This is a genomic window from Bradyrhizobium sp. AZCC 2289 (assembly GCF_036924615.1).
Lineage (GTDB): Bacteria > Pseudomonadota > Alphaproteobacteria > Rhizobiales > Xanthobacteraceae > Bradyrhizobium.
This window is the reverse complement of the sequence record NZ_JAZHRY010000001.1, coordinates 10152526-10210003: the sequence shown is the minus strand read 5'-3', so window position 1 is coordinate 10210003 and position 57478 is coordinate 10152526. Positions and strand designations below refer to the sequence as shown.

Here is a 57478-nt window from a genome sequence, read left to right as displayed (position 1 = left end):
CGTCACGTCAGTTCGCTCTTGTTTTTCGCGGCGCGGTCGGACGCCGCGGTTTCGCCGCCGCCGACGCTCGTGCGGTTCAACGACAGCCGCATGCCCTGCGTCGGGATCGGGGCGCGCTTGGAGCTCAGCGTTCGCGAGTTGACGCCCATCCAGGAAATTTCCGACGATAGCCGGCCATATTCGATCTTCGGGCAGCGGTTCATCACGACCTTGAGACCGGCGGCTTCCGCCTTTGCCGCCGCGGCGTCGTCGCGCGCGCCGAGCTGCATCCAGATCACTTTCGGCGGCGGCGACAGCTTCAGCGCTTCGTCGACGACGGGAAGGATGTGGCTGGAATTGCGGAAGATGTCGATCATGTCGACGGGACGGCCGATATCCGCTAGCGAAGCCACGAAGGGCTTGCCGAGCAGGCTCTTGCCGACATGGCCGGGATTGACCGGAATCATGTCGTAGCCGCGCTGCGCCAGATATTTGAAGGCAAAATAGCTCGGCCGCACATTGACCGGCGATGCGCCCACCATCGCGATCGATTTCACGCCGTTGAGGATTTCGCGGATGTAATTGTCGTCGTAGGCGTCATGATTCATTGCGGTTTTATTTATCCTGCCAGTTCGGCTCGCGCTTTTCGATAAAGGCGCCGATGCCTTCTTCGGCATCGCGCGCCATCATGTTCTCGGTCATTACCTCTGCCGCATAGCGATAGGCGTCGGCAAGGCTCATTTCGGCCTGCCGATAGAACGCTTCCTTGCCGAGCTTCACCGTGTAGGCGGATTTGCGCGCGACCTGTTGCGCCAGCGCGATGGCGGCATCGCGTTCGGTGCCGGCGGCCACGACCCGGTTGACGAGGCCGATGCTCTGTGCCGTCGTCGCCGAAATCGGCTCGCCGGTGAGCAGCATCTCCATCGCCTGCTTGCGCGGAACATTGCGCGACAGCGCCACCATCGGCGTCGAACAGAACAGGCCGATATCGACGCCGGGCGTGGCGAAGCCCGCGGCGTCGGAGGCCACCGCAAGATCGCAGCTCGCCACCAGCTGGCAGCCGGCCGCGGTCGCGATGCCCTGCACGGCGGCCACCACGGGCTTGGGCAGCTGCACGATCGCCTGCATCATCGCGCTGCAGGCGTTCATGATTTGCGCGAAATAAGCACGGCCGCGATCGGCATCGGCGCGGCGAGCGGTCAGTTCTTTCATGTCGTGGCCAGCGGAAAAGGCCGGACCATTGGCCGCGATCACCACCGCGCGCACGTTTCGGTCGTCGTGAAGGTCGTTCAGCGCCGCGTGCAGCTCGGCGATCAGGCCTTCCGACAGGCTGTTGCGCGCCGCGGGCCGGTTGAGCGTGAGTACGGCGACGTGGCCTGCACTCTCGCGCAGCAGGATCGGCGAATGCGGCGTTGGTGCGCGGGCGGGCTGGGCGGACATAGCGAAATTTCCACTAGGGCTTTGATGACAACTTAATGTAACAGGCAATCTGAAGCGAGGGCAGGGGACGGCATGGCGGCAGCGAAAATGAGCGTGGCTGAACTGGAGAAGTTCCTTCACGACGAATTCCCCCAGGCCTTCAGGGGCGGTGATATCACCATCGAAAGCGCCGACGGCGAGACCTGTCTGCTCCGTCAGCGCTACAACGACCAGATGCTGCGCCCGGGCGGGACGGTTTCGGGGCCGACGCTGATGGCGATGGCCGATTTCGCGATGTACGTGGTGCTGCTGTCGGCGATCGGTCCGGTCGGCCTGGCGGTGACGACCAATCTCAACATCAATTTCCTGCGCAAGGGGCTGCCCGGGCAGGACGTGCTGGCCGCGGCGAAACTGTTGAAGCTGGGCAAGCGGCTCGCGGTCGGCGAGGTCAATTTGCTGTCGGGGTCGTCGCCCGATCCGATCGCGCACGTAACGGCGACCTATTCCATTCCAAACACATAGGCTTTCTCACGGTACTATAACACCATATTTGCAAGTCACTGTTTCTGCAGCATAAATCCACACACTCCGGCATTGACGCACAACGTCCGGTTCTCTAGAAACCGCCGCAGTTCGGCGCGTGTTGCGCCGGTCCCCCATTTACGGATTTTCTCACATGAAAACGTTTTCGGCCAAGCCCGCCGAAGTGACGAAGAAGTGGGTGCTGATCGACGCCAAGGGTTTGGTGGTCGGCCGGCTCGCCACTCTGGTCGCGATGCGCCTGCGCGGCAAACATCTGCCCACCTACACGCCCCATGTCGATTGCGGCGACCACGTCGTCATCATCAACGCGGCTCACGTCGTGCTGACCGGCCGCAAGCGCGAGCAGAAGGTCTATTACAAGCACACCGGCTTCATCGGTGGCATCAAGGAGCGCACCGCGAAGTCGATCCTTGAGGGTCGCTTCCCCGAGCGCGTGGTCGAGAAGGCGATCGAGCGCATGGTTCCGCGCGGTCCGCTCGGCCGTGTGCAGATGGGCAATCTGCGCGTTTATCCCGGCGCCGAACATCCGCATGAAGCCCAGCAGCCCGAGCCGCTCGATATCGCTTCGATGAACCGCAAGAACATGAGGGCCGCATAAGATGTCCGATACCATGCAGTCTCTCGATCAATTGTCGTCGTTGAAGCCGGCCGCGCCGGAAGCACCGAAATACGTCAAGAAGGTCGACAAATACGGTCGCGCCTACGCCACCGGCAAGCGCAAGGACGCGGTCGCCCGCGTCTGGATCAAGCCGGGCGCCGGCAAGGTCATCGTCAACACCCGTGAAGTCGAAGTGTATTTCGCCCGCCCGGTGTTGCGGATGTTGATCCAGCAGCCGCTGGTCGCAGCCGCCCGTGCCGGCCAGTACGACGTGATCTGCACCGTCGCCGGTGGTGGCCTGTCGGGCCAGGCAGGCGCCGTCCGTCACGGCATCTCCAAGGCGCTGACCTATTTCGAACCGGATCTGCGCGGCGTGCTGAAGAAGGGCGGTTTCCTGACCCGCGACAGCCGTACCGTCGAGCGCAAGAAGTACGGCCGCGCCAAGGCGCGCAAGTCGTTCCAGTTCTCGAAGCGCTAATTGCTTCGCTAAAATTTGCAGCGTTTGCTGCATTCGTGAATCGAAGAGGGCGCCGAGAGGCGCCCTTTTTGTTGGAGCGGGTTCGCGTGAAGAAAACGCGTCAGAACAAAAAGCCAGGGCCCGATTCTGATTGCATCGGAATCGGGCCCTGGAGTTTAGAGATGAATTAACGCAGTTTTTCCTGAAAACTTGCGTATGCGTGCAAACGGATTTGGAACCCGGCGGTCTTAGCGTGTGACATCGTAATGGCGCGGCATCACATTTCAATCGCGCCAGAGAACGTTGCATCACAGGGCAGGGTGAGCTCATGTCGTTCGACACATCCACACTTTATCTGTTCGCGACCATGGTCGCGGGCATGCTTGGCGCCATGCTGATGTTCTTCGGCAGGCAGGAGAACATCCCGGCATTGAAATGGTGGGGCACCGCCTATCTGCTCGGCGCCGCCTCTGTCGCGATCTGGACGATTGCAGGCCCAACGCTCGGCGGCCCGTTGACGCTGGCGATGCATGCGGTGGGCTTCGTCGCCTGCGGCATGGTCTGGAATGCATCGCGCGTGTTCCACGGCCGCAAGCCCAACCTGCCGGGACTGGTGCTGGGCGCGATCGTATGGGCGGCCGCCGTCGTGATGCTGCCGCCCGAGGATGCCGCGCTGCGTCTGACCGTCGGCGCGGCGATCGTCGCGGTCTATGCGGCACTGACGGCCGCGCAGTTGTGGAATGAGCGCCGCCGCGCGATGCAGAAGCGCTGGCCGACGATCATCGTCCCGGTGCTGCACGGCGCCGTACTGATGCTGCCGATCCTGCTCGGCGACCTCTTGCGCCCGCACGATGCGACGTTTTCCAGCAGCGTCTGGGTGACGGCATTCTCGATCGAACTGGTGCTCTATGCGATCGGCACCGTGTTCGTCATCTTCATGCTGGTGTCGGACCGCGCGGTGACGGTGCACAAGACTGCGGCCTCGGTCGATCCCCTGACCGGGATGTTCAACCGCCGCGGCTTTGCGGAAGCCTGCTCGCGGGTGATCGAACGCGAAGCCAATGCCGGCCGTCCGGTCACCGTGATGATCTGCGACATCGACTACTTCAAGTCGATCAACGACCGCTTCGGTCATCCCGCCGGCGACGAGATCCTGAAGCTGTTCGCCACCGTCGTGACCAACAATGTCCGCATCAGCGACCTCTCGGGACGCGTCGGTGGCGAGGAATTTGCAGCCCTGCTGCCGTGTTCGCTGGAGGAGGGCGTGATCGTGGCCGAGCGCGTGCGCGAGGCGTTCGAGGCTTCCGGGATCACCTGTGAAGAAGGCCCGGTCGATACCACCGTCAGCATTGGCGTGGCCGGCGGGCCGGCCGGCACCGAACTGGAGGTGCTGTTGGCGGCGGCCGACACCGCGCTCTACCAGGCCAAGCGTTCTGGCCGCAATCGCGTCGAGGCCGCCGAAGAACTGCCGCTGTCGCTGGAAAACTGGCGGCGCAAAACGGCCGGCATCGCGACGCCGGCGCGGCCGGCGCCGGTGACGCCGTAGCGCCGGCTTTAACCTCGCGTTTACCATGCCGTCCGTATCATCCGGGGTATGGACTCGATCCGCAGAAGCAATCCGCAAGCCGCCCTGATGTCGCTCGAAGCGGCAGCAGCCTCGGCCCGCGGCGGGTTTGCCTGCATGTTTTCTACCTCGGAAGAATACGAGATGGCGCTCATCACTGAGCGTCGTGCGCAGGGGTGTTACGATCAGCGTAGAAGGCGCTGGCCTGCCATTCTGTTCCTCGGCTGCGCGATGATCGTGGCCGGCACGGTGCTGCTGCTCAACTGAGTTGGCGCGAATATGGATGGGGATACAGGCGCCGTGAGGCGCCTTTTTCTTTTTGGCCGGCTGGAAGTTTTTGTTTTGACGCGTTTTCTTCACGCGAACCGGTGTCCACTTCGCTCGAAAACGCTATAGAGACGGTCGTTCCCAAGGAAAGGCCGTCCCACATGATCACCGAAATCGCACAAATCGACGTCAAGCCCGGCACCGAGAAGGATTTTGAGGCCGCGGTCGCCAAGGCGCGGCCGCTGTTCCTGCGCGCCAGGGGCGGCAAGGGTTTTGAACTGCACAAATCGGTCGAAAAACCGTCGCGGTACCGGCTGATGGCGAAGTGGGAAACGCTGGAAAATCACACTGTCGATTTCCGCGGCTCCGAGGATTTCACCGCATGGCGCGCCCTGGTCGGGCAGTATTTTGCAGCACCCCCGGAGGTCGAGCACACCGAGACGGTGCTGACGACCTAGAGCCTGATCGGTTCTGATTGCATCAGAACCGGGCTCTACATTCTTGTTTTGACGCGTTTTCTCCACGCGAACCGGTGCCCACTTCGCTCGAAAACGCTTTGGGTTTTTCAAGTCGTCGCCGCCGCAGCCTCCGGCGCAACGCCTTCCGCCTTGAAATGGTCGATCATGACTTTTGCGATCGCCATCAGGGGCAGCGCGAGCGCGAGGCCCCAGATGCCGAACACGACGCCAAGCAGGATCTGGAACGCAAACAGCGTGGCCGGCGGGATATCGAGCGCCTGACGCTGGATGATCGGCGTCAGCACATAGCTTTCCATCGCGTGCACGCCGAGGAACAGGATGAAGGCGCTCAAGCCCGCGATCCATCCCGAGGCGAGGCTCGCCAGCACCACGATCAGTCCGGCAAGGATCGCGCCGACGGTCGGAATGAACGCCAGCAGGCCGGCCTGGATTCCCAGGATGAACGAGCTGTCGATGCCGATGATCGCAAGTCCGATCCAGGTCACCAAAAACACCGCGGCCATGGTGATGATCTGCGCGATCAGCCAGCGCTCCAGCGTATCCCCGATGCGGTCGACGATGATGGTGGCGGGCGCGCGATGTTTTGCCGGCGCCATGAACAACAGGCCGGTGCGGTAGACGCTGGGCTGCGCTGCGAAGGCCAGTCCCAGGAACAGCACGATGAAGAAGTTGCCGACCACGCTGACGGTGCCGAGCAGGACTTTCAGCGTCTGGCTGACGATCGCGCCGCCGCTGGAGGCAAGCGTGCCCGCGCTCGGCAGATTATGCGCCGGCGACGCGCCCGGCGTTGCCGCCGCGGCGGCGCCTTCCGCGGTCGCGGTTTGGCCGGCGCTGGTGAAATCGAGATAGCTGGTGTCGACGCCGTGCTCTTCCAGGAAGGATTTGACGTTTCCAAGCTGCGATTTGATGGTGTTGCTCAGCACCGTGGCCTGCTTTGCGATCGTGTTGCCGCCGAGCACGACGATCCCGGACAACAGTCCCGCCAGCGCCAGGCACACCACCGCGAGCCGGAGCGCGTGCGGCAGATTGACGAGACGGCCGAGCAGATTGCTCATGGCGTTGAGGGCGACGCCCAGCAGCATCCCGGCGAAGATCAGGAACAGCGTTTCCGCAAAGCTCCAGGCGAACAGCAGCAGCGCGGCGAACAGCACGATGCCGACGCCGCCGACCGCGATCGCCCATGCCAGGTCGTTGCGGGCCTGAAGACGATTGTCAGCCGAATCGGTCACCGTTGATTCCTTCCCGTGCCAATTGTCCCGGCCACTCTTTCGCCAAAACGCGACCGGGATCAAGCGGCGAGGGCGCGCCGGTTTGACGCTGGCGCGTCCGGTATGCCAAGCGATGAATGAACGGGACCGCGACGGATCCGGCGAGGGGCAGATGAATTTCAAATGGTTCGGGCCGGTTGCGCTGCTGGCCGCGCTGTTTATCGGTGATCAGATCAGGATCAACCGCCCCGGCCATAAATACCGCCTGACGGTCGAGGTCGAGACTCCCGAGGGGAGTAAGTCGGCCTCCGGCGTGCTCGCGGTTCACCCCGACCGCGGTTACAGCCGTGGCGGCCACACAAGCACCAAAGGCGATGCCATCTTCGTCGATCTCGGCGGCGGCAAAAATCTCGTCGCGCTTTTGGCGCATATCGACAAAAAGCTCGATCTCGACGACATCAACTACGTGGCGTTGCGCGCCTATACGGCGGCCGGCGGCAAGCGGGTGTCGTTCAACGAAATGAACCGGTTGACCGGCAGCGTGCCGGTCAGGGAGGCACTGATCCCGGTGCTCGTGACTTTCGCGGACCCGGCCAACCCGGGGACCGCACGGGCGATCTCCCCTGACGACGCCGAGGCGGCGTTGGGGAAAGGATATCGCCTCCAGGGCATCACGGCCGAGGTGGTGCCGAACGGGCTTTGGCCGCTCGATTTCGGCGGCGCGCTGGGCGAGCCGGTGACCCGCGGAATCGTCGCAAAATTGCCGTGGCTGAATGGCGCCGGTAATCCCGCGGCAATTGCGCTCCGGGCGGCCGGATTGCCCGGCATTGAGGCGATCGACGCCAAAGAGGCTTTTACGCGAAAATAGCAAGGCAGGCCCGCGTAGGTCTGTGGGATATTGCTCCAGGGCTGTCCGGGAGGCATGATCGGCTGGAATCGTGGCCCGAGATAGAAATCCCTTCTTGCGCAAGACCATGACAGCGGAATTTTGGCGATGAGACGGCCCGTGGTCGGTGTGATCGGGAACGCCTATCGCGTCGAAAATCGTTTCGCGACGCAGATGGTCGGAGAACGCAACCTGCGCGCCGTCGCCGACGTGGCGGGGGCGTTGCCGCTGATGTTTGCGGGATCGCCTGATATCACCGATATCGGCGCCTTGCTCGATGTCGTCGACGGCGTGGTGCTGACCGGCGCGCGGGCCAATGTCCACCCGACGCGGTTCAAGACCGAGCCGCATGAGAAGCACGAGCCCTACGATATCCACCGCGACGACGTCGCGCTGGCGCTGTCGGAAGCCTGCGTCGCCCGCGGCGTGCCGCTGTTCGGCATCTGCCGCGGCTTGCAGGAAATGAACGTCGCCTTCGGCGGCTCGCTGCATCCCGAAATCCGCGAAATACCCGGCCGCATGAACCACCGCATGCCGCGGCTGGAGAACGGCGAGATCCATCCCGATCCGACGGTCGTGTTTGCCGACCGGCATGACGTTAAGCTCACGCCGGGCGGCGCCTTTGCAAAGCTGCTCGGCCGTGAAACCATCCGCGTCAATTCGCTGCACGGGCAGGGCATCCTCGAGCCCGGCAAGCGCGTCGTGATCGAGGGCGTCGCGGAAGACGGCACCATCGAGGCAATCCGGATCGCGGATGCGCCGGGCTTTGCACTCGGCGTGCAATGGCATGCGGAATACGACCCGCAACGCAACCCGATCAACCGCGCGCTGTTCCAGGCCTTCGGCGAAGCGCTCAAGCTGCATCGGCGGGCGGGCTAGGCTGGTACGGATTTCGAGATTCATGCACCCGATGCTCTTTGGTCCTGCGTCGTCCCGGCTCAAGGCCGGGACGACGTGCTTCAAATTTCAAACATCAGTTCACGTTCTCGCGGCGCGACGCGCCCGAAGTTTTGCACTAATCCCTCCCTCGAAGAGGGAGCAGGGAATGCCAGGTGCGCGCTGCACCCACGGTCTCGTGTGCAAAGCGCACAAAAGAAAACGCACACGAGCATACAGGTTCAGCGGAGACACTCCGGCATTCCCCGCGCAATGGTTTTACGGCTTATGCCGTGCTCTCCCCGGCGACGAATTCGTCTTGTCACCGTCGCTGCCGGCTTGATGGCTGGTCGATCCGGTCGGAGCGTATCAGCCACCGGCAGCTTGACACCAGCAACGGGTGCCAGGACCACACGGTTTTACCGTACGCAGCAACCCGTCTTCGCCAAGAGGCTCTACGGGCTTTGGCGCCGTTCGTCTTGCGCGCCAATGCTCGCTCACGGTCAAACCGCCCTGCGAACATTTGCGTGCCGACGCTGCCGCGTCCACCGCATCTCAACCCGCGTTCGTGACGATCGCGACCCGCCCCTCGTTTGGGTGAGACGGGCGGATTGATAGCCGTGATTTGCCCGACGGGTTAAGCGGAATATTTTTCGCGAGAGGACTGGACACTGATTTGAACGGGCCAAACACTGATTTGCCCGTCGGGTCCAAAACGCGCATCCGAGATGGGTGGAGCGAACGAGTCCGGCCTCGGCCGGAGCCGTTAGGACGTGGACTCATAAATTCAGATTGGTGGGCGGACGTCCGCTTTAGTGCGCATTTCGGACTCTGGTCGGACATCACGGGACGTCCGAAATGTGCCAGAAGCTGACGTGTCAGCCTTAGCAAACGTCCGCTAATGCTTCTTCATGAAGGCAAGGACAGCCCGATCGTAGGCGCTGGGATTTGTAGCGAAATGCAATCGGCCGCTCCTCGGCTACGCAAACTCTGACGTTCTTGGCGCCAGCGGCATGAGAGTCGCTTTGCCTACCCTCCAATTCAACGTCAGCCTTTCGCGCTCCCCTTCGGAAATTCGAACACAAGGCACGTAGTCGTCGCATGCGCAAGCAGCCGATCCTTTGCATCGGTGATGCGCGCCTCGGCGGTAGCGACGCGGCGGCCGGCGTTGAGCACGCGGCCCTCGGTGCGGATCACGCCGCTCGTCTCGTTCATGCCGCGCACGAATGAGATCTTGAATTCCAGCGTGGTGTAGCCGGTGCCCGCGGGCAGCGTGCTCTGCACCGCGAGCCCCATCGCGGAATCCAGGAGGATCGCGGCATAGCCGCCATGCACCGAGCCGATCGGATTGTAATGGCGCAGACCCGGCACGCTGTGAATCACGACGGCACCGGGCTCGACCGTACAGTCGAACGGCTCGACCGTCTGCATGATCGGCGGCTCCGGCAATCGTCTCGCGAAGATCGCGCGGACAAAATCGAGCCCCGACATCGATGCCATCACGTCGACGGGTACGATGCCGTATTCGATAGCCTGCTTGCCGGATTTATCGTCCATGATCTCTCAACACACCGCGTCGTCATACCGGACCTGATCCGGGCTTTTATGATTGTTCAGAGAGGATTGCCGGGTCAAGCGCGGCGTCTGGCAGCCGTTCAACAATGTCCGCTACCAAGCTCGCGACCTTAGGCCCAGAAGCCAATCCCGTCACCTGGCAAAACCATCGAATGGTGTCATATAAATCGGGTGGAAGTCCGCGTTCGCCTTCTTGAACTCACTAGAACTGCGCAACCAATTTTCGCATGGGCCAATGTGACGTTCAAACAGGCCACCGTCTTGAAGGCTTTTGTCGCGTCGGGAACGTTCTTGCCGTCATTGTTTCGAAAACGCGCCCGTGTGCCTTCAAAAGCAAGCGCCTCCAGGCCCCCGGGCCCTCGAAGACTTCGATCTGAGACGGTTCGCGGAATGATCCAGGTGACCCGCTCGGTCGCTCATCGCTCACGGGAAATTCTCGTCAGCGCCGGTTCTCAAGGTGACCTCGCCAGGGATTCCGCGTTCGCGTCGCCAACTGGCTGGACTTTGACCAAAAGCCCTTCTGAAGAGCCTGCATAGATGTGCTTGATCCGAAAAACCTACGCTCAAGGCTATTTCACTCAGTGATGCTGCACTGGTCATCATCAGGTGGCAGGCTCTCTCCAGACGCCTTCTCACCACGTAGGCATGTGGCGACTCGCCGAAAGCCAATTTGAATTTTCGAGAGAAGTGCGCTGGGCTCCGACACGCGACCGCACCGAGATTCCGGATGTGAAGGGCGCGATGTAAGTTGCTGTCAATGTAAGCTTGCACGCGAGCGATCTGCCAAGCCATTAGACCACCTCTTGGGCAGCCGTGGGCGACTGAACAACGCTCGATCTCCGTGTGCAAGATGCGCGATGCCGTAATCAGTGACGCCTTGGCCAACTCTCGGTCACGCTCCAGCTCTCGCCTTGCAGTTTCAAGCAGCTCGACCAGGCTGTTTGCCACCAGGTGGAACTGTTGATCAGCTGCAGAGGAGGATTCTGGTACCGTAGTTTGAAGTCCCGGTTCGCGATGACGAAATTGTGTCACGCGTTCGGAAGGTGCGATCGATCCTGATGCGTGCATTATAACCTCGCGTGCGTGGAGGGGGGGCAATTCCCCGACAAAACCGGTAAGACGCGTTTTGACGGTTTGGCACGGCGCGGTCGATTGCGCGGTGAGTAGTGTGACATTCGCTTTTGGTTGTCTACGCTAAGCGATCGCTTACGAACGACGCGGGCGCGAGACCTCTAACCTCGTGCTTCAGCATCCGTTAACCGAATGAGCAGGTAAGGGCGGACGATCAGCGATGTAGCAAGCGCGGCAGATGGTAATTTACGCGCAGGGACAGTGCCCGCGCGCGAAAACGCCCCAGGAGGATACTCTTAGGCCGGCTCACGAGTTCTGCGGCTGCTGTGATCTCATATTGAGGACGTCAGCCATCCGGCTGAGCTCGGGCAGTGAATGCGCCTTCATCTTCCGCATCAGGTGGGTGCGATGTACCTTCACCGTGGATTCGGCGATGCCGATGTCGTTGGCAATTTGTTTGTTTAGGCGACCGGTCACGACATGCAGCATGACCTCGCGCTCGCGAGAGCTGAGCGTGTCGAAACGCTCCCTGAGCGCAGCCAATGCCCTATCACTCTCCCGGCGGGCACGATCGCGAGCGAGGCCAGCCTCGACAGCGTCAAGAAGATCCTGATCACGGAACGGCTTTGTAAGGAACTCTATCGCACCCCCCTTCATCGCTTGCACGGTCATTGGCACGTCGGCATGAGCCGTGATGAAGATGATCGGCACTTGCCTGTTTGCGGCGGCAAGGTCGCGCTGAAGCTCAAGACCGCTTCGCCCCGGCATTCTCACGTCGAGCACCAGGCAAGTGGGGCCCTCCGGCGGATCGGCCGTGAGAAAATCGTGAACAGACGAAAATTGCCGGGTATGCAGGCCGACCGTCCGCAACAGCCGCACGACCGAGTCGCGAAACTCGGGATCGTCATCGATCACCGAGACACTGGGGTTTGCGTTACCCATTCCCGGTATCCTGCGTCAAAGAGAGCGCATTCTTCTCACTCGAACTGCCGCTATTCTACGCGCAGTCTGTCGAGATGAACAGTATCTGTTGCCTAAGCGGATAGCCCAAAGCCTAAGCCATCGCTTAGGGGCGCCAGCATTGCATTATTGGGGAATGTCACTGACACTACAACTTGCGTGCAGCACGAGGTATTGCGCCGCCGGTTTGGTGGAGCGAGGAAGGTGCATGGAAGCCGCAATGTTGAACTGTGCACTGATATCTATCGTCGATGATGACCAGCCCTTTCGCGAATCAATGCGAAAGCTCGTAACGTTGCTGGGCTACACTGTTGAAGCATTTCCGTCAGCAGCCGATTTCCTCGCATCGCGTCTCTTGCCTGAAACCGCTTGCTTGGTCGCCGACGTTCACATGCCTGGCATGACTGGAGTCGAGCTGCACAGGCATTTGGTCGACACGGGGTACGCGATCCCGACGATCCTCGTTACTGCATATCCCGATGAAGTCGTCAGGGATCGGGCCCTAAAGGACGGGGTTGTTTGCTACCTCAGCAAGCCAGTGGACGACGACCATCTCGAGCGATGCCTGCGTTCGGTTCTGCAGCCCGGTACGCCGATCGAAGACAATTCATGAATCCTCCTGGGCCGCGGGCAGGGTGAACTGAAATACGGCCCCCCGAGGCTCATTGGCACTCATCCACAACCGGCCCCCATGACCATTGATGATGGTCTGGCAAATCGAAAGCCCCATCCCAATTCCGCTGGTCTTGGTCGTGTAGAAGGGCTCGAAAACTCGCTCGAGGTTTACCGGATCAACGCCGGGCCCTGAATCGTGCACAGCGACGAGAATGCCGCCGGTTTGGCTTTGCTCGGTTCTGATCGACAACTCTCGCGTCCCGTCCTCGATTGAGCTCATCGCTTCGATCGCATTCAAGATCAGATTCACGAGTACTTGCTGCAGTTGAACGCGATCACCCTGAACAGGAACCAGCCCGTCCATCAGGCGAGTACTGAACGAGATCCCGTTCTTGGCGATTGCGCTTTGCACCATGACAATCACCTCGTTGACCGCTTCATGGAGGCCAAAACGCATCTTTCGCGGAGGCGCTCTCTTGATCTGATTACGAATCCGTCCGACGATATCCTTGGCTCGGTCCGCATCCCTGACGACACAACCGAGCGCTTCCCTGGCCTCATCCAGATTCGGTGGATTCATTTCCAAAAAGCGCATCCCCGCACGGGCGTTGTTGCGGGCGGTCGCGATCGGATGCAGAATTTCGTGGGACAGCGAGGCAGCCAATTCTCCCATCGTGCTTACGCGGTTTATGTGGGCAAGTTCCGCCTCAAGCTGACGCAGCTGCTCACGCTCGTCTTGTGCGCGGTTCCGTTCCGTCACGTCGATGTTTGTGCAAACGACCTCGAGTAGTGCGCCGAGTGGGGAAAATTCATGATGGGTGTTTGCTTCCAGCCATTTGACTGTTCCATCAGGCAATAAGATTCTGAATTCTTCGAAGAAATCTCTTTTCTCGCGCAATGCCTCCTGGACTTCTCCCCACAGCCTTTCTCGATCGTCTGGGTGAATGCGTCCCCACATATCGTCTCGGCTTGGAAGGCCCTGCAGCGGATCAAACCCCCAGATGCGGTAACTCTCGTCCGACCAATGCAGAAAGCGCCTCGTTGTCCCGTCTAAAACCCAAGTACCGGTGTGGCTTAGCCTCTGCGCTTGTGCAAGCCAGGCTTGACCACGGCGCAACGTGTCCTCGGCGCGCTTGCGTTCTGTCACGTCGACCGCCGTGGCGATAATCTCTACAAACTCTCCGGTTGCCGAGAACACGGGCAAGATATCTGCTTCGACATGTTTGAGCGTCCCATCTGGTAGCTTGAGTCTGAACTCGTTTTGGAAGCTTCTCTTTTCGTGCAATGCGTGCTCGATCTTTTCTTTCACCGTCTCTACGTCGTCTGGATGGATCCGTTGCCACACCGCTTCTCGGCTTGGAAGGCCCTGCAGCGGATCAAACCCGAACAGGCGAAAAGCCTCGTCAGAAAAATAGAGGATTTTCGTCGCGTCGTAGGCCGCGGTAGCGGTATGGGTCAGCCTCTGTGCTTCCGCCAGATAGGCTTCGCTGCGGCGAAGCCGGTCTTCAGCCTTCTTGGCGTCATCGATGTCAACAGCGACGCCATACCACTGTATGATGAGCCCATCCCGATCGCGCAGGGGATCACCGCGAGCTTGGTGCCAACGATATTCACCGTCCCACCGACGCAGGCGATGTACAGTCTCGTAGGGTGTTCCGGTCTCAATTGCGTGACTGAAGGCCTTTATCGTTCCTGGAAAGTCGGCCGGGTGTATGAATACTTCCCAACCACCATGCTTAAACTCCTCAAACCGCATGCCGCTGTAGTCCAAAGCGCGCTGATTGACATACGTCGGTTCGCCGGTAGGGTCAGCGGACCAGAGGAAGCTTGGTACCGTGTCGATAATTTGATGGAGCTGGTGTTCGCTCTCCCGCAATGCTTCCTCGGCACGCCGCTGATGCCGGCGCGCTTCTGAGAGTTTGCGCTTAAGCAGCGCAAACCGTAACTCCTCCTTGGACGCGGATGAGGTAACACCTCGAATTGTCTCGACGCTGCGGCGGCGCCTTGCTGCCGGGGCCTTGCGGCGGCGCGGTTTGGTCGATCCTGCTTTGGAGCGCCGTCTCATGCCCTTACCCGATGCTCAGGGAAGCGCATCGTAGTCAGTTTGACCCGGCGCTGGAAGTGGCTGGTTCTGGGCTCGGTGAGCGGCCGTCTGGTCCGCCTCGGGGCATTCGCGACAGGGCCGCGACAGTGCCAGGTCCGGCCATGTCCGATATGCCTCGAAAGCGGAAGCAAACTTAGCCCGTTACCCCATCTACAGACTGCGTGAGCCCGATGCAAAAGTGCCCCCAATTACGCGGATTGCACTTAATTGATCGGTCGCGCTCTTGGCTCGCGTGAGTTCATGCCGCTGCTCCGCTGCGTGACGGTGTCCAAACAGGTTAAGTGCACTGGCACCGCAATTTCGAAATGCCCCGCAGCCTCGGTCTGATCCCGATGTGGTTGTAATCCGAAGCTCTACGTTGATTGGCTGCTACCGCACGCCGTAACGCGTGAAGTCGTCGCCGATCCTGGCCTGGATAGTCTTTGCCGCCGAGATATCGGTAGCGCTGCCAGCTATGTCGCCCTTCTTGAGCCTGGCAAGCCCGCGTCCATACAGCGCGCTCGCCAGCTTCGGGTCGAGCCGCAGCGCAGAACTGTAATCATCGATAGCCGCGTCAAATTGGCCCATCTTCAGGTAGGTCAGTCCACGCGAGTCATACGTCTCGGCGTTGCCCGGCCCCGACTGAAGCGCCTTATTGCAGTCCTCCAGCGCCGCCTGCAACGCACCGAGGATGGCTCGGGTCCAGCAGCGTCCGTTCCACACGGCTTCCAAATTGGGCTCAAGGCGAATTGCCTCGCCATAGTCACGCGTCGCGTGATCGTATTCCTTCTTTTTCAGATACGCGCCGGCGCGGTTGGCGAAGGCTCCGCCGTAGTTGGGATTGAGCTTGATCGCCTCATCGAAAGCTTTTATCGCGAGGTCGTATTCGCCTTTCCTCAAGTAAGCCACACCGCGGTTGTTGAAGGGCTTGGCGTAAGCTGGATCGAGCTTGATCGATTGATCGAAATCCTGGATGGCGCGGTCGTAGTCCCCCTTTGTGGCATAGGCTTTGCCACGATTGTTATAGGCGATAGCCAAGGCCGTCGTCGTGCCTTTACCGGAATCAATGAGCGCGGTGCAGCCATCAATCCGAGGATCAAGCGTCGTGCGATCCGAGCTGTTGCACAACTCGATATTCCTGAGATAGTTATCCTTCGGCTTCGGATCCTGCGCCGTCGCGGCTGAGGCGAGCAACAGCGAGATGAGTATCGGCGCCACGCCGTTGATGATGCCCCTTGCGCAAAATTCCATATCAGGCTTCCCGATTTTGGGAATCAAGGAATGTGCCGTCATCGATTTCTGCGCGTGGGCGTCGCACGCCTCGATCGTTGCTTGTAGCGAGAACGGCTTGCGCCCAAGCGGTAATCCTAGCACCCTCGACAAATGTTGAGATTGAGCTTGTGATGCTCTTTTTGTTCGGGTTGCTGCGTCGCAGGCGCCACCGGCTTTTTCATAAATTTACTCTCGCCCTCTTCAATGAGGGTGGAAAATTTGACTGTCCCGTCATCCGAAATTTCGACGTGGGGCGTGGTACCTCGAATCCCCATGGTTGCGACGGGGGTGTCGACCTTCATATCGCCAGTCGTCGCGATCTTGCCGGCAACGAAAGTGAACGCTCCCTTGGTTAGACTGAACAAGGTCGAGTTGGAGTTCCCGTTTGGGTCGTACACGAACTCGTTCAAAGCCATGCGGGCGTTGCTCGACAGATTGAACGAGCTGCCGTCGGTAAAGTTGATACCGACCCGGCCATCGGCCCCGGTCGCGACCACATCGCCCCGATAGACGAGATCACCAACCTTCGCCTGACCGGCTTGACCGGCGACATTTGCCTGAACGACCACCGCATTCGCACGTTCGATCGTGACCGAACCCGTGGCGGTAACAACTTTTCCAATCGGGTTGGATGCGAGGTCCTGAACAGCGGGCTCAGCTGAATCGCGTTGCGCTTGAGCCGGAACAGGGAAAAAGCCGGCTACCGCCAGAATGAAACCTGTCACCAATGCGGTAATCGCATGCGTGCACATGATCCCCCCTTCCTGAGAAGATCTTTGGCTTGGCCGCCGCTGGTTCTTTGGGCCGTGGGCTAAGGCCGCAAGACATACAATTCTAATGCCAAATCGAGATCCATCGCAATTGACCGCCTCAAACTACGGATGAAAATCCTGGGCGCAAATTGGGTACCCCTAAATCGCAGGTTGACGACCCCATCCTTATTCGCGAAACTGGCGTAATCGCACGGAAAAGCATCAAATTCGGACACCTTCGCGTTGATGGGAAAGTTCCGCGCTTGGCGATAGGACGATGGCACCCTTCTACGCCGACGTCGCGCTCGACGCGTCGCCTTCCTGAATGGATTGGATTTTTTGGATCTGGACGGTTCGGCGGGCTGCCTGGGGCGGCCAGCGCGGGGCTGTGCCCGCGCCAAAGATCAAAAGAACCGCGGCACCACGCTGGGCCTGAGTTACAGAGCAGGCGAGGGCGAAGCCAATGTTCGTTGCGTCCAGCGTCGGGTGCGGGGACGAGGGTGAGGCCGTTGTGGCCCTGCTCCCCCAGATTATCGGCCATATTCAGACGGCGATCGGCTGCGGCACTCTCAGGCGTGCGAACGGCATTGCCGTTCAAGTCATGGTTGGCGATCCCGTTTGCCAGGGCGACGTGATCGAGACCGCAGCCGACGGGCGGATCGGAATTCGCTTCATCGACGGTACCGTGTTCAACCTGTCCGGCGGCACGCGCGTGGCGCTGGACGAATTCGTCTGCGACTCCAGCGGCAGCTCGCATTCGGCACTGTTCGCAGTGTCCAGAGGGACCTTCGGCTTCCTTGCCGGTGAGGTGGCAAAGACCGGTTGCCTCAGGGTCGAAACGCCGGTTGGAAGCATTCGGGGCCGCGCGCATACCGGTGGCATCGGTACGCTGTCGCTCGCAGCGCTGGCCTTCTCAGTCATCAAGGAAGTCCAGGCCGCTGAATCGAACGTCACATTCCTGGATGACGACAATATCGCATACAAGGACATGGCGCACGGCGCATTCGAGCTTGTGACCAAGGAGCCGATCCCGCGACACATCATCGTTGAGGATCCTGGAGAGACAATCATCCTGAGCCCGCGCGGGTCCTCGATCAGTGTGAATCAAGTCACAAATAGTGCTGCGCGAATGGCGGAGTTGCAGGAGGCCCAGCAGGACGTGCTCGCCAACTTTGCGAAGGGACCAATCGGGTCGAGCAGTCTTCCCTTCGCCAACCCGCTGCCGGTGCAACCAATCAATTTTATTCAGACCGACACCTCTTCAACGCAAAATTCGCTCCCGCCGCTGCCATTCCTCGTCGTTCCTGAGATCATCCCCCTCCGTACGCCGCCTCAGCCGCCGACGCTGAACGTGGCGACGGGCCCGATCGAAATCGATACGGTGGTATTTGACACCTTCACCGCGACGAGCGGAACTTTCTCTGCCAGCAGTTCCAATAGCGGCGCGATACTGACCTACGGCATCAGCGGGGGGGTCGCCGGCAATACAGTACTGGGTGGGGTGACATATGACGTATCGGACTCCGGCCCGTTTGGCACGCTTTACGTCGACAGCACGACCGGCGCCTACACCTTCGTCCCGAACAGCGGCGCGATCAATGCACTGACGGCGCCCACGACCGAAAGCTTCGTTATCACGGTGTCGGACGGCACGCTCACAGCCAGTCAAACCTTCACGGTCAACATCAACGGCGTCAACGATGCGGCCATCATCTCCGGCACCGCGGCCGGCTCGGTGATCGAGGCAGGTGGCGCCGCCAATGCCACGCCCGGCACGCCGAGCGCGACCGGAACGCTCACCGACACCGACGTCGACAACCCGCCCAATACGTTCACGGCGGTCAACTCGCCGACGGCGAGCGCGGGCGGCCACGGCACCTTCACGATCACGGCGGCCGGCGTGTGGACCTACACGCTCGACAACAACGACGGCGCGGTGCAGGCGCTCAACGCCGGGGACACGCTGACCGATAGCTTCACCGTGACCACCATCGACGGCACCCCCCAGGTGGTGACGGTCACCATCCACGGCAGCAACGACGCCGCCATCATTTCCGGCACTACCACCGGCTCGGTGATCGAGGCGGGTGATGACAGGCCCGGTACGCCGACCGCGACCGGCACGCTGACCGACACCGACGTCGACAATACGCCCAATACCTTCACCGCGGTCAGCTCGCCGACGGCGAGCGCGGGCGGCCACGGCACCTTCACGATGACGGCGGCCGGCGTGTGGACCTACACGCTCAACGACACTGACAGCGCCGTGCAGGCGCTCAACGCCGGCGACACGCTGACCGACAGCTTCACGGTGACGACCATCGATGGCACCCCACAAGTGGTGACGATCACCATCCATGGCAGCAACGACGCGGCCATCATTTCCGGCACCGTGGCCGGGTCAGTCACCGAGGCCGGTGGCGTCGCCAACACCACCCCCGGCACGCCGATCGCAACCGGCACGCTGACCGACACCGACGTCGATAATGTACCAAATACTTTCACGCCAGTCAGCGCGCCAACCGCGAGCGCGGGCGGCCACGGCACCTTCACGATGACCGCGGCCGGCGTGTGGACCTACACGCTCAACAACGCTGACAGCGCGGTGCAGGCGCTCAATGTCGGCGACACGCTGACCGACAGCTTCACGGTAACCACCGTGGACGGCACCCCGCAGATGGTGACGGTCACCATCCACGGCAGCAACGACGCGGCCATTATTTCCGGCACCGCGACCGGCTCCGTGCTGGAGGCGGGTGGTGACTCGCCCGGCACGCCGCTAGCTACCGGCACGCTGACCGACACCGACGTCGACAATGCGCCCAACACCTTCACCGCGGTCAGCTCGCCGACGGCGAGCGATGGCGGCTACGGCGCCTTCACGATGACGGCGGCCGGCATGTGGACCTACACGCTCGACAACAACAACAGCGTGGTGGATGCCCTCAACGTTGGCGACACGCTGACCGACACCTTCACGGTGCACACCGCAGACGGCACGGCACAGGTGGTGACGGTTACCATCCACGGCGCCAGCGACGCCGACCCCAACGATTTCGACAACCTGGCCACGGGGACGACCGTAATATCCGATCCGCCGTTCGTCTTTGGGACTCCTCAGCACGACAGCATTGCGGGAGGCGGTGACGTTGCCCAAATCGCTTACGGGGGCGCCGGTGACGACACCATCAACGGCACGGGTGTGAATGACATTATCTATGGGGGCTCCGGCAACGACACGATCAAAGGCAATGGCGGGGATGACACGATCTACGGAGGCTCCGGAAGTGACACGATCAACGGCAATAACGGGAACGATACCATCATCGGCGGTTTTGGGGCGGACCTTCTCACAGGCAGCAATGGAAACGACCGCTTCGTTTATTTGTCGGTCGCGGATTCCCACGCGGGCCAGTTCGACACCATCACCGATTTTGTATCTGGATCCGACAAGATCGACCTGACGGCGCTCGGCGCACTTGCCTTCGCCGTTCTGGCGTTGACTTCCACAAGCACTTCTGTGCCGGCGCACACCATTGCCTGGCTCTATGACGGCACGAGCAATGAAACCATCGTGTACGTCAATCCAACCGATCAAACCCTGAGTATCGGAAGTTCCAGCCTGCTGGAAATCCATTTGCAGGGGGTTTCGACCGTTGAGTCGTCGGATTTCGTCATCGACCCCGCGACGGCGCCCGCCGCCGTAGCCAGCGACGCGATCAATCTTGATCCAGCCGCAACAGCGACAACGACAAACGACGGGGCTGTCGTCGCGACGACCAGCGCCGACGCCACGTCCAACTGGACCGTCAATGACGGAACGCTCCTCGCCGACGGGAACGGGACGGTGCCAACGACCGACGTGGGCAACAACTTCTTTGCCGATCGAGGCTGGTTTGGTTCGATCGGCTACGACAGATTTATCAGCTTTGGCGAAATCCAGACGCACGCGACCGAAGACGCCAATGATAACGCCGTCATTACTCTGGCAAACGGACAGTCGATCGTACCGCATAATGTTCACGTTACGGCGCCGACGGAGAATCACTTTGCGTTCGGCCCGACGCCGGTGCTCGATAACGTCGGTGCGATCACGATCGGCGACGGAGCAGCGATGCTCCTGAATGGTGCGGTGAGCAACATCAATATCACAGCGCCGAACGCAGCAGTCGATAGTGCCGAGCAACAACACGCGGGTAACGGCGAATTGATCCCGACAAATGCCGGCACAATTAATGCTGCCCACACTCATGGCCACACAATCGATACCGGCTCAAGCGTTGAGCATCATTCGGAAGGCCCGGAGGCGTCGGGGAATCACGGGCTCGCGGTGGCGGGCTCGATCGCGCATTCAGGGCACCCGCAGAGCGACGGCGGCAGTCAGACGGTTTCAGGCGAAGCAGACGGGCACGGCGTTGCCGCCATGCATGGCACCGGCGAGCATAATTCCGAAGCATCCTCAATTTCTGATATGGTGTTTGGCCCGGTGACTGGCGGTACGCACGGTCTTGGAGACTCATTCCACTTCAACAGCGCGATTTCCGCTTCTGAAGGTCCAGGCGTCATCAATGTCGCTGACTTGGATCTGACCCCAGGGTCGGCCAGTCACCACGAAAACGCCGCAGCCCACGGAACGCCGATGATTTCAGAGGAAGCACAAACGATTGATGCGTCTCTGCCGGGGTACCACTCAACTCACATTGCCGCTCCGGACCATGCCCATGTGTCGCATGATCTCATGGTGTGACGCAGTTGCCCCGCCGCTCGCGTTGGCGAACGCTGCGCGAGCATTGGCGGATAGCCCAGGCGATCAGGTGGAAATCTGCGCCGTGCGCGCCATCCGCCACCGGCGGGTAGGGGATCGTATCGGGTAGCCCGACATAGAGAAAGTTCAGACCGTAAGCTGCCGGCGCGGCGGGGGTCTCGCTTTAACTCCCCGGCGCCGGGACCTGGATCAATTGGCGCTCGCGATATCTGCTATAGTCTGCCCACAAAAATCGCGATGGCCGGGAAACGGCCGGGTATTTTGGGGAGAATGGCGATGCCGGGCCGCAAATGGTCGAGACGCGACGTGCTGAGGGGTTCCGCCGTATCGGCCACAGGCCTGCTGTTTGCCGAACCGCTGAAAGCCGCCGCGCCGCCGCCTGCGGCGGTCACGCCCGCCTTGATCGAGGCCGCGCGCAGGGAAGGCAAGGTTTCGTTCTACTCGGCACTGGAGCTCAACACCGCCGAGCGCCTCGCCAGAACCTTCGAGGCGAAATACCCCGGCATCAGCGTTCGCGTCGAGCGCTCCGGCGCCGAGCGGATTTACCAGCGCATCGCGCAGGAGCAGGGCAGCGGTATCGACGCGGTCGACGTCGCCAACTCGACCGATCCGTCGCATTACCTCGACTGGAAAAAGAACGACTGGCTGCAGCCTTACATGCCGGACGACGTCGCGAAGCATTTTCCCGCCGACCAGGTCGACCCGGACGGCACCTATGCGACATCCTGCGCGTGGCTGGAAGTGATCGGCTACAACACCGATCTGGTCAAACGCGAGGACGCACCGAAGAGCTACGCCGATCTGCTCGATGCGAAATGGCAGGGCAAGATGGTCAAGGCGCATCCCGGCTACAGCGGCGCGATCCTGACCGCGACCTTTGTGCTGGCGCGCGATCTCGGCTGGCCGTATCTGGAAAAGCTCGCGCAGCAGAAGGTCATGCAGGTGCAATCGGCCGCCGATCCGCCGAAGAAGATACTGGTCGGCGAGCGTGCCATCATGGCCGACGGCAACGATTATAATCTGGTGCTGCTCAAGGATCAGGGAAAACCGGTCGAGGTGGTCTACGCCGCCGAAGGCTCGCCCCTGATCATCGTTCCCTCGGGGATCTTCCGCAGCGCGCCCAATCCGAATGCGGCAAAACTGTTCCAGAGCTTTTTCTTCCAAGCCGAAACCCAGCAAATGCTGGTGGATGTTTTCGCCCACCGTTCGTTCCACGCCGGGTGAAGGAGAAGGGGGCGCACGTTCCGCTGGCCAATCTGAAATTGCTCAAGGCCGATCCCGCCGCAGTGCAGGCGCAAAGCGAAGAGATCAAGGCGCGGTATTCCCGGATTTTTAAGGTGTGAGCGATCCTGCAGACCTTCCAGCCCCCAGTTCAGCCACTCGGAAAACATTCTCCGTACTTCTACGGGGCTGAAAGTTAGGGATCGCGAAGCCGAACTCGGCTAAGGAACTAGGCATTATCTGAAGGCGCCGCCAAAGAAATACCGGCCGTTTGCCGTTCCTGGCCGGAATCGGTTGCGCATCCATCCTTCTGGATTCGTTATGACTCTGTGGGGCCGCCTTGCGATTGCGATGGTGTTGCTGGTCGTGGCAACCGCATGCGCGCTCAGCCTATTCGCACATTACTATTTGGCCGGTGTGGCGATTGCGGCTGTTCTCGCCCTCGTGCTCGCGGCCGGGATCGCCAGGTCGTTGTCGAGGCCGCTGACGCAGATGACCCGGGCCGTCGAAGGCCTGTCGCGCGGCGAAACGGTCCCGATACCAACCGACGGCTGCGGGGAGATTGACGGTCTTGCCGCGGCCTTCGCTGAGCTTACGACTCAGTTCGGCACCAAGCGGGATCTGCTGGAGAAGACCGTCGAGAGCATCCGTGACTCGGTCGTCGTTGCCGACGAGAACGGCGTGGTCGTCGTTGCCAACGCCGCGGCGCGGCGGCTGCTCGGCGTCGCCCCCGGTTTCAACAGCCTGACGGGAACGCGAACCTTCGCCTGTTTCCTTGCCGACGACGTCACCCCGATGCCGATTCCGGATTCGCCGCTGGCGCGCGCCTTGCGCGGTGAGAATGTCGACGATTTCGAGCTCGCCGTGCAACCCGAAGCGCCCGCCGCGCGGGCGTACATCGTCACCAACGCGCGGCCGTTGCGCGACGAACGTGGCAAGCTTCGCGGGGCGGTCACGGTTCTGCGCGATATCACCGGGCAAAGGCGGGCCCACCAGGCGCTGGTCGACAGTGAGCAGATGGCGCAGTCCATCATCAAGACCGCGCTCGACGCCTTCGTCCAGACCGATGAAAGCGGCATCATCCTGGACTGGAGCCCGCAGGCGGAGTCCCTGACCGGGTGGACCCGGGGGGAGGCGGTCGGCGTCAATGTGGCGGAGCTGGTTTTTCCCGAACCGGACCGCGCCGCGCACAGGGAGCGGATCGCCCGGTTCCTGCACGAGGCCGCGGCTGGCGCCACCGGCATGCGATACGAAGCCCGCGCGCTGCACCGGGACCGCCACGAATTCGTCGTCGAAGCGTCATTGACGGCGCTACGCCGCGGTGACCGTTACATCATCAACGCCTTTGTCAGGGACATCACGCAACAGCGCGCCGCCGAAGAGCAGTTGATCCAGGCGCAAAAGATGGAGTCGCTCGGGCAACTGACCGGCGGCATCGCCCACGACTTCAACAACATGCTGACCGTGATTACCGGCACGATCGAAATCCTCGCCGACGGCGTCAGGGACGTTCCGCATCTGGCCAAGGTGACGCAGTTGATCAGCGAAGCAGCCGACCGCGGGGGGCAGCTCACGGCAAGCCTGCTTGCGTTCGCCCGGAAGCAGCCGCTGCAGCCGGCCGAGATCGACGTCAACGGGCTCATTCGCGAAGCCGTCCGCCTGCTGTCGCCACCGCTCGGCAGGCAGATCGAAATCGAGACTGCGCTCAGCGGCGAGGTCTGGCCGGCGTTCGTCGACAGCAGCCAGCTTACCTCCGCGCTCGTCAATCTCGCGATCAATGCCCGCGACGCCATGCCGCTTGGCGGCCGGCTGACCTTTGCAACCAGCAACGTCACATTGGGCGTTCCGGAAGCGGTGGCTAGCGGCGTCGAACGCGCCGGCGACTATGTCGCGATCGAGGTCAGCGATACCGGCACCGGCATGCCGCCGTGCATACTGGACCGGATTTTCGATCCGTTCTTTTCCACGAAGGAAGTGGGGCAGGGGACGGGGCTCGGGCTCAGCATGGTGTTCGGCTTCGCCAAGCAGTCCGGCGGAAGCGTCGAGGTCCGCAGCGCGGAGGGCCGCGGCACCACTTTCAGGATTTATCTGCCCAAGGCGGACGCGAGCGTGCTGCAGCCGCGGGCGCAGGACGATCCGCCGGTGCAGGGCGGCCACGAAACCATCCTGTGTGTCGAAGACGACCGCAAGATCCGCGACTATGTGACGATCCAGCTCGAGAGCCTTGGCTACCAGGTCATGGTTGCCGCTGATGCCGACGAGGCGATCGCCATCATCAATGACGGAGCGGCGTTCGATCTGCTGTTCACCGACATCGTGATGCCCGGCAGCATGAACGGCCGGCAGCTTGCGGAAACGGTCATGGCCGGGCGGCCGTCGCTCAGGGTGCTCTTCACGTCAGGATATACCGACGGCGCGCTGCCGTTGCAGGGCCGCGTCGGGCACGGCATCCCGCTTCTGACCAAGCCCTATCGGCGGGCAGAGCTCGCGCGCATGTTGCGCCGCTGTCTCGATCCGGCGGTCGACCCGGCGGGCGATCCGATTCCGCTGCCTTACTCGGTGCAGCCGGACCTCAACCGCTTCCTGCGGCAAAATCTCCCGGAAGAAACTTAGCCCGTTTCTCGCAGCTGGCAGCTTCAGTTTATTCGCAATCGGAACCGTCTTCAAACTTCACAGGGATCGCGCCTGCGCTGCAAACCAGGATCCGGACGTTGCTGATCGCGATGCTTCTCTCGTCCACGAAAACGAGGTTCGTCGCTCCAGGGTTCAGCGGCTCGAGAATGACCGAGCGGTCGCTGCGGGCATGAACCTCGACGATATCGGGATCTCCGATCAGGACGGTTTTGAACGGCCGCTCCACCTCAAGTGCGGACCCCGCACCGAGCATTAAGGTGACCGACCGATCCGCAGCCCGAGCCACGCAATTCGTGGTGGTCAGGAGGAGCAGTCCAAGGACGAAAGTTCGAAAAGTCGAGGTCATTGCAAATCCTCCGAACCCGTTGACGGTCCTCGGTCGGATTTCGACCGAACAAACCGACGTCAAGTCGGCGTGATCGGGGCGGAAATCACCACGCGTTTCCTGTTGAAGTTGGCGACGTCCTTTTCCGGGACGCCAAAATTATTGGCGAGCAGATGGCGCGGCGCCTTCGCCAGCCATTCTGACAGAGAGCTTTCATGGTAGGTGCCGCTGTCCAGCACGCCGACGATTTCAGCGTCCTCCGGACCCACGTTTTGAATGGAGTGTCCGCAACCGCGGGGTATGTAGGCGCACTCGCCCGGCGAAAGTTCGGCCACGGCGACACGCTTGTCGGGCGCGAACAGCGTGACCCGCGTTCGCCCCTTCAATACATAATGCCATTCATTGGCATCGGTGTGCCAATGCGGTTCGTGCATCGCACCGCGCTTCAATTTCAGAACCATCCCCGTCAACGTCGTCGACATCGGAAATTCCTTTGAAGACGCGATGTAGAGCGCGCCGCCCGGCGTGCTCACTTTCGGCTTCTGCGCCATCATGGCGTGGCGATGGGTTCGCGCGTGCTCCAACTCGCGGGCGGAACGCGCCTGCGGACCATCGAGAGCCAGCACCTCGCCCTGCATGATGTAAGTCTCGGCCTTGGGGATCTGTGCGAAAGCCTCATCCGAGACGCCGAATGCCTGCGAAAGAGCCTTTGTATCGTAACGGCTCATCCAGTCGCTGATGCCGAACGTGCCGTGTTCCGAATACAGCCCATCATCAAAGGCAAGGATCGCGTGACACGGTGACGGGCCGAGGGTCTGGATTGCGTGGCTGTGGCCTTTGGGGAAGTACCAGAGATCACCCGGCCCGAGATTGACGACTTCGGCTACGCCCTCGGGGTCGACCACCGTTACCTGGCAATGGCCATCAACGACGTAGGCCCACTCGGCTGAATTGTGCCAATGCATCTCGCGGGCACCGCCCGCATTCACGAACAGATGCGCGCCGGCGATATCGGTGGCGATGGGCAGTCCGCGCATGGTGACTTCACGTGCCCAACCCCCGGATGTTGCCTTGATCGGCCCCTTGTCGAGGGAGGCCGTAAAGACCACGGGATCACCGGATTTGCGCGGAATCGTTTTCAGGTATTCCGAGGCGGCGGAAACGTCGTATCCGGCGGCATGTCCGTCGTTTCCGACGGCAAAGGATTGCGAGGCGGCGAAGGTACCGGCGCCGACGGCAATCGACTGAAGGATGATCCGGCGATTTGCTTCAAACATGGTGCGCGCTCCGATTTTCGTTGTGATTCGAAAAGCCTTGGAACCTGGCGCAACGCGAAATTGCTGAAACGAAACCAAAATTGGTCGCGCGTCGCACTCGACAATCTCAGAGCCATACGCCCTGCACACCGGTGCACACCGCGATCAGCGCCACCAGCAGTCCGATTCCGCCGAACAGGACTACCGCACGGAAATCATCACTGAGAAACTCCGCGGGCTCCTCAAGCTCGGCGACCATTCTGACGAATGTGGGCATGGCATCCTCGCATTGTTGTTGTCTTCGCCAAACCGAACCCGAATGGCGAAGTCTGATTTCATGTTACCAAGCTCGGCCGATTTGCTTTGTGAGGTCGTTCACAGTGCGACACAAGCGTAGTGCGGAAGACGACAATCGTCTCGGTCAATCGGCGTCAATAATTGACGCGCAAGTTTTGACGATCATGTTCAACGTTGAGATGATTCGAATATCATCGTCGCGAACATCATCGTCATCGACTTCAGGGTTTCGTCGAAGATCATTTGTCGCCGCTCGCTGCCTGGTAGGTCGTCCTATTTGGACGGCTGATTGTCGGCCGGCTTGTGGTCCGCAGGTGCGAGCCTGGCCGCGGGCGCAGGCTTTGCCGCCGCGGGCGGTCTGGCACCATTTGCGGCAGGCTGTTTTTGCGCAACGGGTGGCTCGGGTGGCGTCGGTGCGGCGGGCGCGCTCGGTCCGATCGAGACCGAGATGCCGAATAGCCGCCATTGCCCGTTCACCGGCGCGAACGCCAGATCGAAATTGACCTGGGTCGGCACCGACGGAAAGAAGCCCGCCATATGCATCAGGCCGTTGGCTTCGATCTGCGGCAGCAAATTGAGCTGCGGATCGATCACGGCGACGCCCGACAGGTCGAGATTGTCATTGCGTAGCTTGGCAAAGATCTCGCCGAGCCGTGCGGCCGTGTTGGATTGAAAGCCGGGCGCACCAATGTCGCGCAGCACCGTGTAATTGCCGGTCTTGTTGGCCTGATCGAGCGCCAGCAGCGACGACCGGATCAGGATCAGCACGCCATTGCGGTCGATTTGCGCCGGCTTTGGAACTGGTGCAGGGGTTTCGGCCCGCGCGCCGGAGCAGCCCATCGCGACGATGGTTAGCATCGCGAACAGCAGCACACAGCGAGCGGGGCCACTGGCCATCACCACGCGAATGTTGCGCAATGTTGAAAATTCGTCGGCGCCGCCGCTACTGTCAGGGGCCAGCTTCGGTGCCCCTTCAGTTGAGTGTGAACGACGCACCGGCGACGACCCCGTAATCATTCACCTGCGGCGCGGATGTGAAAGCCGCATTGACGCGCCAGCGGTCCGAGACCGCATAGCCGAGGCCCACCGCGACGCCCGACTGCCCCTTGTAGTTGGCAACGGCGGTCGCGATCGACGCTTTGCCGGGCCGCTGGTCGTATTGCAGGCCGGTCGCGGCGAGTGCCAGCGCGGTCCCTGAACGTGCCTCGCGCTGATTGTTGGTGACCTCGGCCTGCAGTCCCGTGAACTGGGACTGGAAGCCCGAGGTCAGGCCGCTGAGCTGGCTGACATTGACGGCGTCGGTCGGGTTGATGCCGGCGGCTACGTTGGTGAGCCGTCGCTCGTTGCCGGGGGTGCCGAACGACACGGTGTTGGCGAGCGTCGCCACCGAGCCCGACCCGATCGCGACCGAGTTGATCCCGAGCGCCTGAGCGCCGACACCCAGCGCGGTCGCGCCGGTCGCGCCCGCGACGCTGCCCTGACCGACGGCCGTGGTACCGTCGCCATTGGCGAAGGCTCCTTGCCCGAACGCGCTCGCGGTGGCGCCATTGGCGAAGCTGTTGACTCCCATAGCGGTGGCGAAGGCACCGGTTGCGTTGCTGCTCACGCCGGTCGCGGTTGCCTGGAGGCCATTGGCGATGCTGCTCTCGCCGATCGCGGTCGCGAAGGTGCCGGTTGCCGAGCTGAACGCGCCCATCGCGGTTGCGCTGACGCCGGTGGCGTTGCTGGACTTGCCGGTCGCGGTGGCGAAGTCGCCGTTCGCGGTGCTGTTTACGCCGGTCGCGGTCGCGTTGGCACCGGTGGCATTGCTGCTCACGCCGGTCGCGGTCGCCTGGGCGCCGTTCGCCACGCTGCTCTCGCCGATCGCGGTTGCGAAGGTACCGGTTGCCGAACTGAACGCGCCAATTGCGGTCGCGCTGACGCCGGTGGCGTTGCTGGACTTGCCCGTCGCGGTCGCGAAGTCGCCGTTCGCAATGCTGTTTACGCCAGTTGCGGTTGCGTTGGCGCCGGTGGCATTGCTGCTCACTCCGGTTGCCGTCGCCTGGGCGCCATTGGCCACGCTGCTCTCGCCGATCGCGGTCGCGAAGGTACCGGTTGCCGAACTGAACGCACCCATTGCGGTTGCACTGACGCCAGTGGCGTTGCTGGACTTGCCCGTCGCGGTCGCGAAGTCGCCATTGGCAATGCTGCTCTCTCCGGTTGCGGTGGCATTGGCGCCAAACGCGGAACTATTTGAGCCCGTCGCGGTCGCCTGAGCCCCATTCGCGTTGCTGCTCGAACCAATAGCGGTCGCGTTGGTTCCAGATGCGATGTTGGCGGCGCCTACCGCGGTCGCACCGTCGCCCAACGCGGTTGCGCCGGCGCCGAATGCGGTCGCGCTGGCTCCGAGCGTGCTGGCAGCGGAGCCAACCGCCGTCGCATTGCCCGAGGGGGCGTTGACGACGCCGCCGCCAGCAGAGTAATCGGCGGCCGCGGCGAAGTCGCAGCCAAGAGACACGATCGCCGCGAAACAGGCGACCAAAACCAAACCTCGCAACATGCGTCCCAACATAGCGCTGCCGGCCAGCAGTTGCGCCCGCGGATAAACCAAATCAGAAGCGCGCTGCAACGCGCTTGTCCGCAATTTATCGGTTATCATTGGACCAGTTTCCTTTGGGATCGGGATGTGCGCGGAAAAATCCAGTAGCCCGACAACCAAAGATCGCTACAGTCGAATCCGCTCTGCTCGTGCGTTCGTTGAAACAAATCTAGTTCGGAAGGCGGCAAGCGTCGCCGTCAATCAGCGTCAATAACCGCTGCGGCGGTTTTGACGGTGATTGTGTCCGCCGGCCTGATGTTCCGGGCGTAATGTTCAGCAGTTCTCTCGCCGAGCCGTTCGGCAAAAGCCGGCTGCATGATCGAGTTTTCACCGCTGAGACGAGCAAAACGCAATGGCGCGCCCCATCACGATCAATGTCCTGGGTCCATTCGAGGCGCTTGATGCCCGAGGCAGCAGGCTGGAGGTGCGCAGCCGGCGTTCGCGCGCGCTGTTCGCATGCCTGGCCATGGAGACCGGCGAGAGCTGGACGCGAGCGCGGCTCGCGACGTTGTTGTGGGATAAGCGTTCCGAACAGCAGGGACGTTCGAGTCTTCGCCAGGAGCTCGTGCAACTCAGGAAAGATATCGGCGTCACGTCACCAAGCGATTGGGGGCATGATCCCTTTGTCTGCCTGCCGGAGCAAATCCTGACCGATGTCGGGCTGTTCCGCTCGGCGATATCCAGTGGCGACGCCTTGCAAGCCGCGTCGATCTGGCGGGGCGAGTTGCTGCAGGCAACGGCTTTGACGGAGGGGCCATTTGCGGACTGGCTGGCGCTGTCCCGTTCGAGATTGCGCGAGGCGGCGAGCGAATGTTTCGCAAGCGCATTGCGCGCAACGGACGATGGTGATGATCCGCTTCGGCTTGAGGGAGTGGCATTGAAGCTGGTTGCGCTCGCTCCCGAGAATGAAGAGGCGCACCGGTGCCTGATGCGCAGCTCTGCGTCGCGGCACGATCTTGCCGAGGTGATCGAACGATATCGCCTGTACGCCGCGAATGCCGGTCGGGAGCGTAGCGGCGAGCCTTCTGCCGCGATGAAGCGGTTGCTGGATGAGACGATAGCGGCGGCATCGCGCAAAGGAATTTCGGCGCAGTCCGGGTTTTCGACGCGCTGGATCGCGGAGATTAACCGCCAGCATCATACGGCCGCCGCACCGCAGCCGACGCGTCCGCTCCCGATCGAGACGGCTACGGCGCTTGCCGTGATTCCGTTCGTCGATCTGAGCCCCGGCGCTGCTTCCAAAGTGGCCTTGGCGGACGGATTGACCGAAGAGACGACGACGGCGATGGCGCGTATTCCAGGCGTGTTCGTCACGGCCCGCCAGTCCTGCATGGTCTACAAGGGCGCCGCGGTCGATGTGCGGACGATCGCGCAGGATCTCGGCGTAAGGTATCTTGTGGAAGGCAGCATCGAGGTGAGGGGCAAGACCGTCCGGGTCAACGCGCGCCTGATCGAGGGCCGCTCCGGACTTCATATCTGGGCGAACAATTACGAAGAGCAGCTCGGAGATTTTTTTGCCGTCCGGAACCGGATCGTTCTGGCGGTTGCCAGCCAGCTTCAGCCGGCTTTGATGATAGCCGATCTTGACCGCGCGCTTGACGCGGGCCCGAACAATTTGAACGCGTGGACCCGCCTTCAGCGCGCCAATGCGCATGTTCTCTTCAACCGCAGCGCTCAAGGGCTTTTCAGCGCCATCAGCGAGCTCAAGCAGGCGCTGGCAATCGACCCCGACTATGCAATGGCGCAGGCGCTTCTTGCCGCGGTCTACACCTGGCGCGCGACCTGGTCGGCATCCACGCGAGTTGCCGGGGAGCGCGCGCTGGCGCTGGAATATGCGGCGCTCGCACGGAAGACCGACCCCAAAAACTCGTTCGTGCTCGTCAATTGCGCCGACGCTGCGATCTACAGCGCAGGCAATATCGATCTGGCGCTGGAATTGCTGAACGAGGCCGTGGAGCGAAATCCCTATGATCCGCAGGGATTGGCGCTGCTTGCCAACGCAAATCGCGTCGCAGGAGCCGATCCTGCCGACAGCCTGCAGATGATCGCACGGGCGATACGAATCAGCCCGCGTGACCCCCGAAGCCACCGCTGGTTTCACTATGCGGGCTGGTGTCACTGGAAATTGGGCGAGCTGGGCAAAATGGAAGCGGCCGCCCGCAACGCGATCGAACTCTATAGCGATGCGCCCGCGCAGTGGGTCGAGCTGACATGCGCTCTCGGACTGCAGGGAAAGAACGCGGAAGCAAAGGCGGCTGCGAAGGTGCTCAGAAAACTGTCGCCCGCCTTTACGCCCGACAAGTTCTTCGGGATCGCGCAGCAATTCTACGGCAAGCGCTTCGCTGGCCCCGTTAAAGCCGACTATCGGTCGCTCTGCTCGACACTGCAGCGCGCGATGTAGTGTGGGCGACCCGCGATGTCCAGCTAGAAACCGGACTTTCTCCCGGCACACCAAAAACAAAAGGCGCTCCGTTGGGAGCGCCTTTCGCATTGTCGGGCCGTGACGGCAGCGGGGAAACCCCCGCGAAAAATCACAGCGAGTAGTACATCTCGAATTCAACCGGATGCGGCGTCATTTCGCAGCGCGCCACTTCCGTCATCTTCAGCTCGATATAGCTGTCGATGAAGTCGTCGTCGAACACGCCGCCGTGCTTGAGGAAGCCGCGATTCTTGTCGAGGTTTTCCAGCGCCTCGCGGAGCGAACCGCACACGGTCGGGATCGCCTTCAGCTCTTCCTTCGGCAGATCGTAGAGATCCTTGTCCATCGCCGAACCCGGATCGAGTTTGTTCTTGATGCCGTCCAGACCCGCCATCAGCATCGCGGCAAAGCCGAGATAGGGATTGGCCATCGGATCGGGGAAACGCACCTCGACGCGCTTGGCCTTCGGGTTGGACGTGTAGGGGATACGGCAGGAGGCCGAACGGTTGCGCGCGGAGTAGGCGAGCAGCACGGGGGCTTCATAACCGGGGACCAGGCGCTTGTAGGAATTGGTCGACGGGTTGGTGAAGGCGTTGATCGCCTTGGCGTGCTTGATGATGCCGGCGATGTAGGACAGGCAGGTCTCCGACAGATCGGCATATTTGTTGCCGGCGAATACCGGCTTGCCGTCCTTCCAGATCGACTGGTGGCAGTGCATGCCCGAGCCGTTGTCGCCATAGACCGGCTTCGGCATGAAGGTGGCTGTCTTGCCGTAGATATGCGCGACCTGATGGATGCAGTATTTGTAGATCTGCATCTGGTCGGCCATCAGCGTCATGGTGTCGAACTTCATGCCGAGCTCGTGCTGGGCGGAAGCGACTTCGTGGTGATGCTTCTCGACCTTGACGCCCATCTTGGCCATGGCGCCGAGCATTTCGGAGCGCATGTCCTGCACGGAGTCCTGCGGCGGCACCGGGAAGTAGCCCGCCTTGGTGCGGATACGGTGGCCGAGGTTGCCGCCCTCATATTCGGTGTCCGAGTTGATCGGCAGTTCCGAGGAGTCGAGCTTGAAGCCGGTGTTGTAGGGTGTGGTCTGGAAACGGACGTCGTCGAACACGAAGAACTCGGCTTCCGGTCCGAAGAACACGGTGTCGCCGACGCCCATCGACTTGACCATCGCCTCGGCCTTCTTGGCCATGCCGCGCGGGTCGCGGTTGTAGGGCTCGCCGGTGGTCGGCTCCAGCACGTCGCAGGTGATGACCATGGTGGTCTCGGCGAAGAACGGATCGATCGTCGCGGTAACCGGGTCGGGCATCAGGCACATGTCGGATTCGTTGATCGCCTTCCAGCCCGCGATCGACGAGCCGTCGAACATCTGGCCCTCGGCAAAGGTGTCCTCTTCGATCATGCCGACGTCGAAGGTTACGTGCTGCCACTTGCCGCGCGGATCGGTGAAACGCAAATCGACGTATTTAACGTCGTTGTCCTTGATCGATTTCAGGACATCTTTGGCGGTCTTCATGAATACCCCTTTTGGCTGCGGGACGGTTTCCAGGATTCAGCGACGTCGGTGAGATTTCAGAGGTGAGATTTCACAAACGAAATCAGGCCGCCGTAGCAGCCTTTTTTTGCTTTTAGGTCGCAAAATGCGAGATAGCACCCGGCTCAGATAGCGTCCAGCCCGGATTCTCCGGTTCTGATCCGGATCGCTTCTTCGACATTGGAGACGAAGATTTTGCCGTCGCCGATGCGGCCGGTCTGGGCGGCGCGGCGGATGGCGTCGATCGCTTTCTCGACCAAATCGTCGCCGATCACGATCTCGATTTTGACCTTGGGCAGGAAGTCCACGATGTATTCCGCGCCCCGGTAGAGTTCGGCGTGACCCTTCTGCCGGCCGAAACCCTTGGCTTCGGTGACCGTGATGCCCTGCAATCCCACTTCTTGAAGCGCCTCCTTCACCTCGTCGAGCTTGAATGGCTTGATGATGGCTTCGATTTTTTTCACTGAGCGCCTCCCGGGCATTTCAAAACTTCTGAGTGCAGTTAGTTTAAACGTCGCCGCGTGGCGCTGTCTGTTCGATCCTTCGGTCCGGCAAGTCACCGGAAACGCTCACGATTGTCGCTGATGATGACGATCCTGAGCCGGCTTCCTCGCCGGCTTCCTCAAAAGCAGGGTCTATGCCAAGTTGTTAACGTGTCCGATTTCGGAATGTTATCAGACTTTTAACAGGCAACCGGCGGAGGTCGAGGCGGGTGCTGCATCATACTGCGGCCTATCAAATAGGCAAACAGGTCAATTCGCGTGCAATTGACGCCGGGCAGGCCATTTGCGGGGCGGCATGTGCCTCTGGAAAAGGCGGTTGGATCGAGGATTCGGCATGGAAGTTCTGACTACGACTGAGATGGAGCGCGCCGATCGGCTGACCATTGCCGCCGGCACGCCCGGCTTCGCACTGATGATGAGCGCCGGGCAAGCGGTTGCGGAAGCCGCGATGGATCTGGTCGGGGAGGGGGCGATCGTCGTGGTCGCCGGACGCGGCAACAATGGCGGCGACGGTTTTGTGGCGGCGGCCGAGCTTGCGGCGCGCGGCCGCGAGGTTTCGGTGATCCTGTTGTGCGAGCGCGACAGCCTGCAGGGCGATGCGGCGCTGGCCGCGAAGGGCTGGAAATTCCCGGTGCTGCCGTTCAATCCGCAGGCGATCGGCAAGCCGGCGCTGATCATCGACGCCCTGTTCGGCGCCGGCCTGAACCGGCCGGTGAAGGGCGAACCGCATGAGATGATCGAGGCGATCAACGCCAATGGTGCGCCGGTTCTGGCCGTCGATCTGCCGAGCGGGATCAACGGAACCTCGGGCGCCGTCATGGGCGTTGCCATCAACGCCGCGGAGACAGTGACGTTCTTCCGCCGCAAGCCGGCGCATCTGTTGCTGCCGGGGAGGATGCATTGCGGCCGGGTGCGGGTGGCCGATATCGGCATCGAGGCGCAGGTGCTCGACGAGATCCGGCCGCAGACCTTTGAGAACATTCCGCCAGCTTGGCAAAGATCCTTTCCGGTGCCGCGGATCGACGGCCACAAATACGCGCGGGGCCATGCGGTGGTCGTCTCCGGCGACATCGTGTCGACCGGCGCGGCGCGGCTGTCGGCGCGCGGGAGCTTACGCGCCGGTGCCGGATTGGTCACCCTGGCCTCGCCGCGCGAGGCGCTGCCGGTCAACGCCGCGGCGCTGACCGCGGTGATGGTTCGCGCGGTCGATACCGTGGTCGAATTCGCCGAATTGTTGAACGACAGGCGCTTCAACGCCTGCGTGATCGGGCCGGGCGCCGGGGTCGGGGGCCGCACGCGCGATCTCGTCCACACCGCGCTCTCGGCGAAACGGTCCCTCGTGCTCGATGCCGACGCGCTGACCAGTTTTGCCGAAGCGCCGGATCGCCTGTTCGAAGCGATCAGACAGTCCGACGATCCGCAGGTGGTGCTCACCCCGCACGAAGGCGAGTTTCCGCGGCTGTTCAGCGATAGCAGCAACAAGCATCCCAACCGCTCAAAACTCGAACGGGTGCGCGACGCCGCCCAGCGATCCCTTGCGGTCGTGCTGCTGAAGGGCCCGGATACGGTGGGTGGCGTCGCCGGATGGGCGCGCGACCATCGCCAGCAATGCGCCGCCCTGGCTCGCCACCGCCGGCGCCGGCGACGTGCTGGCTGGAATCATCGCCGGGCTGTTGGCGCAAGGCGTAGCGGCCTTCGAGGCCGCCAGCATCGGCGTCTGGATGCATGGTGAGGCCGCGCGTGAAGCTGGTCCCGGCCTGATCGCAGAAGATCTGCCGGAGGTATTGCCCGCGGTATTCCGGCGGCTCTATGACGAGTTCGGGATTGAGTATTAGGCTGCTCTACCCATCCTCCTGAACTACCTCTGGACGCGCCGGTAAGGCGATGCGCTATCCGACGAGATTTTTCGCAACAGCGCTCTCGTTCCATTCGATCCCGAGCCCGGGACCGCGCGCGGTGACCGCGCCATCGATGATCTCGGCCGGCTTCACCAGGATCGCGCCGGCAAAATCGAGGAACTCGAGCCAGTGCGCGGTCGGCGTCACCGCGAGCATGTGAGCGCTCGCCTCGGCGAACAGATGGCTCGACATCGGAATGGATGCCGCGTCGGCCTGGCCCGCGACCTGAAGCCAGCCGGTGACGCCGCCGACCTTCATCAGATCGGGCATGATGAAATCGCTTGCGCCGGCTGCGATCGCTTCCGCAAAGCCGCGAGGAAACCACCAATTCTCGCCGGCCTGGATCGGCGTCGGCGAGGTCTCGCGCACTTTTGCGTGACCCGACAGGTTTTCCTGCGGCACCGGTTCCTCGATCCAGTGCAGATCGTAGGGTGCCAGCCGCGCGATACGGCGGGTCGCTTCAGCCGGATCGAGCGACTGGTTGAAGTCGATCATCAGCGCGATGTCAGGGCCGAGCAGGGCGCGCACGCCCTTGACCACCCGCTCGTCATCGGCGGCATCTCCGTCGCCGCCCTTGATCTTGATGCCGCGAAAACCCTGGTCGAGCGAGCGCCGCAGCGCCTTCTCATCGGCGACGGGATCGACCACGCCATAGCTGTCATAGGCCTTGATCGGCCTTGGCGATCCGCCGAGCAACTCGGCCAATGGCCGACCCGCGATCTGGCCGAGCGCGTCCCAACAGGCCATGTCGAGGCCGGACACGGCCATGCCGACCAGGCCCTGCCAGCCGAGCAGCCGGAATTTTGCGTCCATCGCCTTCATCAGATCATACGGCGCGACGGGTTTGCCGGTCAGTTCGCGCCCGATCTCCTCAATCAGATGGACCAGCGGCTTCAGCGTCATTCTGGTGTAGGCAAAGATGTAGGAACGGCCGGTAACGCCTTGATCGGTTTCGGCATCGATCAGGACCAGCGGGCCCACATCGATCACGCCGAACGCAGTCTTCACGGGGCGCTTGAGCGGCACGACGAGCGCTCTTGCTTTGATGCTTCGGATCGCTGGGACTGATTTGCTCATATTCGTTCCCTCACTCCACACTGTACCATCGCACCAGGCGCGGCGCCGCCCAGTCGGTCGCAACGGATTCGATCAGCCAGCGTCCGGCATATTCGGCCAAAAAGGCGACACGCTGGGTCTGGCCGGGTTCGATCGCCAGCGTATCCAGCCAGAACGGCTTCCAGCCATCGTCGAGCCGATCGAGCAGCCTAAAATGGTGGCCGTGGAGGTGGAACACGGTGGCGATGTCTGCGCGGTTGGTCAGGGCCAGCACCACTGTGCGGCCAGTCTTGGCCCGGAAGGCGGGCGGGGCGGAGGCTGCGAAGTTGACCGGTTTGACCCAGTCGGTCGCGGGAGCGCCGAGTGGCATCTCGAAGCGCTGGGCGTTCCTGAGGTCGAGCTGCGCCGGCCGACCGTTGGAGGGCAGCGACGGGGCTGGGGGAAGCGGGGCGGACCGGATCGGCGGTTCGTTCGAGACGATCAGCTTGCCGATCGGGCGGGCCTCTTTTCCATCATGCAGGAGAATCGATGACGTGGTGCCCTCTGGCGCGGTTGCATCGACGAAGGCGTCGACCCTGCCGCCTGGCGCCAGCACCAATGCCCCGTTGCGGGCCTGGAACGGCTCCGCCGGCTGGCCATCGAGGGCCATGACGCGAACGTCGACATTTTCGAATTTTATAGCAAAAGCAGACCGATGGCAGGCATTGATGAGGCGAAACCTGAGACGCTCATTCGATCTCGCCACCAGTTCCAGCGATGTCATGCCGTTGACGGTGAAGACCGGCGAGGTGTCTTTGGGATCGGCGCCAGGCGCGATCGCGGTGCCGTCGGTGCGGGCCCGCCATTCTTCGATCAACAGCACCTCCTCGCGATCGACCGCGACGGCCTCGTTTTCTCCGATCACCAGTGCCCGCGCCTGCGATGGTCGCCCCGCTGCGTCGCCCAACAGGCTGAGATCGCACAGGTAGGTGCCGGCATGTCGGAGCGAGATTTGAAAGGTGTCCTTGGCCCCCGCCACGACGGGGGGCCGGGCGATCAGCGACTCGGCGCTGGGAACGCCATCGATTCCGCGCCAATTGAGGACCGCTGGTACCGGCAGTTCGTTCCCGAACGCGATTTCGACGGTGTCGCCGCGCTTGAACCTGAGATCAGGCGGTCCCAGCGACCAGACCGGTGTGTTCGGCCCGCCGGGTCGAAGCGCGATGCCGCCTTCCTTTGCCTGGAGGGCCAGCGATGAGCGCCGTTGCGCAAAGCCGATGGAGGGAAGCGCCGGGATCAGGGCCGTGGCCCCCAATCCGGCGATCAGCTCACGTCGATCCAGAGGAAATTTGGGGCTTGCCATCCGACCGATGCGGACCATTTTCTTACTGATCTGTCCAGCTGTAACGAGTTGGCCCGGGCAGCTCAAAAAGGGCCATTTTTTTGCTGCGAACGGATTGGCCCATGTTATAAGCCCGCCGCCCGCGGCTTCGCGGCCGGATATGATGCTATCAGCCAGCGGGCGTGGCGGAACTGGTAGACGCGCTGGATTTAGGTTCCAGTGACGAAAGTTGTGGGGGTTCGAGTCCCTCCGCCCGCACCAAGCGCTTTCAGCGTTTGCCTGAAGAATACTGGAGGGCCAACTTCCCCCTTGGGGATGCGGGTCAGCCGAACCACCGGCGCAGGCATTAGCCGCGCGTCGACCAATTGGACACTGCCGCGGCCAAAAGGCCCGGCGAAAGCGGAAGAAGATGGACGCCATGCAGGTCACCGAAACCCTCGCCGAGGGATTGAAGCACGAGTTCAAGATCAGCGTTCCCGCCTGCGACCTCGATGCCAAGGCGGGCGCCAAGCTGGTCGACCTCAAGGACAAGGTCCGTCTCAACGGTTTCCGTCCCGGCAAGGTGCCGGTCAGCCATCTGAAGAAGGTCTATGGCCGCTCTGTCATGGCCGAGACCATCGACCAGACCATCCGCGACACCAACACCCAGATATTCACCGATCGCGGCTTTCGCCTTGCGACCGAGCCCAAGATCACCATGCCGACCGAGCAAAAAGAGGTCGAGGAATTGCTCGCGGGCAAGTCCGACCTGACCTACACGGTTGCGATCGAGGTGGTGCCGACGATCCAGCTCGCCGATTTCAAGAGCTTTTCGGTCGAGAAGCCGGTGGTCGAAGTGACCGATGCCGACATCGATGAAGCCATCAAGCGCATCGCCGACCAGAGCCGGCCCTATAACGCCAAGGACGAGGGTGCCAAGGCCGAAAACGGCGACCGCGTCACCATCAGCTTCAAGGGCACCATCGACGGCGTGCCGTTCGACGGCGGCACCGGCGAGGGCATCCAGGTCGTGATCGGCGCCGGCCAGTTCATACCGGGCTTCGAAGAGCAGCTGATCGGCATCGCCGCCAACGAGACCCGTAACCTGAAGGTTTCCTTCCCCAAGAACTACGCCAGCGAAAAGCTCGCTGGCCAGCCCGCCGAATTCGAAACCACGGCAACGGCGATCGAAGCGCCCGACGAGACCAAGATCGACGACGAGTTCGCCAAGACGCTCGGCCTCGAATCGCTCGACAAGCTGAAGGAAGCCGCGCGCGAGCGGCTGGTGGCGGAATTCGCCGGTGCGACCCGCCAGCGCGTCAAGCGCTCGCTGCTCGACCGTCTCGACGACAGCCACCGGTTCGAGGCGCCGCCGTCGCTGATCGAGGAAGAATTCAACCTGATGTGGAATTCGATCAAGGCCGAGATGGAGTCCTCCGGCAAGACCTTCGCCGACGAGAACACCACCGAAGAGGCGGCCAAGGAAGAGTACCACAAGATCGCTGATCGAAGGGTCCGGCTCGGGCTTGTGCTGTCGGAGATCGGCGAGAAGAACAAGATCACCGTCACCGACGATGAGGTCAGCCGCGCGGTGATCGAACGGGCGCGCCAGATGCCCGGCCGCGAAAAGGAAGTCTGGGACTACTATCGCAACAATGCCAATGCGCTGGCCCAGCTTCGTGCGCCTATTTATGAAGACAAGGTGGTCGATTTCATCCTCGAACTCGCCAACGTGACCGAAAAGAAGGTGACGCGCGAAGACCTGTTCAAGGACGACGATGCCGAGAAAACTGCCGCCTGACCTGCAGGGCGTTAATGTCTTGCCGGCGTTAAGGTTGAGAAGCGAAAGCGGCTTCGCGGCGGCATCCGTCGCTATGAGTCCGCCTGCGAATCGGCTTGAACTTGTCTAATCGTGCTCGCCATTGCCCGGCCTTGTGGCCGGGAAATTGGCTCATATCTGTGAGCTCTGTTCTTGAAGTCCTGCATCACGGGACGTTCGTCCGCGCCCGGCACACCATGCCAAACCTTGCCGATGGATGTTCGCCCCCCGCCAACCGTCTACTAACCTTTGGGTGACTAATGCGCGATCCCGTTGAAACCTACATGAACCTCGTTCCGATGGTGGTCGAGCAGACCAACCGCGGTGAACGCGCGTACGATATTTTCTCGCGCCTTCTGAAGGAGCGCATCATCTTCGTGACCGGACCGATCGAGGACGGCATGGCGACCCTGGTGGTCGCGCAGTTGCTGTTCCTCGAAGCCGAGAATCCGAAGAAGGAAATCTCGATGTACATCAACTCGCCCGGTGGCGTCGTGACATCGGGCCTTGCGATGTACGATACGATGCAGTTCATCCGTCCGCCGGTCTCGACGCTTTGCACGGGGCAGGCGGCGTCGGCCGGTTCGCTGCTGTTGTGCGCGGGCGCCAAGGACATGCGGTTCTCGCTGCCGAATTCCCGCATCATGGTGCATCAGCCCTCCGGCGGCTTCCAGGGCCAGGCCACCGACATTCTGCTGCACGCGCAGGAAATCCAGAACATCAAGCGCCGGCTGAACGAGATCTACGTCAAGCACACCGGGCAGTCCTACCAGATGATCGAGGACTCACTGGAGCGCGATCGCTTCCTGACCGCGGAACAGGCCCGTGAATTCGGCCTGGTCGACAAGGTGATCGACAAGCGCGCGGAAGACCTGGCCGTCGCCAAGACCTCGTAGAAGAGCCCGTAATGATACGGGGCGGCCTGAAGCGTTGACGTCGACGGCTGACGTAATCGGCAAATTTGGCCGTCGGCGGCGTGCTTATGCCCCGGCATGGGCAGAAAGTTCCGCTTTCGTGCTGGTTTTGCGGCGTTGCAAACGCGCAACGCTTTGGCGATTTCGACAACTTCTCCCCGTGCGAATGCCGGAAATCACGGTATTGTCACGGTGTCCGATCCGCGCCCGGTTAGCGAATTCTTGATAGTCGGGTGCCAGCATGGTTGGCTGTCAGGGATCGGATATGATCGTGGGAGATTCCAATAAGCCGTGATTCGCACGGCGTGTATTGAGTAGGGTCTTTTTTGGTACGGAATTTGCTCTATCTATATTCATGTCCGGTTTGGTGCCGGAATGGGTCGATCGAGCGACTGGATCGAACGGCGGACGGAGATAAGAATGAGTAAGGTCGGCACGAGCGACTCCAAGAACACGCTTTATTGCTCGTTCTGTGGCAAGAGCCAGCACGAAGTCCGCAAATTGATCGCGGGTCCCACCGTGTTCATCTGCGACGAATGCGTTGAACTGTGCATGGACATCATCCGCGAGGAGAACAAGTCCTCGCTGGTCAAGTCGCGCGACGGCATTCCGACGCCGAAGGAAATCTGCAAGGTCCTCGACGATTATGTGATCGGCCAGAGCCACGCCAAGAAGGTGCTCTCGGTCGCCGTCCACAATCACTACAAGCGGCTCAATCACCAGACCAAGCACAACGACGTCGAGCTGGCGAAGTCGAACATCCTGCTGATCGGTCCGACCGGTTCGGGCAAGACGCTGCTGGCTCAGACGCTGGCGCGGATTCTCGACGTGCCGTTCACGATGGCGGATGCGACCACGCTGACCGAAGCCGGCTATGTTGGTGAGGACGTCGAGAACATCATCCTGAAGCTGTTGCAGTCGGCCGACTACAATGTCGAGCGCGCGCAGCGCGGCATTGTCTATATCGACGAAATCGACAAGATCAGCCGCAAGTCCGACAACCCGTCGATCACCCGCGACGTGTCGGGCGAGGGCGTGCAGCAGGCGCTGCTGAAGATCATGGAAGGCACGGTTGCATCCGTGCCGCCGCAGGGCGGCCGCAAGCATCCGCAGCAGGAATTCCTGCAGGTCGACACCACCAATATCCTCTTCATCTGCGGCGGCGCCTTCTCAGGGTTGGAGAAGATCATCTCCGCGCGCGGACGTTCGACCTCGATCGGCTTCGCGGCCCAGGTGCTCGCGCCGGAAGATCGCCGCACCGGCGAAATCTTCCGCCACGTCGAGCCGGAAGACTTGCTGAAGTACGGCCTGATCCCGGAATTCGTCGGCCGCCTGCCGGTGGTCGCGACGCTGGAAGATCTCGACGAAGCTTCGCTGAAGAAGATCCTGACCGATCCGAAGAACGCGCTGGTCAAGCAGTACCAGCGGCTGTTCGAAATGGAGAACATCGAGCTGACCTTCGCCGACGAGGCGCTTGGCGCGGTCGCCCGCAGGGCGATCGAGCGCAAGACCGGCGCACGTGGACTGCGCTCGATCCTGGAAAGCATCCTGCTCGAGACCATGTTCGATCTTCCGGGCCTGGAAGGCGTCGAAGAGGTCGTGATCTCGCGCGAAGTGGTCGAGGGAACTGCCCGTCCGCTCTACATCTACGCGGACCGTTCCGACCGTGCCGTCGAGAGCAGCGCCAGCGCCTGATTGCGCATAGCTGCCCTCGCATTTGTATCGCGATTGACGCGGCTGCCGGACGTTCCGGCGGCGGGTATGGCGCAGGTATTTCCTCGCGTTTGGCGGCGGCTGACGGGCATTTTTCCGTGACTTGACACCCCCGTACCCGATAGCCACCTAATGCTGACGGTGGCGAAAATCGCGTTCGAGATTCGTCGCAGAATCGATCCGGAACAACAGGCTGCGAAGCCTGCGGCAACGGACCTCCCGGCGCCTTGTGGCGGTTGCGCAAGCGAAGCGGACTGCGTGCAAGGGGGCACAACAAAAGGAATAGGCCATGACCACCCCGAAACCCCGGCCATCGATCGTTCACGGCGAAAGCCATTCTTATCCGGTGCTGCCGCTCCGCGATATCGTCGTTTTCCCGCACATGATCGTGCCGCTGTTCGTCGGCCGCGAGAAGTCGATCCGCGCACTCGAAGAAGTCATGAAGAATGACGCGCTGATCCTGCTCGCGACGCAGAAGAATGCGTCCGACGATGATCCGAGTCCGGAGTCGATTTACGAGACCGGCACACTCGCAAGCGTGCTGCAGCTGCTCAAATTGCCCGATGGCACCGTGAAGGTGCTGGTGGAAGGGCTCGAGCGCGCGCGCGTGCAGAAATATTCCGACCGCACCGAGTACTATGAAGCCACCGCGGTCGCGCTCGCCGATACCGATGCCAATTCGGTCGAGGCCGAAGCCCTGGCGCGCTCGGTCGTGTCCGACTTCGAGAGCTATGTGAAGCTCAACAAGAAGATCTCGGCCGAAGCCGTCGGCGTGGTCCAGGCGATCACGGATTTCGCCAAGCTCGGCGATAACGTCGCCGGCCATCTCGCCGTCAAGATCGCCGACCGCCAGGCCATCCTGGAAACGCTGTCCGTCACCGCGCGCCTGGAGAAGGTGCTGGGGCTGATGGAGAGCGAGATCTCGGTGCTGCAGGTCGAGAAGCGCATCCGCTCGCGCGTCAAGCGCCAGATGGAGAAGACCCAGCGCGAATATTATCTGAACGAGCAGATGAAGGCGATCCAGAAGGAACTCGGCGACGACGAAGGTCGCGACGAGCTCGCCGATCTGGAAGAGAAGATTGCCAAGACCAAGCTGTCGAAGGAAGCCCGCGAGAAGGCGCAGCATGAGTTGAAGAAGCTGCGCCAGATGTCGCCGATGTCCGCGGAAGCGACCGTCGTGCGCAACTATCTCGACTGGCTGCTGTCGATTCCGTGGAACAAGAAGTCCAAGGTCAAGAAGGATCTCGAGGCGGCGCAGGCTGTGCTCGATAACGATCACTACGGACTTGAGAAGGTCAAGGACCGCATCGTCGAGTATCTCGCGGTGCAGTCGCGCGCCAACAAGCTGACCGGACCGATCCTGTGCCTGGTCGGGCCTCCCGGCGTTGGCAAGACCTCGCTCGGCAAGTCGATCGCGAAGGCGACCGGCCGTGAGTTCGTGCGCGTCTCTCTCGGCGGCGTGCGCGACGAGGCCGAAATCCGCGGTCACCGCCGCACCTATATCGGCTCGATGCCCGGCAAGATCATCCAGTCGATGCGCAAGGCGAAGACCTCGAATCCGCTGTTCCTGCTGGACGAGATCGACAAGATGGGCGCCGACTTCCGCGGCGATCCGTCATCGGCGTTGCTCGAGGTTCTGGACCCCGAGCAGAACGGGACCTTCAACGACCACTATCTGGAGGTCGACTACGATCTGTCCCACGTGATGTTCATCACGACCGCGAATACGCTGAATATTCCAGGTCCCCTGATGGACCGCATGGAGATCATCCGGATCGCGGGCTATACCGAGAACGAGAAGGTCGAGATCGCGCGCAAGCACCTGATCCCGAACGCGGTCTCCAAGCATGGCCTCGATTCCAAGGAATGGTCGATCGACGACGATGCGTTGCTGTTGATGATCCGCCGCTACACCCGCGAAGCGGGCGTGCGTAATCTGGAGCGTGAGCTGTCGACACTGGCCCGCAAGGCGGTGAAGGAGCTGATGATCTCCAAGAAGAAGTCGGTCAAGGTCACCGAGAAGTCCCTCGAGGAGTTTCTCGGCGTGCCGAAGTACCGCTACGGCGAGATCGAGAGCGAGCCTCAGGTCGGCATTGTGACGGGTCTTGCCTGGACCGATGTCGGTGGAGAGCTGCTCACCATCGAAGGCGTCATGATGCCCGGCAAGGGCAAGATGACGGTCACGGGCAATCTGCGCGACGTGATGAAGGAGTCGATCTCGGCGGCGGCGTCCTATGTCCGCTCGCGGGCGATCGTCTACGGCATCGAGCCGCCGCTGTTCGACCGCCGCGACATCCACGTCCACGTGCCGGAGGGGGCGACCCCGAAGGACGGACCGTCGGCGGGCGTCGCGATGGCCACCGCCATCATCTCGGTCATGACCGGCATTCCGGTCCGGCACGATGTCGCCATGACCGGCGAGATCACCCTGAGAGGGCGCGTGCTGCCGATCGGCGGGCTGAAGGAGAAGCTGCTGGCCGCCGCGCGCGGCGGCATCAAGACGGTGCTGATCCCCGAGGACAACGCCAAGGATCTCACGGAGATTTCCGATGCGATCAAGGGCGGTATGGACATCATCCCGGTCGCTCGCCTCGACGACGTCGTCTCCAAGGCGCTGGTACGCGCCCCGGTGCCGATCGTCTGGGAAGAGGACACCAAGGTGCCGGTCAAGCCGGACGCCGGCGACGAAGCCGCCGGTGGCCTGACGGCGCACTGACCAGAGCCAATCGAGCAAGACCTTCTCGAGAATGATAAAACGGCGCCTTCGGGCGCCGTTTTTTTTGTGCGTCTCGTTCGAGCCGCCGCTGGAGTTGAGCGATGAAGATCGATGGACGATGTCATTGCAGCGCTGTGAGGTATGAGGCCGAGATCGATCCGCAGCAGGTCTCGATCTGTCACTGCACGGACTGCCAGACGCTGACCGGATCGCCCTACCGGGTGACGGTGATCTGCTCCGCTGAGCAAGTCCGGATGACGGGACAGCCGCCGAAAATCTACGCCAAGACCGGCGACAACGGCCGGACGCGTTTTCAGCACTTCTGTGGCGCGTGCGGTTCCCCGCTATTCACCAGCGGCGAGGGCGGGCCCGATGATTGGGGAATTCGCTGGGGCAGCATCCGCCAGCGCGACCAATTGATGCCGACGCGCCAGATCTGGTGCCGGTCGGCGGTGCCATGGATCAACGATCTCAAGGGGTTGCCCGGTCGGCCGACCGACTGAGGAATGGTATCCGACCTTGCACCAAGGGGGTCCCCAAGGCTAAACACAGGGCGAGGGCGGCTAGCTCAGCTGGTTAGAGCATCTCGTTTACACCGAGAGGGTCGGCGGTTCGAATCCGTCGCCGCCTACCAGCCTTCGCGCTGCGCGCTACGGCTCGGCGAGCCGGAGCGCACAGCGTGAGGGCTGTCGCGCCGGAGTTCGAAGAGCGAAGGCGGACCGACAGCGAGTATCCATCAATGGACATCCCCACAGGCCATGAACAAAACGCCGACCAGATTGCTTACTGGAACGGTCCGGGCGGCCAGCGCTGGGCTAATCGGCAGCAGGCGCAGGACGTCGTGCTGGCGCCGATCGCCGACCTTCTGATCGATCGCGCCAGGGCTAAGGCCGGCGAACGGGTCATCGATGTTGGCTGTGGCAGTGGCGCCACGACGATTGCATTCGCACGAAAGGTCGCGCCATCGGGGCATGCCTTCGGCGTCGACATATCAGGCCCGATGCTGGCGCGGGCGCGGGAGAGTGCGCCCAAGGAACTGCCGGTCGAGTTCGTCCTGGCGGACGCGACGGTCTATCCATTTGATCCCCAGAGTTTCGATCTTTTGGCTTCCCGGTTCGGCGTGATGTTCTTCGCCGACCCTGCGCTGTCGTTTGCGAATATGCGAAAAGCGCTGCGGCCGTCGGGCCGGCTGGCGTTCGCCTGCTGGCGCGAGCCGCGCGAAAATCCGTTCTTCATGGCGCCGCTTCAGGCCGTCTACAAACACGTTCCAAAACTGCCGCCGCAGGGACCGGAAGATCCCGGGCCGTTCGCGTTTGCCTCGGAGGCGCGCGTCCACCGCATTCTCGGCGAAGCCGGTTTCACCGGGATCGCAATGGAGCCGTGCAATCTGGCGCTCGATGTCGCGATCGGACGCGGCATCGATGCGGCGGTGCAGGGTGCGCTCGAGATCGGTCCGGCCAGCCGCGCGCTGGAAGGCCACCCCGACGACGTTCGTGCCGCCGCGACGAATTCGATCCGCGAGGCGCTTGCGGTGTATGCCAAGGGCGAGAGCGTGCCGCTTCCGGCGTCGATCTGGATCGTGACGGCGCGGGCCGGCTAGATCTGGGATGGGGTCAGGTTGGGACCTGACTCGCAGCACTTGGCGCCGTGTCCAGGTGAGAGGTGATTTGATACCTCATTCGCGGGCCGTTCTACTTTACTTTGCATGGGGTTGTTTTCGCAATTTTGTATCTGGGCAATTGAATCGAACATGTGCGCATCGCGGGATCACGCCCGCTCTTCCCAGATCATCGCCAGATGCACGATGGTGTCGGCGGCCTTTTCCATGTCCTGCACGCTCACCCATTCCAGCCGCGAATGGAACGCGTGCTCGCCGGCAAAGATGTTGGGGCAGGGCAGTCCCATGAACGACAGACGCGAACCGTCGGTGCCGCCGCGGATCGAGCTGCGCACCGGCGTCAATCCCGCGCGGCGGATCGCCTCGATGGCGTAGTCGACGATCTCGGGGTGAGCGTCGATCACCTGCTTCATGTTGCGGTATTGCTGCTTGACCTCCATCCTGTAGGTCGAGCGCGGATAGGCCTTCATCACATCCTTGACGATGCCTTCGAGCAGCGCCTCTTTTTCCTTCAGGCCTTCGTCGGTGAAATCGCGCACGATGAAGCCGACCGTCGCCTTCTCCAGCGCGCCGGAAATGCCGATCGGGTGCAGAAAGCCTTGGTTGCCCTCGGTGGTTTCCGGCGAGCAGGTGTCTTTCGGCAGGCGGTCGACAATCGCGGCCGCGATCTTGATCGCGTGCTCCATCTTGCCCTTGGCAAAACCTGGATGGGTAGAGACGCCCTCGATCGTGATGGTGGCGCCGTCGGCGGAAAAGGTCTCGTCCTCGATATTCCCGGCGGTTTCGCCGTCCATCGTATAGGCGAAGTCGGCGCCGAGCTTTTTCAGATCCACCTTGTCGACGCCGCGGCCGATCTCCTCGTCGGGCGTGAACAGGATCTTGATGGTGCCGTGCTTGATTTGCGGATTGCGGATCAGGAACTGCGCCGCATCCATGATCTCGGCGAGCCCGGCCTTGTTGTCGGCGCCCAACAGCGTGGTGCCGTCCGTGGTGACGATGTCGTTGCCGATCTGGTCGGCGAGCGCCGGATGCTCGGCGGCGCGGATCACTTGCGTGGAATCGGCCGGCAGCACGATGTCGCCGCCGCGATAGTTCCGCACGATCTGCGGCTTGACGTCTTTCCCGGTGCAGTCCGGCGAGGTGTCCATATGCGAGCAGAAGCAGATCACCGGCACCTGCTTGTCGGTATTCGCAGGAATCGTCGCGTAGACGTAGCCGTGCGCGTCGAGATGGGCGTCACGCAGTCCCATCGCCTGCAATTCGGACGCGAGCAGGCGGCCCAGATCCTTTTGCTTCTCGGTGGAAGGGCAGGTCGGTGAGTCCGCTTCCGACTGGGTGTCGATCACGACATAGCGCAGGAAACGTTCGGTGACGGTATGCGTGAAAGAGAGCGACGAAGCCGACATGATGACCGGAGCAAACTGAGAAACGGGAGGGCTCTATAGCAGAAAAGCGCCATTCCGGGGCCGCTTGACGAGCCGGAATGGCGCTTCACGTCGGGAACAGAAAAGGCGTCTTAGACGGCTTCCTTGAGTTCCTTGGCCGCACGGAAGGCGACCTTCTTGCTGGCCTTGATGTGGATCGCTTCGCCGGTGGCGGGGTTGCGGCCCATGCGGGCGGCGCGCTTGCGGACCTGGAGGATGCCGAGGCCGACGATGCGGATGCGCTCGCCCTTCTTCAGGTGCTTGGTGATCATGGTGACCACGTCGCTCAGGATGGACTCGGCCTGCTTCTTCGACAGTTCCTGATCCTCGGCGATCGCCGCCGCCAGGTGCTTCAGCGTAACGGTGGCTGGGGTCGCTGCTTTCTTCGCCATATCTGGCCCTCCTCGTGGTTGATGGCTTGGAACGTTTTCGAGCGGAGTGGGTACCGGTTCGCGCGCGTAAAACACGTCAAATGGAGGCCTGGTGCCAAGGTTCTGATGCAATCAGAACGGAGCGGACGCCAGGAAACCAAGACGTATCAGGCCTTAAATGATTCGGGTGGCGACTGACTACGCTGATTTGCCTGAAAATAGGCCATTATTTGCATCGACGTCGCAAAAAGGCCCGGATAGCGCGGGGATTCGCAACGTCCTTGACTAAGGAGGGGCAGGCCTTTATGCCCTCCCTTCTGCGCGGATCAGTGTCTGATTTCGGCATCCGCGGGAGTAGCTCAGTTGGTTAGAGCGCCGCCCTGTCACGGCGGAGGCCGCGGGTTCGAGTCCCGTCTCTCGCGCCATTTTATCAATGGCTTAGGTCCCGATGGCTTAGTTCCACTCTGCCAACACCGCCCAACAAAAAGGCCGCCCGCAGGCGGCCGTTTTTATTTCAACCAGGTCTGGATGGTTTAGCGGATGGTCGAAACATCCGAGCTCGTCACCACCACCGGCTTGCCCGCCTTCATGACGTGGGTGCTCTGGGCGGTCTGGGTGAAATCCGCGTTGGAGCGGGCCGAGATACCAAAACCCGCCACCGCGATGCCAGCCACGAGGGCGACGACCACGATCTTCAGGTGGGTCGAACGGTCCGCTGAATGAATTGAGTGGTTCATGTGATGCCTCCGAGGCGTCTATGCGCCGTCTGTTGGCGACGGTGTACGCCCGGTCTGTTTCGGGATGGTTTCGTGGTTTCCGCAAAATGGTTTCGTGGATCGGCTGGATCGGTTTCGTCCCCGGCTTGCGGCGGAGGCCGGTTCGGCTGAAACTGCGGCCAGGCGCGGTACCGTGCCTGGGAGAAAAACAATAATGAAAACAACGACGATCACCCGCCGGGGTCTGCTGGGTGCGGCTTCCGCCGCTTGGGCCACCACCATCTTCGGCAAGCCGGCCCAAGCGGCGGCCGAGTTCGACTTCAAGCTCGGCGTTAATACGCCGGAAACCCATCCCTTGACGATTCGCCTGACCGAAGCGGCCAAGGCGATCGGCGCGCAGTCGTCCGGGCGGCTGAACGTCACGGTGTTCGCCAACAGCCAGCTCGGCGGCGATCCCGAAATGCTGTCGCAGCTCCGCGCCGGCGGCATCGAGCTGCTGGCGGCGCCAAGTCTCACACTGTCCACGCTGGTGCCGCTGTCGGGCCTGCCGAGCGTCGGCTTCGCGTTCGGGTCCTATGACCAGGTCTGGGCGGCGATGGATGGCGGCGTCGGCGACGTCGTCCGCGAGGCCATCGGCAAGACCGGGCTCGTGTCGATGAAGAAGATCTGGGACAACGGCTTTCGCCAGATCACCTCGTCATCAAGCCGGCAGCTCACCAGCGTCGAGGACCTCAAAGGCTTCAAGATCCGCGTTCCCGTGACCGCGCTGCTGACGTCGCTGTTCTCGGGGCTCGGCGCGCTGCCGTCGAGCATCAGCTACAGCGAACTCTACTCCGCCTTGCAGACCCACATCATCGAAGGCCAGGAAAACCCGCTGGCGCAGGTCTCGACCGGCAAGCTCTACGAGGTGCAGAAATACTGTGCGCTGTCGAACCATTGCTGGAGCGGCTACTGGATCGTCGGCAATCGCCGCGCGCTATCGGCCCTGCCGCCGGATTTGCTCGAAATCATCAACAGCCATTTCGACGCCGCGGCGATCAAGGAGCGCGCCGATCTATTGGAGATGGAGCGCTCGCTGCAGGCCGAACTCACCGGCAAAGGCATGACCTTCAACAAACCCGATCCCGTGCAGTTCAGGGCGGCGCTGGTAAAGGCCGGCTTCTACGCGCAGTGGCAGAAGACTTATGGCGCGGAAGCCTGGGCTGCGCTGGAGAAATATACGGGGCGGCTGACCTGAGACGGTCAGGCCGCCCGCAGGATATCGGCGCGGATCGTCCGCGCCGCCCACACGAAGAGCAGCGCGCCGAGCGTAGTCGTCACAGCGGCTGACAGCAGCGAGTAACGCACGGCATTGGCGCCGTAGTCGTTCTTCAGCGCGTCGTTGATCGCGCCGACCACCAGCGGGCCGACGCCCTGGCCAAAGCAGGTCGCGGTCAGCGCGATGATCGCGGAAGCCAGCGCCCGCATGCTGGGGCGCGCGACGGTCTGCGCGATCGCAAAGATCGGCCCGAGGTGAAAGCCGACCAGGAACGAGGTCGCCGCCAATGCCGCGACCATCGTTGCAAAATCGTTGGTCAGCATGCACACGGCAAACACCGGGCCGGCGAGGCCCGACGTGATCGCCGGCGCCCATAATTTCCAGCGGTCGTCGCGGCGGCTGATCTGGGCCACCACGAGGCCGCCGATCAGGGTACCCGCCATTCCGGCAAGGCCCTTGAAGGTGCCGGCATAGGTGCCGATCTCGGCGCTGGATAGATGATGTACGCGCGCCAGGAACGGCGGGATCCACGCCGCCGTCGCATAGTTGGTGTAGGTCGTGAGGCAAAAGCCGATCAGCACGATGACAAAACTTTGCTGCGAGGCGAGGAAGCCGAGCGTCGGCCCGATCGGCTCCGGCGTGAACGTCTCCGCCATCGCGCCGCGCTTGGGCTCCGATATCGTCAGCCACAGCACGGCGGCGAGGGCGACGCCGGGCATGCCGGCGGTGAAGAACGCCATCCGCCAGCCGTAGTGCTGGTTGACATAGCCGCCGATGAAATAGCCGAGGAAAATCCCGAGATAGGTGCCGATGGCGTAGATGCCGAGCGCGCGCGGCCGTTCGTTCTTGTTGAAGAGATCGGCAACGATCGATTGCGAGGCCGGGGAGCCCGCGGATTCGCCGATGCCAACCCCGATCCGCGCCAGCGTCAGCGTGGTCACGGTTTGCGCCATGCCGCACAGGAACGTCATCGCGCTCCAGAAGGCGAACGCGATGGCTACGATATTGCGCCGGTTAAGCCGGTCGGCGAGGCGCGCGATGGGGATGCCGAGCAGCGAATAGAACAGCACGAAGCCGAAACCCGCCAGCAGGCCCATCGTGGTGTCGCTGAGCGTGAATTCCTTTTTGATCGGCTCGATCAGGACGTTGAAGATGGTGCGGTCGAGGAAATTCAGCGCGTAGACGATCGTGAGCACGCCGAGCACGTAGTATCGCCGGGTGGAGGGCTTTGCGACGACATCCGCTGGCGCAGCCACCTGCGGCGCGAGATCGACCATGGTTTCCCCTCGATTTATGTTCTTGAGTCGGGCGTTTTGTCTCACGCCTCGCGAATGAAATTACCCGCCTCGAATTCGACCGGCGGCCCGTTCGGCTCGAACGAAACGCCGATCGGATCGCGCCCGGCGGCCATGGCGTCGAGCTGGTCGCCCAGCATGCGCCGGATCATCAGGATGCCGCGGTCGCTCTGGCCGAAATGCTCGTCGGAATGCAGTGTAACCGGCCCTTGGCCGGTCTGGGCCTCGTAGTCGCCGGGGAATTGCTGGTGTTCCTGCTCGGTCATGTCCCACCAGAATTTTCCGTTGAACTTTGAGCGCATCCGCCCGATGTCGCCGGTATTCTTCACCCGGCCGGCGACGTAGATGCGGAACGAGGTGTCGTCGATCGGCAAGGTCCAGCCGATCGATTCGACGCGGGCGAAATGCGCGACGCGGGGATTGGGCACCACGCGCAAGGTGGGGAGGACGGCTTCGGTTACCCGGTAGAACACCTTGCCGTCGTCCTGACGGCGGATCGAGCGCACGGTGACGCCGCGCGGCGACATCTCGAACTTCACCTCGGGCATCGAGGCCATCATGTCAGTGAATTGCGGCCCGCTGAACGAGCCGTGCAGCACCGGAACATGGTAGGGATCGACCACGTTCTCGAAATGCTGCAGCCAGTTGCAGGGGATGACGGCCGGGCCGCCGCCGCCGATCGATGAATCGTCGGCCTCGACGAACTCGCCGTCGTCCATCCTCTCCAGACACTCGTAGCGCGGCAGCGCCGGCTTCTTCTCGGCCGGGCCCATATAGGCGAAGATCAGCCCGTACAACTCCTGCACGGGGTACCAGGGCTGGCGCACCTTGTCCTTGAACTGGCCGTCGTCGGGCTCGCATGGCCCTCGGTATCGAATTTCCAGCCGTGGTAGCAGCAGCGGATGCCGTCTTCCTCGACCTTGCCGTAATAGAGCGTGGTGCCGCGGTGGCAGCAGCGGGCGTGCAGCAGGCCGACCCGGGCGTGCTTGTCGCGGAAAAGCACCAGATCCTCGCCGAGCACGCGCACTTTTCTGGGGATATCGGTGGCATCGGTCACCAGACCGACGGGGTGCCAGTAGCGCCGGAGCAGTTCGCCCATCGGCGTGCCGCGGCCGACCGACGTCAGTTCGGTCCGCGTCGTGGATGGCTTCATGGCGTAGGCGGTGCCGAGGTCGCGATCCCGCTGGGTGATATTCACTGCCGTTTCCTCCCGCCACGGCTTGGCGCCGCGGTCGTTTGATGTCTTGGGCAAAATGAAACGCAGATCGATGACAATGTCAACGATCTCGCTAAAACCTTGGCAGGCGCAAGCTTTGTTGGCAGAGCTTGGTTATGAGCCAGAAACCGAAGAGGGCGGACCCGCCTCGGCCGGGCGCCGCCGGCGACGCGGAATTGGCGCCGATCACGGCGATGATGTCGTCGCGGCTGATGGTGCTCGCCAACCTGCTCAAGCGCGGCGCGATCCTGCGTTACAAGCGCCTTGCCGGTCTTTCGTCGGTGGAATTCGGCCTGGTCGCCTCGCTCGGGCGCCATCCGCCGATGAGCGTGGTCCGGTTGGCGGAGGCCGTCGGCATGGACAAGGGGCAGATCAGCCGGGCGCTGGCTGGACTGGTGTCGCGCAAGCTGGTCGCCAAGGCGGTCAACCCGAAGGATAACCGGGAGACCCTGGTTTGCCTGACCAAGGCAGGTCTCGCCGCGCATGACGCGATCGTGACGGGTGCCCAGGAGCGCAACCGGCGCCTGCTGGAACAATTGAGCCAGGACGATCTGGATTTGCTGCTCGGGCATATCGATCGCCTGACCGAGAGGGCTGCCCAAATGCTCGCCGCCGAGAAAGATTTGAACTGACGCGCCGCCCGGAATCCGGGCACCTAATGGCCGGCAATGCGTTGGTTTGTGGAGGCCGGAACGCGCCGCTTTTTCGGGTTATCCCGGTGCGGGAAAGGCGGGCAGACCGTCAAAATAGCTTGTCTTGCGCCCTCTGTTGCGCTGCGCTAAGCCTCAAGAATAATTCCAATCAACGAATCTGCGGCGCTCCGAAACCGCAGGAAAAGGCCCCGCCGATGACCGGCATCCTGCAGAATTACCTTCCGCTTGTGGTGTTTATCGGCGTCGCAAGCCTGATCGGTCTGGCGCTCCTGATTGCCCCGTTCCTCGTCGCGTTCCAGCAGCCGGATCCGGAAAAGCTCTCCGCCTATGAATGCGGATTCAACGCTTTTGACGATGCCCGCATGAAGTTCGACGTCCGCTTCTATCTGGTGGCGATCCTCTTCATCATCTTCGACCTCGAAGTGGCGTTCCTGTTCCCGTGGGCGGTCGCGTTCGGAAAGCTCGGCGCCACCGGCTTCTGGTCGATGATCGTTTTCCTCGCCGTCCTCACCGTCGGCTTTGCCTATGAATGGAAGAAAGGCGCGCTCGAATGGGATTGAGCCCCGCAGCCACCGCGCAGGGAACGTCTCCGGTGATCGCACCGGCAGCGACCGGCATTTTGGATCCCTCCACCGGCAAGCCGGTCGGCGCTACCGATCCGTACTTCCGCGAGGTCAATCACGAACTCTCCGACAAGGGCTTCTTCGTCGCCGCGACCGACGATCTGATCACCTGGGCGCGCACCGGCTCGCTGATGTGGATGACCTTCGGTCTGGCCTGCTGCGCGGTCGAGATGATGCAGGTGTCGATGCCGCGCTATGACGTCGAGCGCTTCGGTTTCGCGCCGCGCGCTTCGCCGCGGCAGTCCGACGTGATGATCGTCGCGGGCACGCTGACCAACAAGATGGCGCCGGCCTTGCGCAAGGTCTACGACCAGATGCCGGAGCCGCGCTACGTGATCTCGATGGGGTCGTGCGCCAATGGCGGCGGCTACTATCACTATTCCTACTCGGTGGTGCGCGGCTGCGACCGCATCGTGCCGATCGACATCTACGTGCCCGGCTGCCCGCCGACGGCGGAAGCGCTGCTCTACGGCGTTTTGCTGTTGCAGAAGAAGATCCGGCGCACCGGCACCATCGAACGCTAAGGTTTTAGGTAATGGACGACGGCAAGCTCGACGCCTTGGGGCAGACGATCGTTAGCGCGCTTCCGGGCGCTGCGAGTGCGCACTCGGTCGCGTTCAATCAGCTCACGGTCACCGTGGATGCGACCATGATCGTCGAGGTCGTCAAGTTCCTGCGCGACGATCCCGGCTGCCGTTTCGTCAGCATCATCGACGTCACCGCGGTGGATTATCCCGGGCGCGAAAAACGCTTCGACGTGATCTACCACTTTCTGTCGCCGACGCTGAACGAACGTATCCGGCTGCGTGCCGAAGCCGACGAGACCACGCAGGTGCCGTCGATCATCGACGTGTTTCCCGGCGCCGACTGGTTCGAGCGCGAATGCTACGACCTCTATGGCGTGATCTTCACCGGCCATCCGGACATGCGGCGGCTGCTGACCGATTACGGCTTTGACGGCCATCCGCTGCGCAAGGACTTTCCGCTCACCGGCTTCGTCGAGGTCCGCTACGACGACCAGGAGAAGCGGGTGCTGTACGAGCCGGTCCGCCTCAACCAGGAATTCCGCAAATTCGATTTTCTCTCTCCGTGGGAAGGCGCGGACTATCCGCTGCCCGGCGATGAGAAGGCGGGACCGAAGGCCTGACCATGAACGAACAGAACCTCCGTAATTTCACCATCAATTTCGGACCGCAGCATCCAGCGGCGCACGGCGTTTTGCGTCTCGTGCTCGAACTCGATGGTGAGGTCGTGGCGCGGGTCGATCCGCATATCGGGCTCTTGCATCGCGGCACCGAAAAGCTGATCGAGCAGAAAACCTATCTGCAGGCGATCCCGTATTTCGACCGGCTCGACTACGTCGCGCCGATGAACCAGGAGCACGCGTTCTGTCTCGCGGCCGAAAAGCTGCTCGGCATTACCGTGCCGCGCCGTGGCCAATTGATCCGCGTTCTCTACTGCGAGATCGGCCGCATCCTGTCGCACCTGCTCAACGTCACCACGCAGGCGATGGACGTCGGCGCGCTGACCCCGCCTTTGTGGGGCTTTGAAGAGCGCGAAAAGCTGATGGTGTTTTACGAGCGCGCTTCGGGCTCACGCATGCATGCGGCCTATTTCCGCATCGGCGGCGTGCACCAGGACCTGCCGCCAAAGCTGATCGACGATATCGAGGCCTGGTGCGACCCGTTCCTGCAGGTCGTCGCCGATCTCGAAACCCTGCTCACCGGCAACCGCATCTTCAAGCAGCGCAACGTCGACATCGGCGTGGTCTCGCTCAAGCAGGCCTGGGAGTGGGGCTTCTCCGGCGTGATGGTGCGCGGCTCGGGTGCTGCCTGGGATCTGCGCAAGGCGCAGCCTTACGAATGCTACGCCGAGATGGATTTCGACATTCCGGTCGGCAAGAACGGCGATTGCTACGACCGCTACTGCATCCGCATGGAAGAGATGCGCCAGTCGGTGCGCATCATGAAGCAGTGCATCGCCAAGCTGCGCGCGCCGGATGGCCAGGGCCCGGTCGTCGTCGAGGACAACAAGATCGCGCCGCCGCGCCGTGGCGAGATGAAGCGCTCGATGGAAGCGCTGATCCATCACTTCAAGCTCTATACCGAAGGCGTCCACGTGCCGGCCGGCGAGGTCTACGCCGCGGTCGAGGCGCCGAAGGGCGAGTTCGGCGTCTATCTGGTCGCCGACGGCTCCAACAAGCCCTACAAGTGCAAGATCCGGGCGCCGGGCTTTGCGCATTTGCAGGCGATGGATCACATCTGCCGCGGCCATCTCCTGGCCGACGTCTCCGCCATTCTCGGCTCGCTCGACATCGTGTTCGGAGAGGTCGACCGGTGATGGCGCAGGCGCCCATCCAGTTCGATCGCGCTTCAGGGGCTCTCGAAGGAGCCAACCTGTGGGAGCGGACGGCTGCGCTGGCGCTGTCGACCGGGTCGAAGATCGCGTCGCATTTTTCGCATCGCGGCTACAACATTTGCGCCAATCTGTTGCGCAGGACGCTGCCCGAGCGCGATATCGACATCAAGCTCAATTCGGACGCGAGTTTCGCGTTTCCCTATGGCGACGGTTACTGGAGCAAGCTGCTCAACCGCACCTTCTGCTATGAAAACGAACTGGAATTGCTGTTCCAGGATTCCGCCGATGTCGACTACACGCTGCTCGATTGCGGCGCCAATTACGGCTACTGGTCGGTATTGGTGTCGAGCGCGCCCTATGGTTCGCACAAGGCGATCGCGATCGAGCC

The 57478-nt window shown here is 62.2% G+C and carries 49 protein-coding genes, 3 tRNA genes and 2 pseudogenes (1 of these 54 cut by a window edge); 30 read left to right on the top strand and 24 right to left on the bottom strand.

Annotation, left to right across the window (positions count from 1 at the left end; all coding sequences use genetic code 11):
- Positions 1-2: 2 nt before the first annotated feature.
- Both V1289_RS48170 and V1289_RS48165 read right to left on the bottom strand, forming a co-directional pair.
- Positions 3-587, bottom strand: coding sequence for a CoA-binding protein (locus V1289_RS48170; RefSeq protein WP_074276442.1), 585 nt, complete (start codon positions 585-587; stop codon positions 3-5).
- A gap of 7 nt (positions 588-594) precedes the next feature.
- Positions 595-1419 carry an enoyl-CoA hydratase gene (locus tag V1289_RS48165; protein WP_334406845.1) on the bottom strand — a complete coding sequence of 275 codons (825 nt, stop codon included), beginning with the start codon at positions 1417-1419 and terminating at the stop codon, positions 595-597.
- 72 nt (positions 1420-1491) lie between these two features.
- On the opposite strand from V1289_RS48165, the gene V1289_RS48160 reads away from it, so the two are divergent.
- From V1289_RS48160 to V1289_RS48135, 6 genes are all read left to right on the top strand, one after another.
- Positions 1492-1920 carry a PaaI family thioesterase gene (locus V1289_RS48160; RefSeq protein WP_074276444.1) on the top strand — a complete coding sequence of 143 codons (429 nt, stop codon included), beginning with the start codon at positions 1492-1494 and terminating at the stop codon, positions 1918-1920.
- A gap of 154 nt (positions 1921-2074) precedes the next feature.
- The gene (gene rplM, locus V1289_RS48155) at positions 2075-2539 is read left to right on the top strand and encodes a 50S ribosomal protein L13 (RefSeq protein ID WP_074276445.1); all 465 of its coding nucleotides are present in this window, start codon (positions 2075-2077) and stop codon (positions 2537-2539) included.
- 1 nt (position 2540) lies between these two features.
- Entirely contained in the window at positions 2541-3017 is a 477-nt protein-coding gene (gene rpsI, locus V1289_RS48150) for a 30S ribosomal protein S9 (protein WP_074276446.1), read from the top strand.
- Between the two features lie 307 nt (positions 3018-3324).
- The gene (locus V1289_RS48145) at positions 3325-4542 is read left to right on the top strand and encodes a GGDEF domain-containing protein (RefSeq protein WP_334406840.1); all 1218 of its coding nucleotides are present in this window, start codon (positions 3325-3327) and stop codon (positions 4540-4542) included.
- Between the two features lie 48 nt (positions 4543-4590).
- On the top strand, positions 4591-4827 hold the full coding sequence (locus V1289_RS48140; protein WP_334406838.1) for a hypothetical protein: 237 nt from the start codon (positions 4591-4593) through the stop codon (positions 4825-4827).
- A gap of 161 nt (positions 4828-4988) precedes the next feature.
- Positions 4989-5285, top strand: a complete 297-nt coding sequence (locus tag V1289_RS48135; protein ID WP_334406836.1) for an antibiotic biosynthesis monooxygenase family protein — start codon at positions 4989-4991, stop codon at positions 5283-5285.
- Positions 5286-5392: 107 nt separating this feature from the next.
- Here V1289_RS48135 and V1289_RS48130 read toward each other — a convergent pair whose 3' ends face one another.
- Entirely contained in the window at positions 5393-6535 is a 1143-nt protein-coding gene (locus tag V1289_RS48130) for an AI-2E family transporter (protein WP_334406834.1), read from the bottom strand.
- A 151-nt stretch (positions 6536-6686) separates the two neighbouring features.
- Between V1289_RS48130 and V1289_RS48125 the strand changes: the two genes are divergently transcribed.
- A complete protein-coding gene (locus V1289_RS48125; protein WP_334406832.1) occupies positions 6687-7382 on the top strand; it encodes a hypothetical protein in 696 nt (231 codons plus the stop codon).
- 126 nt (positions 7383-7508) lie between these two features.
- On the top strand, positions 7509-8279 hold the full coding sequence (locus V1289_RS48120) for a gamma-glutamyl-gamma-aminobutyrate hydrolase family protein (protein ID WP_334406830.1): 771 nt from the start codon (positions 7509-7511) through the stop codon (positions 8277-8279).
- 1044 nt (positions 8280-9323) lie between these two features.
- On the opposite strand, the gene V1289_RS48115 is transcribed toward V1289_RS48120, so the two are convergent.
- The 3 genes from V1289_RS48115 to V1289_RS48110 form a co-directional block, all read right to left on the bottom strand.
- Positions 9324-9833 carry a PaaI family thioesterase gene (locus V1289_RS48115; protein ID WP_334406828.1) on the bottom strand — a complete coding sequence of 170 codons (510 nt, stop codon included), beginning with the start codon at positions 9831-9833 and terminating at the stop codon, positions 9324-9326.
- Between the two features lie 441 nt (positions 9834-10274).
- Complete coding sequence (locus V1289_RS50120; protein WP_442896236.1) at positions 10275-10643, bottom strand: helix-turn-helix domain-containing protein; 369 nt, start codon at positions 10641-10643, stop codon at positions 10275-10277.
- Positions 10644-11228: 585 nt separating this feature from the next.
- On the bottom strand, positions 11229-11864 hold the full coding sequence (locus V1289_RS48110; protein WP_334406826.1) for a response regulator transcription factor: 636 nt from the start codon (positions 11862-11864) through the stop codon (positions 11229-11231).
- A 226-nt stretch (positions 11865-12090) separates the two neighbouring features.
- Here V1289_RS48110 and V1289_RS48105 point away from each other — a divergent pair, with 226 nt between their 5' ends.
- A complete protein-coding gene (locus V1289_RS48105; protein ID WP_334406824.1) occupies positions 12091-12495 on the top strand; it encodes a response regulator transcription factor in 405 nt (134 codons plus the stop codon).
- Here the strand turns inward: V1289_RS48105 and V1289_RS48100 are convergent.
- The 3 genes from V1289_RS48100 to V1289_RS48090 all read right to left on the bottom strand — a co-directional run bounded on the left by V1289_RS48100 (position 12490) and on the right by V1289_RS48090 (position 16604).
- Positions 12490-14562, bottom strand: coding sequence for a PAS domain-containing sensor histidine kinase (locus tag V1289_RS48100; RefSeq protein WP_334406822.1), 2073 nt, complete (start codon positions 14560-14562; stop codon positions 12490-12492). The genes V1289_RS48105 and V1289_RS48100 overlap by 6 nt on opposite strands.
- Positions 14563-14970: 408 nt before the next feature.
- The gene (locus V1289_RS48095; protein WP_334406820.1) at positions 14971-15831 is read right to left on the bottom strand and encodes a tetratricopeptide repeat protein; all 861 of its coding nucleotides are present in this window, start codon (positions 15829-15831) and stop codon (positions 14971-14973) included.
- 116 nt (positions 15832-15947) lie between these two features.
- The gene (locus V1289_RS48090) at positions 15948-16604 is read right to left on the bottom strand and encodes a FecR family protein (protein ID WP_334406818.1); all 657 of its coding nucleotides are present in this window, start codon (positions 16602-16604) and stop codon (positions 15948-15950) included.
- 511 nt (positions 16605-17115) lie between these two features.
- On the opposite strand from V1289_RS48090, the gene V1289_RS48085 reads away from it, so the two are divergent.
- The 3 genes from V1289_RS48085 to V1289_RS48075 all read left to right on the top strand — a co-directional run bounded on the left by V1289_RS48085 (position 17116) and on the right by V1289_RS48075 (position 25203).
- Positions 17116-21351 (top strand): VCBS domain-containing protein, encoded by a 4236-nt coding sequence (locus V1289_RS48085; RefSeq protein WP_334406816.1) that lies wholly within the window; start codon positions 17116-17118, stop codon positions 21349-21351.
- Between the two features lie 294 nt (positions 21352-21645).
- Positions 21646-22593, top strand: a complete 948-nt coding sequence (locus tag V1289_RS48080) for an extracellular solute-binding protein (protein WP_334406814.1) — start codon at positions 21646-21648, stop codon at positions 22591-22593.
- A 318-nt stretch (positions 22594-22911) separates the two neighbouring features.
- Complete coding sequence (locus V1289_RS48075) at positions 22912-25203, top strand: PAS domain S-box protein (RefSeq protein WP_334406812.1); 2292 nt, start codon at positions 22912-22914, stop codon at positions 25201-25203.
- 28 nt (positions 25204-25231) lie between these two features.
- Here V1289_RS48075 and V1289_RS48070 read toward each other — a convergent pair whose 3' ends face one another.
- The 6 genes from V1289_RS48070 to V1289_RS48045 all read right to left on the bottom strand — a co-directional run bounded on the left by V1289_RS48070 (position 25232) and on the right by V1289_RS48045 (position 30033).
- Positions 25232-25570 carry a pilus assembly protein N-terminal domain-containing protein gene (locus V1289_RS48070; protein ID WP_334406810.1) on the bottom strand — a complete coding sequence of 113 codons (339 nt, stop codon included), beginning with the start codon at positions 25568-25570 and terminating at the stop codon, positions 25232-25234.
- Between the two features lie 59 nt (positions 25571-25629).
- Positions 25630-26826 carry a cupin domain-containing protein gene (locus V1289_RS48065; RefSeq protein ID WP_334406808.1) on the bottom strand — a complete coding sequence of 399 codons (1197 nt, stop codon included), beginning with the start codon at positions 26824-26826 and terminating at the stop codon, positions 25630-25632.
- Between the two features lie 106 nt (positions 26827-26932).
- A complete protein-coding gene (locus V1289_RS48060) occupies positions 26933-27082 on the bottom strand; it encodes a hypothetical protein (protein ID WP_309177304.1) in 150 nt (49 codons plus the stop codon).
- A gap of 293 nt (positions 27083-27375) precedes the next feature.
- Positions 27376-27942, bottom strand: a complete 567-nt coding sequence (locus V1289_RS48055) for a hypothetical protein (protein WP_334407956.1) — start codon at positions 27940-27942, stop codon at positions 27376-27378.
- A gap of 133 nt (positions 27943-28075) precedes the next feature.
- Positions 28076-29740: a YadA family autotransporter adhesin gene (locus V1289_RS48050; RefSeq protein WP_334406805.1), complete on the bottom strand. Its 1665-nt coding sequence runs from the start codon at positions 29738-29740 to the stop codon at positions 28076-28078.
- A gap of 137 nt (positions 29741-29877) precedes the next feature.
- A complete protein-coding gene (locus V1289_RS48045) occupies positions 29878-30033 on the bottom strand; it encodes a hypothetical protein (RefSeq protein WP_334406803.1) in 156 nt (51 codons plus the stop codon).
- Between V1289_RS48045 and V1289_RS48040 the strand changes: the two genes are divergently transcribed.
- On the top strand, positions 30033-32081 hold the full coding sequence (locus V1289_RS48040; protein ID WP_334406801.1) for a BTAD domain-containing putative transcriptional regulator: 2049 nt from the start codon (positions 30033-30035) through the stop codon (positions 32079-32081). The genes V1289_RS48045 and V1289_RS48040 overlap by 1 nt on opposite strands.
- Positions 32082-32211: 130 nt before the next feature.
- On the opposite strand, the gene glnA is transcribed toward V1289_RS48040, so the two are convergent.
- Entirely contained in the window at positions 32212-33621 is a 1410-nt protein-coding gene (glnA, locus tag V1289_RS48035; RefSeq protein ID WP_309177300.1) for a type I glutamate--ammonia ligase, read from the bottom strand.
- 143 nt (positions 33622-33764) lie between these two features.
- Positions 33765-34103 (bottom strand): P-II family nitrogen regulator, encoded by a 339-nt coding sequence (locus V1289_RS48030; protein WP_334406797.1) that lies wholly within the window; start codon positions 34101-34103, stop codon positions 33765-33767.
- Between the two features lie 373 nt (positions 34104-34476).
- On the opposite strand from V1289_RS48030, the pseudogene V1289_RS48025 reads away from it, so the two are divergent.
- Positions 34477-35977 (top strand): annotated as a pseudogene (locus tag V1289_RS48025) (NAD(P)H-hydrate dehydratase).
- Between the two features lie 54 nt (positions 35978-36031).
- On the opposite strand, the gene V1289_RS48020 reads toward V1289_RS48025, so the two are convergent.
- Positions 36032-37117 (bottom strand): enolase C-terminal domain-like protein, encoded by a 1086-nt coding sequence (locus tag V1289_RS48020; protein WP_334406795.1) that lies wholly within the window; start codon positions 37115-37117, stop codon positions 36032-36034.
- A 10-nt stretch (positions 37118-37127) separates the two neighbouring features.
- On the bottom strand, positions 37128-38438 hold the full coding sequence (locus V1289_RS48015) for a multicopper oxidase family protein (protein ID WP_334406793.1): 1311 nt from the start codon (positions 38436-38438) through the stop codon (positions 37128-37130).
- A 155-nt stretch (positions 38439-38593) separates the two neighbouring features.
- Here V1289_RS48015 and V1289_RS48010 point away from each other — a divergent pair.
- The 8 genes from V1289_RS48010 to V1289_RS47975 all read left to right on the top strand — a co-directional run bounded on the left by V1289_RS48010 (position 38594) and on the right by V1289_RS47975 (position 47158).
- Positions 38594-38678: transfer RNA gene (locus V1289_RS48010), tRNA-Leu, on the top strand.
- Positions 38679-38835: 157 nt separating this feature from the next.
- The gene (gene tig, locus V1289_RS48005) at positions 38836-40197 is read left to right on the top strand and encodes a trigger factor (protein ID WP_334406791.1); all 1362 of its coding nucleotides are present in this window, start codon (positions 38836-38838) and stop codon (positions 40195-40197) included.
- Between the two features lie 278 nt (positions 40198-40475).
- Positions 40476-41111, top strand: coding sequence for an ATP-dependent Clp protease proteolytic subunit (locus tag V1289_RS48000; protein ID WP_074276460.1), 636 nt, complete (start codon positions 40476-40478; stop codon positions 41109-41111).
- A 438-nt stretch (positions 41112-41549) separates the two neighbouring features.
- On the top strand, positions 41550-42824 hold the full coding sequence (clpX, locus tag V1289_RS47995) for an ATP-dependent Clp protease ATP-binding subunit ClpX (protein WP_044542438.1): 1275 nt from the start codon (positions 41550-41552) through the stop codon (positions 42822-42824).
- Positions 42825-43131: 307 nt separating this feature from the next.
- The gene (gene lon / locus V1289_RS47990; protein WP_309177295.1) at positions 43132-45558 is read left to right on the top strand and encodes an endopeptidase La; all 2427 of its coding nucleotides are present in this window, start codon (positions 43132-43134) and stop codon (positions 45556-45558) included.
- 101 nt (positions 45559-45659) lie between these two features.
- The gene (locus V1289_RS47985) at positions 45660-46061 is read left to right on the top strand and encodes a GFA family protein (protein WP_334406774.1); all 402 of its coding nucleotides are present in this window, start codon (positions 45660-45662) and stop codon (positions 46059-46061) included.
- 54 nt (positions 46062-46115) lie between these two features.
- Positions 46116-46192, top strand: a tRNA-Val gene (locus V1289_RS47980).
- Positions 46193-46297: 105 nt separating this feature from the next.
- On the top strand, positions 46298-47158 hold the full coding sequence (locus tag V1289_RS47975; protein WP_334406769.1) for a class I SAM-dependent methyltransferase: 861 nt from the start codon (positions 46298-46300) through the stop codon (positions 47156-47158).
- A gap of 167 nt (positions 47159-47325) precedes the next feature.
- On the opposite strand, the gene pepT is transcribed toward V1289_RS47975, so the two are convergent.
- Together pepT and V1289_RS47965 are read right to left on the bottom strand one after the other, a co-directional pair.
- On the bottom strand, positions 47326-48582 hold the full coding sequence (pepT, locus tag V1289_RS47970) for a peptidase T (RefSeq protein WP_334406767.1): 1257 nt from the start codon (positions 48580-48582) through the stop codon (positions 47326-47328).
- Between the two features lie 110 nt (positions 48583-48692).
- Positions 48693-48992: an HU family DNA-binding protein gene (locus V1289_RS47965; protein ID WP_074276476.1), complete on the bottom strand. Its 300-nt coding sequence runs from the start codon at positions 48990-48992 to the stop codon at positions 48693-48695.
- 327 nt (positions 48993-49319) lie between these two features.
- On the opposite strand from V1289_RS47965, the gene V1289_RS47960 reads away from it, so the two are divergent.
- Positions 49320-49396, top strand: a tRNA-Asp gene (locus V1289_RS47960).
- 108 nt (positions 49397-49504) lie between these two features.
- Here V1289_RS47960 and V1289_RS47955 read toward each other — a convergent pair.
- The gene (locus V1289_RS47955; RefSeq protein WP_334406765.1) at positions 49505-49708 is read right to left on the bottom strand and encodes a hypothetical protein; all 204 of its coding nucleotides are present in this window, start codon (positions 49706-49708) and stop codon (positions 49505-49507) included.
- 193 nt (positions 49709-49901) lie between these two features.
- On the opposite strand from V1289_RS47955, the gene V1289_RS47950 reads away from it, so the two are divergent.
- Entirely contained in the window at positions 49902-50924 is a 1023-nt protein-coding gene (locus tag V1289_RS47950; RefSeq protein WP_334406763.1) for a TRAP transporter substrate-binding protein, read from the top strand.
- Positions 50925-50929: 5 nt separating this feature from the next.
- On the opposite strand, the gene V1289_RS47945 is transcribed toward V1289_RS47950, so the two are convergent.
- The gene (locus V1289_RS47945; RefSeq protein ID WP_334406761.1) at positions 50930-52222 is read right to left on the bottom strand and encodes a spinster family MFS transporter; all 1293 of its coding nucleotides are present in this window, start codon (positions 52220-52222) and stop codon (positions 50930-50932) included.
- Positions 52223-52263: 41 nt separating this feature from the next.
- Positions 52264-53438 (bottom strand): annotated as a pseudogene (locus V1289_RS47940) (Rieske 2Fe-2S domain-containing protein).
- 134 nt (positions 53439-53572) lie between these two features.
- Between V1289_RS47940 and V1289_RS47935 the strand changes: the two are divergent.
- From V1289_RS47935 to V1289_RS47910, 6 genes are all read left to right on the top strand, one after another.
- On the top strand, positions 53573-54088 hold the full coding sequence (locus tag V1289_RS47935) for a MarR family winged helix-turn-helix transcriptional regulator (protein WP_334406759.1): 516 nt from the start codon (positions 53573-53575) through the stop codon (positions 54086-54088).
- Between the two features lie 215 nt (positions 54089-54303).
- Positions 54304-54669, top strand: coding sequence for an NADH-quinone oxidoreductase subunit A (locus V1289_RS47930; protein WP_291560365.1), 366 nt, complete (start codon positions 54304-54306; stop codon positions 54667-54669).
- Positions 54660-55256 carry a NuoB/complex I 20 kDa subunit family protein gene (locus V1289_RS47925; RefSeq protein ID WP_334406755.1) on the top strand — a complete coding sequence of 199 codons (597 nt, stop codon included), beginning with the start codon at positions 54660-54662 and terminating at the stop codon, positions 55254-55256. Before V1289_RS47930 ends, V1289_RS47925 begins: the two co-directional genes overlap by 10 nt.
- A gap of 11 nt (positions 55257-55267) precedes the next feature.
- Positions 55268-55879: an NADH-quinone oxidoreductase subunit C gene (locus V1289_RS47920; protein WP_334406753.1), complete on the top strand. Its 612-nt coding sequence runs from the start codon at positions 55268-55270 to the stop codon at positions 55877-55879.
- A 2-nt stretch (positions 55880-55881) separates the two neighbouring features.
- Entirely contained in the window at positions 55882-57072 is a 1191-nt protein-coding gene (locus tag V1289_RS47915; protein ID WP_334406751.1) for an NADH-quinone oxidoreductase subunit D, read from the top strand.
- Positions 57072-57478, top strand: partial view of an FkbM family methyltransferase gene (locus tag V1289_RS47910; protein ID WP_334406749.1) — the start only. 553 nt of this gene lie beyond the right edge of the window; only the first 407 of its 960 coding nucleotides appear in the window; the start codon lies at positions 57072-57074; its stop codon lies beyond the right edge, outside the window. The genes V1289_RS47915 and V1289_RS47910 overlap by 1 nt, the downstream gene beginning before the upstream one ends.

What these genes read in the sequence shown, in the direction of transcription:
- V1289_RS48170 (WP_074276442.1), bottom strand. Translation starts at nt 587, where the DNA reads ATGAATCATGACGCCTACGACGACAATTACATCCGCGAAATCCTCAAC.
- V1289_RS48165 (WP_334406845.1), bottom strand. Translation starts at nt 1,419, where the DNA reads ATGTCCGCCCAGCCCGCCCGCGCACCAACGCCGCATTCGCCGATCCTG.
- V1289_RS48160 (WP_074276444.1), top strand. Translation starts at nt 1,492, where the DNA reads ATGGCGGCAGCGAAAATGAGCGTGGCTGAACTGGAGAAGTTCCTTCAC.
- rplM (WP_074276445.1), top strand. Translation starts at nt 2,075, where the DNA reads ATGAAAACGTTTTCGGCCAAGCCCGCCGAAGTGACGAAGAAGTGGGTG.
- rpsI (WP_074276446.1), top strand. Translation starts at nt 2,541, where the DNA reads ATGTCCGATACCATGCAGTCTCTCGATCAATTGTCGTCGTTGAAGCCG.
- V1289_RS48145 (WP_334406840.1), top strand. Translation starts at nt 3,325, where the DNA reads ATGTCGTTCGACACATCCACACTTTATCTGTTCGCGACCATGGTCGCG.
- V1289_RS48140 (WP_334406838.1), top strand. Translation starts at nt 4,591, where the DNA reads ATGGACTCGATCCGCAGAAGCAATCCGCAAGCCGCCCTGATGTCGCTC.
- V1289_RS48135 (WP_334406836.1), top strand. Translation starts at nt 4,989, where the DNA reads ATGATCACCGAAATCGCACAAATCGACGTCAAGCCCGGCACCGAGAAG.
- V1289_RS48125 (WP_334406832.1), top strand. Translation starts at nt 6,687, where the DNA reads ATGAATTTCAAATGGTTCGGGCCGGTTGCGCTGCTGGCCGCGCTGTTT.
- V1289_RS48120 (WP_334406830.1), top strand. Translation starts at nt 7,509, where the DNA reads ATGAGACGGCCCGTGGTCGGTGTGATCGGGAACGCCTATCGCGTCGAA.
- V1289_RS48115 (WP_334406828.1), bottom strand. Translation starts at nt 9,833, where the DNA reads ATGGACGATAAATCCGGCAAGCAGGCTATCGAATACGGCATCGTACCC.
- V1289_RS50120 (WP_442896236.1), bottom strand. Translation starts at nt 10,643, where the DNA reads ATGGCTTGGCAGATCGCTCGCGTGCAAGCTTACATTGACAGCAACTTA.
- V1289_RS48110 (WP_334406826.1), bottom strand. Translation starts at nt 11,864, where the DNA reads ATGGGTAACGCAAACCCCAGTGTCTCGGTGATCGATGACGATCCCGAG.
- V1289_RS48105 (WP_334406824.1), top strand. Translation starts at nt 12,091, where the DNA reads ATGGAAGCCGCAATGTTGAACTGTGCACTGATATCTATCGTCGATGAT.
- V1289_RS48100 (WP_334406822.1), bottom strand. Translation starts at nt 14,562, where the DNA reads ATGAGACGGCGCTCCAAAGCAGGATCGACCAAACCGCGCCGCCGCAAG.
- V1289_RS48095 (WP_334406820.1), bottom strand. Translation starts at nt 15,831, where the DNA reads ATGGAATTTTGCGCAAGGGGCATCATCAACGGCGTGGCGCCGATACTC.
- V1289_RS48090 (WP_334406818.1), bottom strand. Translation starts at nt 16,604, where the DNA reads ATGTGCACGCATGCGATTACCGCATTGGTGACAGGTTTCATTCTGGCG.
- V1289_RS48080 (WP_334406814.1), top strand. Translation starts at nt 21,646, where the DNA reads ATGCCGGGCCGCAAATGGTCGAGACGCGACGTGCTGAGGGGTTCCGCC.
- V1289_RS48075 (WP_334406812.1), top strand. Translation starts at nt 22,912, where the DNA reads ATGACTCTGTGGGGCCGCCTTGCGATTGCGATGGTGTTGCTGGTCGTG.
- V1289_RS48070 (WP_334406810.1), bottom strand. Translation starts at nt 25,570, where the DNA reads ATGACCTCGACTTTTCGAACTTTCGTCCTTGGACTGCTCCTCCTGACC.
- V1289_RS48065 (WP_334406808.1), bottom strand. Translation starts at nt 26,826, where the DNA reads ATGTTTGAAGCAAATCGCCGGATCATCCTTCAGTCGATTGCCGTCGGC.
- V1289_RS48060 (WP_309177304.1), bottom strand. Translation starts at nt 27,082, where the DNA reads ATGCCCACATTCGTCAGAATGGTCGCCGAGCTTGAGGAGCCCGCGGAG.
- V1289_RS48055 (WP_334407956.1), bottom strand. Translation starts at nt 27,942, where the DNA reads ATGGGCTGCTCCGGCGCGCGGGCCGAAACCCCTGCACCAGTTCCAAAG.
- V1289_RS48050 (WP_334406805.1), bottom strand. Translation starts at nt 29,740, where the DNA reads ATGATAACCGATAAATTGCGGACAAGCGCGTTGCAGCGCGCTTCTGAT.
- V1289_RS48040 (WP_334406801.1), top strand. Translation starts at nt 30,033, where the DNA reads ATGGCGCGCCCCATCACGATCAATGTCCTGGGTCCATTCGAGGCGCTT.
- glnA (WP_309177300.1), bottom strand. Translation starts at nt 33,621, where the DNA reads ATGAAGACCGCCAAAGATGTCCTGAAATCGATCAAGGACAACGACGTT.
- V1289_RS48020 (WP_334406795.1), bottom strand. Translation starts at nt 37,117, where the DNA reads ATGAGCAAATCAGTCCCAGCGATCCGAAGCATCAAAGCAAGAGCGCTC.
- V1289_RS48015 (WP_334406793.1), bottom strand. Translation starts at nt 38,438, where the DNA reads ATGGCAAGCCCCAAATTTCCTCTGGATCGACGTGAGCTGATCGCCGGA.
- tig (WP_334406791.1), top strand. Translation starts at nt 38,836, where the DNA reads ATGCAGGTCACCGAAACCCTCGCCGAGGGATTGAAGCACGAGTTCAAG.
- V1289_RS48000 (WP_074276460.1), top strand. Translation starts at nt 40,476, where the DNA reads ATGCGCGATCCCGTTGAAACCTACATGAACCTCGTTCCGATGGTGGTC.
- clpX (WP_044542438.1), top strand. Translation starts at nt 41,550, where the DNA reads ATGAGTAAGGTCGGCACGAGCGACTCCAAGAACACGCTTTATTGCTCG.
- lon (WP_309177295.1), top strand. Translation starts at nt 43,132, where the DNA reads ATGACCACCCCGAAACCCCGGCCATCGATCGTTCACGGCGAAAGCCAT.
- V1289_RS47985 (WP_334406774.1), top strand. Translation starts at nt 45,660, where the DNA reads ATGAAGATCGATGGACGATGTCATTGCAGCGCTGTGAGGTATGAGGCC.
- V1289_RS47975 (WP_334406769.1), top strand. Translation starts at nt 46,298, where the DNA reads ATGGACATCCCCACAGGCCATGAACAAAACGCCGACCAGATTGCTTAC.
- pepT (WP_334406767.1), bottom strand. Translation starts at nt 48,582, where the DNA reads ATGTCGGCTTCGTCGCTCTCTTTCACGCATACCGTCACCGAACGTTTC.
- V1289_RS47965 (WP_074276476.1), bottom strand. Translation starts at nt 48,992, where the DNA reads ATGGCGAAGAAAGCAGCGACCCCAGCCACCGTTACGCTGAAGCACCTG.
- V1289_RS47955 (WP_334406765.1), bottom strand. Translation starts at nt 49,708, where the DNA reads ATGAACCACTCAATTCATTCAGCGGACCGTTCGACCCACCTGAAGATC.
- V1289_RS47950 (WP_334406763.1), top strand. Translation starts at nt 49,902, where the DNA reads ATGAAAACAACGACGATCACCCGCCGGGGTCTGCTGGGTGCGGCTTCC.
- V1289_RS47945 (WP_334406761.1), bottom strand. Translation starts at nt 52,222, where the DNA reads ATGGTCGATCTCGCGCCGCAGGTGGCTGCGCCAGCGGATGTCGTCGCA.
- V1289_RS47935 (WP_334406759.1), top strand. Translation starts at nt 53,573, where the DNA reads ATGAGCCAGAAACCGAAGAGGGCGGACCCGCCTCGGCCGGGCGCCGCC.
- V1289_RS47930 (WP_291560365.1), top strand. Translation starts at nt 54,304, where the DNA reads ATGACCGGCATCCTGCAGAATTACCTTCCGCTTGTGGTGTTTATCGGC.
- V1289_RS47925 (WP_334406755.1), top strand. Translation starts at nt 54,660, where the DNA reads ATGGGATTGAGCCCCGCAGCCACCGCGCAGGGAACGTCTCCGGTGATC.
- V1289_RS47920 (WP_334406753.1), top strand. Translation starts at nt 55,268, where the DNA reads ATGGACGACGGCAAGCTCGACGCCTTGGGGCAGACGATCGTTAGCGCG.
- V1289_RS47915 (WP_334406751.1), top strand. Translation starts at nt 55,882, where the DNA reads ATGAACGAACAGAACCTCCGTAATTTCACCATCAATTTCGGACCGCAG.